This window comes from Tenacibaculum lutimaris, from assembly GCF_003610735.1.
GTDB lineage: Bacteria > Bacteroidota > Bacteroidia > Flavobacteriales > Flavobacteriaceae > Polaribacter > Polaribacter lutimaris.
In genome coordinates, this window is sequence record NZ_RAQM01000006.1 from 549,973 (window position 1) to 607,643 (window position 57,671).

Genomic DNA, 57,671 nt, shown 5'->3' on the forward strand with positions numbered 1-57,671 from the left:
TCCTCGTACATTTGCGTAAAATTTTTGTACGTTGAGCAAACAATCGATTGTAAACCAATACCAACAATCTGATAATGTAAAACAGATTGTAAATCAGCTTCAACAAGAACAACACCATTTTCAAATCACGAATTTGGTCGGTTCTTCGTTGTCTTTTGTCATTTCCGAAACTTTTAAACAGGCCGATAAACCTTACTTGTTAATTTGTAACGACAAGGAAGAAGCCGCTTATTATCTAAACGATTTAGAGCAGTTATTAGGCGATAAAAACGTGTTGTTTTATCCGGGTTCATATCGCAGACCCTATCAGATAGAAGAAACCGATAACGCCAATGTATTACTGCGTTCAGAGGTGTTAAACCGTATCAATTCTCGTAAAAAACCTGCGATTATTGTTACCTACCCTACTGCGCTGTTCGAAAAAGTAGTTACCAAGAAAGAACTGGAAAAAAACACGCTAAAAGTAGCCGTGGGCGAGCAAGTATCGCTCGATTTTGTCAACGAAGTACTGTTCGAATACCATTTTAAACGCGTTGATTTTGTAACCGAACCAGGAGAATTTTCGGTACGTGGTGGAATTATCGATGTGTTTTCTTTTTCTCACGACGAGCCTTATCGTATTGAGTTTTTTGGTGATGAGGTAGACAGCATCCGAACGTTTGATGTAGAAACGCAACTTTCTAAAGAAAAACTGAAGAAAGTAAGCATTATGCCCAATGTAGAAAACAAAGCGTTGGAAGAAAGCAGAGAAAGCTTTTTAAAATACATCTGGTCTAAAACCGCTGTTTTTGTTAAAAATGTAGACTTGTTAAGCGATTCGTTAGACAAATTCTACCGAAAAGCAGAATTGTCGTTCAACGAACTATCTACAGAAATTAAGCACGCAAAACCAGAAGAACTGTTTTGTAACGGTGAACTGATTCGTAATCAGTTACAAGAATTTACCATGGTAGACATTGGTAAAAACCGTCATTCCGAACGTAGTGAGGAATCTTTTAAAGGTGAAGTAAGCATCAACTTCGATACCCATCCACAGCCTTCTTTCAACAAAAAATTCGATTTGTTAATTCAGAATTTTAATGAGTTTTCAGCCAAAGGATTTACCAATTATATTTTCTGTTCTAACGACAAGCAAGCACAGCGTTTCCACGATATTTTTGACGATGGTGAACAAGAAGTTTCTTATGAAACCATTGTGTTTCCGTTATATCAAGGATTTGTAGATTTAGACAATAAAATTGTTTGTTATACCGATCATCAAATATTTGAGCGTTATTACAAATTCCGATTGAAGAATGGATACGCGAAAAAGCAATCCATCACCCTACAAGAATTGACCAAATTAGACGTAGGTGATTATGTAACCCACATCGACCACGGTATTGGAAAGTTTGGAGGATTGCAAAAAATTGATGTAGAAGGCAAAAAACAAGAAGCCATCAAGTTAATTTATGGCGACCGCGATATTTTATACGTAAGCATTCACTCGCTACACAAAATATCAAAATTCAATGGAAAAGACGGAAAACCGCCTAAAGTATATAAACTAGGGTCGAATGCTTGGAAAAAAGTCAAGCAAAAAACCAAAGCCCGCGTAAAACATATTGCATTCAACCTAATTCAGTTATACGCAAAACGAAAACTGCAAAAAGGATTTGCTTTCGGACCCGATACGCACATGCAACACGAGTTGGAAGCAAGTTTCTTATACGAAGATACACCCGATCAGTTCTCTTCTACCCAAGAGGTAAAAGCCGATATGGAAAAAGAACAACCTATGGATCGTTTGGTGTGTGGTGATGTTGGTTTTGGAAAAACAGAAATTGCCATTAGAGCTGCTTTTAAAGCCGTAGATAACGGAAAACAAGTTGCAGTCTTAGTACCAACCACGGTTTTAGCTTTTCAGCACTTTAAAACCTTTTCTAAGCGATTAAAAGACTTTCCGGTCACCATTGACTATCTAAACCGTTTTAGAACCACAAAACAGCGCAAAGGCGTGTTAGAAGGTGTTACCGATGGAAGTGTAGATATAGTGATAGGAACACATCAATTAACCAATAAAGCAGTTCAGTTTAAAGATTTAGGATTGTTGATTATTGATGAGGAACAAAAATTTGGAGTAGCAGCGAAAGACAAGTTAAAAACAATTAAAGAAAATGTAGATACGCTAACCTTAACGGCAACCCCAATTCCGCGTACTTTACAGTTCAGTTTGATGGCGGCGCGAGATTTATCGGTGATTAAAACGCCACCACCTAACCGTCACCCCATAGAAACCAATGTAATTCGCTTTAGTGAAGAAACCATTCGTGATGCGATTTCGTACGAGATTTCTCGTGGAGGACAGGTGTTTTTTATCCACAATCGTATTGAAAACATCAAAGAAGTAGCAGGGTTGCTACAACGCTTACTTCCGAATGCAAAAATTGGGATTGGGCACGGACAAATGGAAGGAAAAAAGTTAGAAGAACTCATGCTTGGCTTTATGAACAATGAGTTTGATGTACTAGTTTCTACTACGATTATTGAAAGTGGTTTGGATGTACCAAATGCGAATACGATTTTTATTAACAATGCAAATAACTTCGGATTGTCTGACTTACACCAAATGCGTGGTCGTGTAGGACGTTCGAACAAAAAAGCCTTCTGTTATTTTATCACACCACCTTATCATCACATGACCGACGATGCGCGTAAACGAATTCAGGCATTAGAACTGTTTTCTGATTTAGGAAGCGGATTGAATATTGCCATGAAAGATTTAGAGATTCGTGGTGCTGGAGATTTGTTAGGTGGCGAACAAAGCGGATTTATCAACGATATTGGGTTTGATACATATCAGAAAATCTTACAAGAAGCCATTGAAGAACTGAAGGAAAATGAGTTTAAAGACTTATACCCTACGGATGAAAATGCACCGAAAGAGTATGTAAAAGAGGTGCAAATTGATACCGATTTTGAAATTCTATTCCCAGATGATTATGTGAATTCAGTAACCGAACGTTTGAGCTTATATAACAAATTAGGAACCTTAACCACGGAAGAAGAATTGCAAACCTTTGAAAGTGAAATTATCGACCGTTTTGGTGAATATCCAACCCAAGTAGCCGATTTATTAGACAGTGTTCGTATTAAATGGTTAGCGAAAGAATTAGGCTTAGAAAAAGTGATTTTAAAGCAAAAACGTTTGATTGGATATTTTGTATCCGATCAGCAAAGTGCTTTTTATCAAACGGAAGCATTTACGAAGATGTTGAAATACGTACAGCACAACCCGAAAAGTTGTGTAATGAAAGAAAAGAAAACCAAAAACGGATTGCGCTTACTCATCACATTTATAAAAATTGATAGTGTACATAAAGCGTTAGAGACGTTACAGAAAGTTTAATGATAAAAAAGTGATACTTTAGTGATACAAAGTTTTACTTTTTTTTATATTTGTTGTTGTTGATACAACAAAAAATCCTGATAAGTTGCAGCTTACCAGGATATTAATTCTTAGTTATTTTTTTTAACTAAGAATCGGAAATAGGAAGAATTTTTTGGATAAATCCTTTTTCCTTTTTTGGTGATGTACCTGCAAAAGATGTACTCATATCCTTCAGGTGCATTTTTTAAATCACTCATAATTTGTGTTTTAAAAAAATTAAACTTACAAAAAACCTTGAATTTAAAATTCAAGGTTTTTGTATTAGAGATTATCTCTAACTCCTTTAGAGCATCACCAACTCTTTATTTTTTACGGGGCTTATCACAAATATCGGAAGACTTTATTTATATTAAAAGTGATACTTATTCACAAACTCCTTGAAGTTTTTAACATATTTTGCTTCTTAACTTATGAATAATGACTTTTGAACCACATATACAAAGTATATGTGGTTCAAGCTTATTTTAATAAATTTTTACTGTTTGCAAACCAACCACATTAAAAATCTATCAGGAATTATTTTAGCTACGTTATTTATCAGTACTTCAGGAGTACTAGGTAAGTATATTGCAATGCCTTCAGAAGTTATTGTGTGGTTTCGCTCGGTGTTTGCTATGGTAATTTTATACGTGTTTTGCCGATTTAAAAAGATTGATTTAACCATACAATCAAGAAGACATTTGTTTCCGTTTTTAATGGGCGGAATTTTTATGGGAGCACATTGGATTACATATTTCTACGCTTTAAAACTATCTAATGTAGCCATCGGAATGTTGTCGTTGTACACTTTTCCGGTAATGATTGCTTTTTTAGAACCGCTATTTTTAAAGATAAAATTCAACCCAATTCACATTGTATTAGGTCTAATGGTTTTATTAGGACTGTATATTCTAGCTCCTGAGTTTGATATTAAAAACACCCAAGTTCAAGGAGTATTGTTTGGCTTACTCTCTGCCCTATCGTATTCTATAAGAATTTTAATATTAAAGCAATACGTAATACAATACAACGGAGTAATGTTGATGTTTTATCAAACCGTAATCATTACAGTTTTATTAGTTCCAGTCTTATTTTTTATGGATGTTTCAGGATTTCAAGAGCAACTTCCCTATTTGTTATTATTAGCGTTGTTAACTACCGCTATTGGACATAGTTTAATGGTACATTCCTTACAGTTTTTCACCGCATCAACCGCAAGCATAATTAGTAGTATTCAACCTGTTTTCGGAATTATTTTAGCTTTTATTTTCCTAAAAGAAGTTCCCACGTGGAACACGTTTATCGGTGGAAGTTTAATTTTAGCAACGGTTGTAATTGAGAGTATTCGAAGCAGAAAGAATTAATATAATTTTTGCTGCTGTTGAATGATGGTTTTCATACTCACATCTTCATAATTTCTACGAACAAACGTTAGTGCGCTATCTAGGATTTCTCCCATTCCATCACTATCTCTAAAGTTAATATCCCCAGTAAAATCAAAAATCTCTGTTTTTAATCGTTCAATATTCTTTGGAATTGAAATATTATCAGCTTTCATAGCTTTAATCAGGCGATTTAGACGTGTACGCGACCCTAAAATTCTTTTGGCTACAATAGAACGTTCTTCTAACTGATACTGTTCTATAGATGATGAGGTAAGTTTATCTGCTACTAATTGAACCATTTTTAGGTTTTCTTTAAAAAATTGCGGATAATACACTTTAAACTTCCCTTCGTAACACTGCTGATCAAAATCTATTGGGCGGATTTTATACACGACATTTTCAAAATCGTGTGTAGGTACTACAACGTAGTTGTACGAACGCATATCTCCTAGCAAACGAATCATACAACGCTCGTTGAACTTAACAAACTCTTTGGCTATTTGCGCCTTTTCAATTTCAATACAATTATCTAAATAATCGTTGATAAACACATCCCCTGGAATTCCAGAAATATGCTCTTCAATTAAGGTGTCTTGATAGACTAAAAAGTTCAAGTTATACGGCGATAAAATATCTTCAAGTTCTAAACCGTAAATACGAGACGCATCGGTTTTTTTTACATAAAAATACGTGTAGTTATCATTCAAAATATTTCGAACCTTTACTCGAAAAGGCTTTGAATTTCCGAAGGTACAATAATCAACAGCATCAATGTTTAAGTGTTGTATACTGGCATCAGAACCGTTAGAATGTAGGATGTTATAGATTTTTTTTAGGCTCAAATCTATTTCTTCTCGCTCAAACTCATTGTAATATACACGCACCCACAAGGTATCATTTTCGTGTTTATCATATACAACGATTGACCCTTGAAAACGCAATAAATCATCATAAAAAATAGGAATTTGAATCGTTCGGTTATGTCTATTCAAATAATTTCCTAGCTTTTTAGTAACGGGAAACGCTGGTTTTTTTTGTGATATAAGTTTGTTTTCTGAAGTCATATAAAAACCTTTTTTCAAAGATACTTGAATTTATTTCTTTGGAATAATATTTGTTGATTCTTAACAAAACTATTGGTAATCGCACTGCGATTAAACTTCAAACATTTTACCAGGTAAGGGTTTTACAACGCCTTTTAATTCCAATTGAATTAAGATAGAGGATAGTTGATAAATAGGCAATTCACAATTAATAGCAATATCATCTAACATTTGCTTACCGTTTTGTTGTAAATAATCATAGATTTTTTGTTCGACTTCATTCAAATCAACAAAAAGTTTGTTTTGAATGGGTGCCGAGGCTCTCGGTATGTCCCAATTAAGCATTTTTATAATATCTTCAGCAGAAGTGAGTATATGTGCTTGGTTATTTTTGATGAGGTTATTGCAGCCTTTACTATATACATCTGTAGCCCTTCCTGACAGAGCAAACACATCTCGGTTGTAAGAGTTGGCAATGTCAGCAGTAACTAGTGACCCTCCTTTTTCAGCAGATTCAATAATGATGGTTGCTTTTGAGAGTCCAGCCACAATACGATTTCGCTTTAGAAAATTTTCCCTCATAGGCTGTTCATCGTGCCAGAATTCGGTAATGAATCCACCATAGTTATTTACTTCATGAATATATTTTTTATGTGTTTTCGGATAAATTTCTTCCAAACCATGCGCTAAAACAGCAATGGTTTGCAAGTTGTTTTTTATAGCGACTTTATGCGCACAGATGTCTACTCCATAGGCAAATCCACTAACAATTATCGGATTGTATTCTTTTAGTTCTTCAATTAACTGATTACAAAAATCGCGTCCGTAGGAACTCATGTTTCGAGTACCGACTATCGAAATGATTTTATCATTGTTAAGGTTGAGGTTCCCATCTTTAAAAATAAGAATGGGAGCATCGACACAATGTTTTAAATTTTGCGGATAATCATCATCTAAAAAATACGAAAAAGCAATATTGTTTTGTTGAATATAGTTGAGCTCCTTCTCTGCCCTTTTCAAGTTATTATCATCAAAAAGATGCTGAGTTACCTGCGTTCCAATTCCGTTGATTTTATGTAACACATGTGGTTTTTCTTTAAATACATTTTCAACATTTCCAACAGCAGTAATTAACTTTTTTGCTAAGATATCACCTACATTTTTAGTAGCCTGTAATCGTAGTACAGCAAGCAGTTTTTCAGAATTCATATAGCAATAATTTGATTATCAATATACAAAAATCTGTTAATAAAAATTGTACAATCACTTGAAACTATACATTGAAAAAGCTATATTTGTTCTTATGACATTAGCCAACTACATCAACGATTTATTATATAGATACGACTGCGTAATTGTTCCTAATTTTGGAGGATTTGTAACCAATACCATTGGTGCAAGGGTAAATACTACCACTCACACTTTTTATCCACCAAAAAAACAATTAACTTTTAATGCGTATTTACAGCATAATGATGGGTTATTGGCTAACTATATTGCTTCTGACAAAAATATTTCTTTTGAAGAAGCTACTACTTTTATTGCAAGTGAAGTTGCTGAGTGGAATAAAAACTTAAAAACGACTTCTGTTGAAGTTGCTTCAGTTGGAAGTTTAGCATTAAATAACGCTGGTCAAGTAGTTTTTGAACCAAACCTTACAAGTAATTTCTTAACAGAATCTTTTGGATTAGCTGAGGTTACTACTCCTTCGGTAGAGAGAGTAAAAGAAGTAACTGTAAAACCTTTACCTGTTGTTTTTGAAGAGAAAAGCAAAACTATTCCTTTATATATAAGAAGAGCAGCGGTAGCTGCAGTATTTGTAGGAGTTGCGTATGTAGGTTGGAATGGAGTTCAGAATCAACAACAGCAAGAATTATTGGCTAATCAAGAAGAGTCGGTACAAAAGAAAATTCAATCGGCTACTTTTGTGATTGAAAATCCGTTACCAACGATTAATTTAAACGTTAGCAAAGAGGCTAAGAACTTTCATATTATTGCAGGTGCTTTTCAAGATGTACACAATGCTGAAAACAAATTAGCAGAGTTACAAAACAAAGGATATGAAGCTACGATTCTTGGAAAAAACAAGTTTGGACTAACTCAAGTAGCTTTTGCTAGTTATGCAACCAAAGAAGAAGCTAGAAAAGCCTTAGAAATCATCAAAGAAAAGGTAAGCGAAGACGCTTGGTTGTTGGCTAAATAAACCCAATTTATTATAGGTAGATTTTTTTCTTGCTGTATCTTTGCATCAAAATGTAATTGATGAGAGCAAAAACACCTAGCGAATCGTTAACGGTACTTACCGATCTTGTATTACCAGGAGAAACCAATTATTTAGACAATCTTTTTGGAGGAGAGTTATTAGCTCGTATGGATAGAGCTTGTAGTATTGCTGCACGCCGTCATTCGAGAAGAATTGTAGTAACAGCTTCTGTAAACCACGTAGCTTTTTCAAAATCAGTTCCTGTAGGAAGTGTGGTTACTTTAGAAGCAAAAGTTTCTCGAGCGTTTAAATCTTCAATGGAGATTTATGTTGATGTTTGGATTGAAGACCGTCAATCTGGTGAAAAAACAAAAGTTAACGAAGGAATTTATACGTTTGTTGCGGTTGATGAAACAGGAAAGCCTGTACCAATCCCACAAATTGAACCAGAAACAGAGTTAGAGAAAAAACGATATGAAGCTGCTTTACGAAGAAAGCAATTAAGCTTGGTTTTAGCGGGTAAAATGGATCCTAAGGAAGCCATAGAGCTAAAATCTATTTTCATGGATTAAACCACTTATATATCATCTACATTGCCGCTTTCAGATAAGAAAATGGCAATGTTTTTTGTGTTTTCAAACTGAGAAAAGATAATAATCATAATTACGGTAATAGGTACCGAAAGTATCATTCCTGTAATTCCCCAAATTTCTCCCCAAACAGCTAGTGAAAGAATAGTAACTAGCGGACTTAAATTCAATGACTTTCCAAAAACTTTAGGCTCTACAACATTTCCTACGACTACCTGAATAGCACCAACGGCAAATACAACGATTAAAAAGGGAGTGAATTCTCCAAACTGTATCAAACAAAAAATAGCAGGAAAAGCTGTAGCTACTAACGACCCGATAGTTGGAATGTAGTTTAATAAAAAGATAAGAAAGGCCCAAAACGGAGCGCCATCTACTCCAACCATTAGTAAAACAAAATAACTTAAAAAACCTGTTAATAAACTTACATACGTTTTTAAACGTAAATAGTTAGAAATAGAGCTTTCTACCTTTTTTAAGATAAATTGAAAGCTTTTTGAACTTCCTTCATGATTAGAGAATACACGTTGTAGTTTTAGCTTAAAATTACTTTCCTCTAAGAAGATAAATAAGGCATAAATAATAATCATAAAGGTATCGCCTAGCAAACTACTAATTCCGTTGGCGATATCGCCTAAAACAGAGCCGTAATCAAAATCTCCTACTACCGATTTTACTGAAGTGATGATATCAATATGAAAAAAAGTATCTAAACTTTTGATGATAGCATCAACATTGGGTTCATACTTCGAATAAGATGTGGTTAAATTGGAAATACTATTGGTAATAATTTCAGAAACAAACCCGAAACCTAAAACAATAAGACTAAACACAAACACATTACTCAACCAAAAAGGAATAAATCGTTTAGCAAAAGGGATTTTATAAATAGTTTTTCGAATTTCTCTTGTTAAAAACCAAAAAATAAGTGCGAAAATGAAAGGAATTAAAATTCCTTTTCCGATAACTAAGGTAGCTAAAACAGCTACGGTTACGATAATAAAGTTGGCAGCGTTTTTCATGGTTATTATGAACGAATCCAATGTGAAGGATTCAATCGGTCTTTGTTTTTATACAGCATAAAACTAAGTTGTGTTTTACCAGTAATTTTATCAGTAAAAACTTTCCCTAATTTATCACCTGTTTTTACAGTTTCTCCTTTTTTAACATATACTTCTTTTAGTTTATTATAAGCAGAAATATAGTTACCGTGTTGTATTAAAACAGATTTTTTACCATCAGGATGTAATTGAATGACCAATACCTTTCCGTTAAAAATACTTTTTACATCGGTATTTGCTTTGGTTGCGATATATAATCCGTGACTGTTGATTTTAATTCCGGGAAAGGTTGGATGCGGTTGTACTCCATATTTTCTGGTAATAATACCATTAACAGGCCAAGGAAGATTACCTTTATTTTGTTCAAAATTAGCTAATAAGGCTTTTTCTTCAGCATTTAAAATAAACCCAGAACTACTCGTTTTACCTTTATCGGTTTTTTTACCTTTATTAGCTTTGGCAATAGCGTCTCTAATTAACTTGTCAATTTTAGCAGCAATTCTTTTTTCTTCTTTTTGCTTTTGTTGTAGTTCGTTTTTATATTTTTTTTCTTCCTTTTTAATTTTTGAAATCAGTTGTTCTTGATCTTTTTTGTCTTCTTCAATTTCTTTTTTCTGATTTTTCTCATCAGAAAGTAACGCCTCTTTTGTTTTTCTTTGCACAATTAACGAATCGTTTAATTGCTCAATTTCTTTGGCTTTTACAACAATTTCTTCTCCTTGTTTTCGTCTAAAATCACTGTATTGTTGCATGTATTTTAAACGTTTGTAAGCTTGATAAAAGCTTTCAGAAGAAAGTAAAAACATGGTTTTGCTTTGTTGCGATTTACTTTTGTATGATTTTACAACCATATCAGCATAATCAGCTTTTAGTTTAGCCAATTCATCGTTGTATTTTTTAAGCTCTTTTTCGTTTGATTTAATTTCTAAAGACAAGGCTTTCGACTCTAACTCTATCGTTTCAATTAAGCGTTCACGTACCGTAATTTTTTGGCTTAAATCTTTTAAATCGTCTAAAGCGTTACTTTTCTTTTTGTTGGTTTTAATGATAAGACTGTTAACCTGTTGTATTTCATTTTGAAGTTTTTTTCGCTTATTCTCAAGTTCTTTTCTACTTTGACCAAAAGAAGAAAGTCCGATAAAAAACAGGCATAAAAAGATGTAATAAACAGAGTGCTTCATTATAATTGAATTTCTTTATATCCGTTAGGAATAGTAAAATCTACATTTAATTTTGTGTTGTATTCAACCGAACGCGTATGAATATCAATAATAGTAAACTTATTATTTTCTTTAGCTTGTATGTTAATTTTTTCAGGGAATAAAGTACTATTTTTTTTAGAATATTTAAGATAACTAATATCTAAGCGTTGATTTTTTAGTGGATTTACAACTGATTGTTTGTTGAGTTTAAAATGCAAAGGGTTGATGTAAAAAAACAAATCGAACAATTCTGATTGCTTTTTTGGAGATAATTGATATGAGTTTTCATTAATAGTTACTTCTTGACGTTCAGACTTTACATCAACTAAAGCTTCGCCTAATAACATGTTTTGTAATTGTTGAAAATTAATATCGGTTCCTAACAGTTCTTTTAACATGGAAAAATCTCCATCAAAAAAATTCTTTTTATAAGGAGAGTAAAATTGTACTTTGGTTGGGGTAATTTTAGCTTTAAAAACGGTAATCATTTTAGATCCTTTCAACCAAATAACCTCATCTTTTTTAATTTTCATACGAACAGAAAAACCAACATTTTCCCTGTTATCTTTATAATTAACCTTTAATCTAGCATCAATTGTTTCTTTATCAAAGTTTGCAGAGCTATGTTTTTTCGCAACTTTTCGAGCAGAAAGTTCTTTAATAGCTGTGCTACTAGTAACATTTTTGGTAGACTTACAAGAGGTAAGGCCTAAGAATACTATAAGTAAAAGAGTGATGTATCTCATATAATTTATACTAACGATGCTAGTTTACTTTAAAATTTTTGCGGCTTTATTTTTGTAAGAATTTGATTTTTTAATATCGTTTAATCCATGATAAGACCTTGCCATTTCTAAATAAAACTTTGCTTCTATTTCGTTATTGTCAATAACAAAATCAATGCCGTTTTGTAAGCTTACTAATGCTTTTTTAAAATTTTTGCTATTATTATATGCTTTACCATTCATTAAGTAAACAAAAGGCTGTGCAGGAAAAAGCGTCAATCCCTCTTCACTGTACTTTAATAAATCAGAATTATTTTCGGTAGCTAACTCTTCCAGTAAAGTTTTTAAATTAATAAATGACCTTTCTTTTTCAAAAAGCGATTTAGAATCTACATTTTCAGATATTTTATTTGAGGCAACTACTTTTACCGTACGAGCAATTAAGTTTTCTTCAATTTTACGTAGCTGAGCGTTTAATAATTTTGCCTCTCTTAATTCAGATAAGACAGTTTTAGCAGCGTCAACATCTTTGTTTTGAAGATGTAAATAAACCAAAACTTGTTTTTTCTTAGGGTATTTTTCTGCAATTTTTTGTTGTGTGATTATGGCATCTTCAAAATTAGCAAGCTTTCTTAAGATGGTGACTTTATGTTCTAACATCCATAAATTACTAGGATCATTAGTTAAGGCCATATCAATATAGCTTAAAGCTTCAGGGTTTCTGCCTAAGCTTGTGTAGTTTTTAGAAAGTTCAAATAAAACAGCGGTATTATTAGGAAGTATTTTATTGCACTTTTCTAAATGTTCAATAGCATTTTTGTAATTGAAAATAGCTTTGTCTGAAAGTGCTTTGAAAAAGTGCTGTTGAAACTCAAAATTGTTTCTTTCGTTAACATCCACAGCAGAAGGAATGCTATCTTGTGCATTTAAAAAGGAAGAAAAAAGAAGAAAGAAAAAAAACAATAGTGTTTTAGAAAAAAGACTGTTCTTTCTTCTCTTTTCTCTAGAGGTTTTATGTAAGCTCTGTATAATCACCTATACTTACCGATGTATAATTAGCATTGTATTTTGCGTGGTTACCAATCATTGCATTATCTAAATTGGCATTTGAAATATGCACATTTGTTTGAATTAAAGAGTTTGTTATTGTTGAGTTTTCAACAACACTATTTTCTCCAATTGAAACATAAGGACCAATTTTAGTGTTTTTTAACACTACATTTTTTCCAACATAACATGGCTGAATAATTTCAGCGTTCTCTAATACAACGTCTTCAGACACTAAATTGTTGCCATCAGCTTGTTCAAAACCTAAAACTTGCTTGTTAGTATCTACAGTTGGATCTTTTTTACCACAATCCATCCAAGTATTTACTTTACCAGGAATAAACTTAGCTCCTTTTACTTTTAAAGCTTCAAGAGCTTCAGTTAATTGATATTCACCAGAAGGTCTGATATCGTTATCAATTAAGTATTTTATTTCTTCAAGTAACTTGTCAGCATCTTTAAAGTAATAAATACCAATAATAGCTAAATCAGAGACAAATTCTTTAGGTTTTTCAACAAAATCAGTAATAAAACCGTCTTTTAATTTTACCACACCAAAAGCGCTTGGATCTTCTACTTGCTTCACCCAAATAGCCCCATCAGCATTAGCGTCTAAGGTAAAGTCAGCCTTAAATAATGTATCAGCAAAAGCGACAACGCAAGAACCACCTAATGATTCTTTAGCACAGTAAATAGCGTGTGCAGTTCCTAATGCTTCTTCTTGTACGTATACAGAACCTTTTGCACCTAAATTTTCTGCTATTTTTATTAATTTATCTTTTGTGTCAGCAGGAAATCCTTTGGCAGCAGGCCCAATTATAAAAGCAATTTCCTCTATAGGTTGGTCTACAACAGAAGTAATATCTTCCACTAATCGCTGTACAATTGATTTACCAGCAATAACTGTTAATGGCTTAGGAGTTGTTAATGTATGGGGTCTTAAACGAGACCCAATTCCAGCCATTGGTACTATAATCTTCATATTCTCTTTTTTCGTTTTTAACGGTGCAATATACCATTAATAACGCAGTGAAAAAAGTTATAGCCCTTTTGGAATGGCTTCGATTAATGTTTGGGTATATTTTGTCTTTGGATGTTGATAAATTTCGTCTGCATCAGCAATCTCTTCTACCCTACCTTTGTTCATTACAACCAATTGATCGGCCATATATTTTACGACAGATAAATCATGAGAAATGAATATGTAAGTAAAATTAAATTCTGATTTTAATTGGTTTAATAAATTTAACACTTGAGCTTGTACAGATACGTCCAGAGCCGAAACAGATTCGTCACAAATAATTAGTTTGGGTTGTAAAGCAATAGCACGAGCAATTCCTATACGTTGACGCTGACCACCTGAAAATTCATGTGGGTATCGGTTAAAATGAGATGCTTCTAAACCTACTTTTTCTAACAAATTACACACATATTCTTTTCGCTCATTGTTCGAGTTAAGTATGTGATGAACCTTCATTGGTTCTAAAATCGCGTTACCTACTGTAATTCTCGGATTCAAAGAAGAAAACGGATCTTGAAATATAATTTGGATATCTTTTCGGAGTTTTTTAAAAGCCGATTTTGAAAGTTTCGTAATGTCAGTGCCCTTGTATAAAATACTTCCAGAAGTAGCTTTTTCTAGTTGTAAAATAGTTCTGCTTAAAGTGGTTTTTCCACAGCCACTCTCTCCTACTAGTCCTAATGTTTCTCCTTCATAAATTTTAAAAGACACATCATTGACTGCTTTCACAATAGCTGGTTTTGAAAACCATGAAGCATTACTAATAAAATCTTTATGCAAATTTATAATTTCTAGTAAAGGAGGGCGCCTGTATATTTTTTGATGAAAAGCATTGCGCTCTTCATCTGTATAAATTGTAGAATCTATAGTTTCGTTGATAAAGTCACTAACTGTAGGTAGGGTTTTTAGTCGTTTTTTAGTATTGGGTTTCGAATTGATTAAAGCCTTGGTATAACTTTTCTTTGGATGTAAAAAAACATGGTTAGCACTACCCTTTTCTACTATTTTTCCTTTATGCATAACAACGACAGAATCTGCAATTTCAGAAACTAATGCTAAATCGTGAGAAATAAAAATAATTCCCATTTCAAATTCTTGTTGTAATTCTTTTAATAAAGAAATTATTTCTTTTTGTACAGTAACATCCAATGCTGTAGTAGGTTCATCAGCAATTAAAAGTTGAGGTTTACAAGCAATTGCCATAGCAATCATTACACGCTGTTTTTGTCCGCCGCTTATTTGATGCGGATATGAGTTATATATAGCCTCAGGTCTGGGAAGTTTTACTTTTGAAAACAAAGAAATAACTTCTTCTTTAATTTCTTGATTAGGTAACTGTGTATGTTGCTGTAACATTTCAGCAACTTGAAAACCACAAGTTAATGTTGGGTTTAAAGAACTCATGGGTTCTTGAAAAATCATGGCAATTTCATTACCTCGTATTTTTTGATAATCTTGCTCATTATAACCTAATAAAGGTTGTTGGTTAAAAAATAGATCACCTTTCACTGTAGCAGTTTTAGGAAGTAACCCTAAAATAGCTAAAGAACTTATTGATTTACCACTACCACTCTCGCCTACGATTCCTAATGTTTTATTTTTTTCAACATTAAAAGATACTTGTTGAACTAAAGGCTGAGAGTTTTTAAAGGATATTTCTAAGTTTTTAACTTCAAGCATTAATCATAAAATTTTAATAAAAATACAATTTATATTTCCATTACGCGTTTTCAGAAAGAGGATTTATCTTAACTGTTTGATAGGTAAGTAGTAATAGATTATCTTTTTTTCTTTCCTAAAAAAACCTAGTGTTTAACTGGGATAAAGGGTTGTTTTGGTTTTGTAAAAGAAACATAAACAGTTAATTAACTGTTTAAAAAACATCTTTTTTTATCTTTTTTTATATATTTGTCAATGTTTTAACAAATAATTAAGAGTTTTTATTTAAGGTTTAAGCTTAAAAAAGGCTCTTAAAGTTTTATTAATTCAACTAAAAACCCTTCAAAAATGAAAAACAAAATTACTCTAGCACTTCTGTGCTTATTTTTTGTTGGTGCTTCGTATGCCCAAGAAAAAAGAAACTGTCACTCAATGGAAAACCTTGAGTACAGACAATCCCTTAATCCTTCTTTAAAAAGCAAAATGCAAGAAATTGAGTCTTTTACTCAAAAAAGAATTGCAGAAAAGAAGAACTACCAAGGAAAAATAGTAGGAAATATTATTCAAATCCCAGTAGTTGTACACGTTATTTATAGTAATTCACAAGAAAACATCAGTGTGGCACAAATTCAATCACAAATTGATGTTTTAAATGAAGATTACAGAAGAACGAACTCAGATAAAACAAATAAGTGGTCTCAAGCAGCAGATACTGAAATAGAGTTTTATTTAGCTCAAGTAGACCCAAATGGTAATCCAACAACTGGTATTACAAGAAAGTCATCATCTAAAACTTCATGGGGAACTAATGATGCGATGAAAAAATCATCACAAGGAGGAGTAGACCCATGGGATGCTTCAGAATACCTTAACATGTGGGTATGTAATATTGGTGGTGGAATCTTAGGATATGCACAATTTCCAGGAGGTAGCGCTGCTACTGATGGAGTTGTAATGAGTCCACAATATTTTGGTAGTTCAGATAAAGGATCAGGTTTCTATTTATCATCTCCATTTGACAAAGGAAGAACAACTACTCACGAAGTAGGTCACTTTTTAAACCTTAGACACATCTGGGGTGATGGTGGTTGTGGTGTTGACGATTTTGTTTCTGATACTCCAGAATCTGATGCTGCAAACTACGGATGTGCTTCAAGTCACTCTTCTTGTGGATCAGCAGATATGGTTGAAAACTACATGGATTACTCTGATGATACTTGTATGAACCTATTTACTTTAGGTCAAAAAAATAGAATGCGTGCTGTTTTAGAGTCAGGAGGAGTACGTAGAAGTTTAGCTTTATCAGATAAAACAGGAGGTTCTACTTCATGTACAGCAACGGTACCAACAGGTGTAACTGTATCTAGTATTACTTCTTCAGGAGCATCAGTATCTTGGACAGCAGTTTCAGGAGCTACATACGATGTAAGATATCGTCAAACAGGAACTTCATCATGGACAACTAATGCGGTTTCAGGAACTTCAACATCTTTAAGCGGATTATCAGCATCTACTCAATATGAAGTACAAGTACGTAGTAAATGTTCTGATGGTTCAAATTCAGCATATAGTGCTTCTTCAACTTTTACTACTCCAGCAGTTACTATTACTTATTGTTCATCAAAAGGAAATAGTGTTTCTGATGAATATATTGGAAGAGTACAATTAGGAACTATTGATAATAGTACTGGAGGGGGAAATGGTTATTCTGACCATACAGCTATTTCAACGAACTTAGCAAAAGGAACTTCTCATACTATTACTATTACACCAACTTGGACAGGAACAACATATAACGAAGGTTATGGTGTTTGGATAGATTATAATCAAGATGGAGATTTTTCTGATTCAGGAGAAACTGTTTGGACAAAGGCTGCTTCTAAAGATACACCTGTTAGTACATCTTTTACAGTGCCGGCTTCTGCTACAGATGGAGCAACAAGAATGCGTATAGTTTTAAAATACAATGCAGTACCAACGGCATGTGAAGCTTCATTTTCTTATGGAGAAGTAGAAGACTATACAGTAGTAATTGGAGCAGGAACAGCAGATATAACAGCACCAACAGCACCAACAAACTTAGCAGCTTCTAGTGTAACACAAACTTCTTTAACATTAAACTGGTCAGCATCTACTGATAACGTTGGAGTAACTGGTTATGATGTTTATCAAGGAACTACCAATATTGGTTCTGTAACAGGAACTACAACAAATGTAACAGGATTAACAGCAGCGACATCATATACTTTTTCAGTAAGAGCAAAAGATGCAGCAGGAAATGTTTCTGCTTCTAGTAGTGCAATAAACGTAACAACTTTATCAAACTCAGTTTCATACTGTGAATCAAAAGGAAACAACTCTTCTTATGAGTGGATTGATAATGTTGAGTTAGGAGGAATGACTAATGCAACTGGAGATAATGGAGGATATGCTGATTTTACTTCAAAAACAGCAACCTTAGCAGTAGGAAGCTCAAATCAGATGATTATAAGTGCAGGATTTAGTAGTTCTTCATATACAGAGTATTGGGCTGTTTGGATTGATTTTAATCAAAATGGAACATTTGAGAGTAGTGAAAAAGTTGTAACAGGATCTTCATCAAGTGCCAACAATTTAACAGCCACAGTTAATGTGCCAGCAGGAGCAACTTTAGGAACAACAAGAATGCGTGTTTCTATGAAATATAATTCTGCGCAAACAGCTTGCGAAACTTTTTCGTATGGTGAAGTAGAAGATTATTCTGTAAATATTGTTTCGAGTGCAAGACAAGAAAATTCAACTTTTGTTGACGCTGAAAAGTTAGGAAATGAGCACAGTTCTGATTTAATGGTATATCCTAACCCATCTGAAGATTTTGTGCAAGTTAAATTAGCTTCTAAAGCTGAAAATATGACGTATAGAATCGTAAACCCTAGAGGAGGAGTTTTAAAGTCAGGTGTTTTAAGTACTTTAAATTTAGACGTTTCAAAATTAAAAACAGGAATGTATATTTTAGAAGTTAATGATGGTCAAAAATTATTAAGAACTAAGTTAATGAAGAAGTAAAAGAAGATTCTTTTATTCTGATAAAACCCAAGCAATTTTGCTCGGGTTTTTTGTTTCTTTGCATAAAATTTTAGAGAATGAATTACCTATCAGTAGAAAACATAGCAAAATCGTATGGCGAAAAGGTCTTATTTGAAGATATTTCTTTTGGAATTAATAAAGACCAAAAAATAGCCTTTGTTGCTAAAAATGGTAGTGGAAAAACCTCTATTTTAAACATTATTGCAGGAAAAGATACACCAGATGAAGGCCAAGTTATCAGTAGAAAAGGAATTAATATTGCTTATCTAGCACAAGATGATGATTTGGATCCCGACTTAACTATAGAAGAAACTATTTTCTCTACAGAAAATACTATTCTTCCAATTATTCAGCAGTACGAAAAAGCATTGCAAAATCCTGATGATACTGAAAGCTATCAAAAAGCATTTGAGTTGATGGAGCAGCATAATGCGTGGGATTTTGAAACACAATACAAGCAAATTCTTTCTAAGTTAAAGCTTGATGATTTGTCACAAAAAGTAGGAAAGCTTTCTGGAGGACAAAAAAAACGACTGTCGTTAGCAATTATTCTAATTAATAAACCTGATTTATTAATACTTGATGAGCCAACCAACCATTTAGATTTGGAAATGATTGAGTGGTTAGAAGCATTTTTCGCTAAGGAAAAAATAACCTTATTCATGGTAACACACGATCGTTATTTTTTAGAACGTGTGTGTAATGAGATTATAGAATTAGATAACGGAAAACTATACAAATACAAAGGAAACTACTCATATTACCTTCAAAACAAAGAAGAACGATTAGCTTTAGAAGCAACGAACTTAAGCAAAGCAAAAAGCTTGTTTAAAAAAGAGCTGGATTGGATGCGTCGTCAGCCTAAAGCACGTACGACTAAATCTAAATCACGTATTGATGATTTTTTCCAAATTAAAGAAAAAGCACATCAACGAAGAAAAGAGCATGAAGTTCAGCTAGAAATTAACATGGAGCGTTTAGGAAGTAAAATAGTAGAGCTTCATAAACTAAAAAAGAACTTTGGAGATAAAGTTATTTTAGATGGATTTGACTATGTTTTTAAACGAGGAGAACGTATAGGAATCATCGGAAAAAACGGAACAGGGAAATCTTCTTTCTTAAACATACTAACAGGCAAAATTCCTGTAGATGGAGGTAAAGTAATTGTTGGAGAAACGGTAAAATTTGGTTACTACACTCAAAAAGGAATCCAAATAAAAGAAGGACAAAAAGTAATAGAAGTTATTAAAGAGTTTGGAGAAGAAATTCCGCTAACCAAAGGAAGAAGAATTTCTGCAGCTCAGTTATTAGAACGCTTTTTATTTGATAGAAAAAAACAATATGATTTTGTCGAAAAATTAAGTGGAGGAGAACAGAAGCGTTTGTACCTGTGTGCTGTTTTGATTCAAAACCCTAATTTTTTAATTCTTGATGAGCCTACCAACGATTTAGATGTGGTAACCCTAAATGTATTAGAAAGCTTCTTATTGGATTATCCAGGAAATTTAATGGTAGTATCGCACGACCGTTATTTTATGGATAAAATAGTTGATGGCTTATTTGTTTTTAAAGGAAATGGAGAAGTAGAAAATTTTCCAGGAAATTACTCTGATTACAGGGCATATGAAAGCTCGTTGCCACCAGAGCCTAAAGAAGAGAAAATAGTTGCTGAAAAACCAGAAAAAGCACCTCAAAAAGGAAAGTTAAGTTATAATGAGAAACGTGAGTTTGGTCAGTTAGAGGTTGATATTGAGAAGCTGCAAAAAAAGAAAGTAAACCTAGAAGCGCAATTTACCAATGGAGAAATAGCGATGGATGATATCAATGAAAAATCTTTAGAACTACAAGAAATTATAGAAAGTTTAGAAGAAAAAGAAGAACGTTGGTTTGAACTTTCAATGAAATTAGAGGGTTAAATTATCTAATTTGATTTTTTAACTGTTTAATTATAGTGTTAAATTCATTATTAGGTTTATGAGATGTTTCGTATTCCCAAGAACCACCATTTTTTAAATAAATTTTTAAAATCCATGGGTCTTGAGGCATGAAGATTTTAGCTCTAATTGAAAAAATTAAATAGAGTTTAGAGATCCAATTATCGTGTTGGCTTTTATATCTTATTTCTTTTTTCATACACTAATAATATCAATTTTGTCTACCAAAGGCTTGTTCAAAAAGCGCAATAGTAATTGAGCTACGGCTACTGTATCGCGTTCGCAGTACTCAACAATGCGAGAAAGATTTTTTTCTTGGTAGTATACGTTGGCAACTTCGCTGCCATCAATATCTTGTTTAGGTGAGGGAATTCCTAAAATAGCGGTGAGTAATTTTAAAGAAGTATAGTGTTTATAGTCGCCAAATTTCCATAAATCCATTGTGTCTATATGCGGAACTTCCCAAGGTTTTTTACCAAATAAATTGAGTTTATTAGGCAACTCAATTTGATTAATAATCATACGTCTTGCGATATACGGAAAATCAAATTCTTTACCATTATGAGCACATAATAAATGGTTTGGATGGTTAAAATGTGTATCTAACAAATTTTTAAAATCGACCAACAGTTTATGCTCATTGTCACCATAAAAAGAGGTAACTCGCAATTGACTTACACCTTTTCGTTCTACAAAATAACCTACAGAAATACAGATTATTTTTCCAAACTCAGCCCAAATACCTGCTCGATGGTAAAACTCTTCAGGAGTAAATTCATCTTTGCGTTGGTATAGTGTTTTCAAAGCATAGAGTTCTTGCATTTCAGGAGATAAATCAGCAAATAATTCCACTTCCGGAACTGTTTCTATATCTAAAAACAAAATGTTTTGTAAGTTGAGTTTATTCAGCATTTTTTTCTTTAATTAAAACATAAATAGTAGCATTAGATACGTATTCTTCTTTGGTATCATCATCAATATTTGATAAGCTAATACTTTGAAAAATAAGTTTTACATTCAACATTTTAAAATGCTGTTCAATGGTCATTAAATTAAGAGGTAAATTATAATTCAGTTCTTGATCTTTAAGTTTTTTAATCATTTCAGAACAATCAATTTCTCCTATCAAATCTTCTCCCGTGTAAATTTTTAAAATATTACTATTTTCAGTTAAAGTAAGTTGGTATTGATTTATAGAGTTTTTATTTTCGTGAAGGTTGATATATAAACGCTTTAAAAAATCATAGTTTTTAAGATCTAAAGTTATATTAAAATCGTCTAAATTATAATAATAGGCTCTGTATGGCTTCTCAGGTTTATCAGTTACTTTAATATCTAAGCTATCCATTAATTTTTCTTGTAGTTGCCAATGACTTTCAGTTTTAAATGTTGTTTTAGGGTTGTAGCCAATAATTGTTGTAACTTTCTCTAGCTCGTCTTTTTCATTTAGATAACGAATAATAGAGCGTAGTTGATTTTTTTTCTCAAAAGTGGTTGAAAACTCCGTGTTTTTTATATCGGTAAATACTTTTTCAAATTGTTGAACTTGGCTTTTAGTCGATACTGAAAAAGCACCCCAAAAACCAAAGGAAACTAACATGGTTATAATTGCTAGACTTAATGGGAATATTCTAATTTTTCGTTGTTTGCTAAAAATCATGTACAACGTCATTGCTAAAACCCAGAAAGCAAGAACAAGCACAAAATAGCGATTTTCGGTAATTCCGTATTCATTAATGCGTCTAAAAATAGCGACAAAAAGTAGTCCTATTAAAGGTAATAATAAGTAATAAAACCAAGGGTGAAACCTTCTAATAGTAAGTGAACTGATTGTTTTTTGAATAGGATTTATAAGTGTTTGAACTATAAAACCTAAAAAAGATAAAGCAATTACTAAATACGAAACCCATCCTTTAGGTAAGTTCCAATTAATAACAATTTTTAAACTGTATGCATATAAAATGATGAGGTATAAAATAACCAACGGAATTAAAATATATTTTACTAAAACCTCTAAAGGCTTGGTGTAGTTAATAGTAAGTTGGTTGTGAATATCTTTAGGAAAATCAGAAAGGTAAACCCATGTGTTTACAATTCCTATACAAATTACAAAGACTTGCAAAAAACGGTCTCCTTTAAAATTAACGTTAAACAAATGTTTAACCGCAAGCAAAGCTAATACAATTCCCAAATAAAGAATTAGTGAAAAGAATAGACTTCTAACAATAGATATAAAAACAGCTTTTAAATAGTTAAAGTAAGCCGATTTATCCCATTTTATAAAGAAAGGAGCAATCATAACAAACAAATGACCAACTATGAAATAAAGAAAGAAACGTATAATAGAATTTTTATCTATACGATATGCATCAATATCTATACTAAAATAGAATGCTGTTAAGAAGCAAAGGGGAATTAAAAATACCCAGTAATTTTTCTTTTTAAATTGATCTAGAAAAAAACGTGTGGCTATCAACCAACTGATTCCTAAAGCAAAAATTAGAATAATTATACCTGTAAAAATATCATCAAAAGTATCATTTTCGATAGAGAATAAAGTAAAAAATGTACCAATGATTGCCCAAGAAAGAGTTACAGGAAAACGGTTAAATGTATTTTTAGCTTTAGATACAATCTCACCAAGTGATGGAATGATTTTCATAGAATTTCTTTTTATAAAGATACAAAAACAAAGAAAAAATAGAAAGTATTGTGCTTTATGAGGTGTTTTTTTAAGAAAAAGTTTATTAAATATTAAATGAACGTTAAGTTAAGCATGTGTATCAAGGGTTTATTATTTTATGATTACTTTTGGGTAACATAATATAAAGAACTATGAATACTAGCGATATTAAAATTCTACTAGTAGATGATGAACCAGATATTTTAGAAATTGTAGGATACAATTTAAAATCGGAAGGATATCAGGTTTTTACTGCCAATAACGGGGCAGAAGCTGTAAAAACAGCAAAGAAAGTTACTCCACATTTAATTTTACTAGATATAATGATGCCAGAAATGGATGGTATCGAAGCTTGTGAAAAAATTAGAAATATAAAATCTTTAGAAGACGTTTTAATTTCTTTTTTAACTGCTAGAGGTGAAGATTATTCACAAGTAGCTGGTTTTGATGCAGGAGCTGATGATTACATTACAAAACCTGTTAAACCAAAAGTGTTAATTAGCAAGGTAAAATCGTTATTACGTCGTTTAAAAACAGAAGAAAAAGCAGATACAACTACCAAAATAGGAGATATTGTTATCAACAGAGATGAGTATGTTGTTTTTAAAGGAGAAGAAAAAATAGCATTACCAAGAAAAGAGTTTGAACTATTTTCTTTACTAACTTCAAAACCAGGAAAAGTATTTAAAAGAGAAGTAATTTTAGATAGTGTTTGGGGTAATGAAGTAGTTGTTGGTGGTAGAACTATTGATGTACACATTCGTAAACTACGCGAAAAAATAGGAGATAACTATTTTAAAACGGTAAAAGGAGTGGGATATAAGTTTGTGCTAGACGAAACAGACAAATAATTTTTGAACTCAAAAAATAATAAGTAGATTGCTAGCTAGCAATCTATTTTTTTATCTATGGTAAAAATAAAAAAAACATACAGATACGCCCTCTGGTCGGCATTCTACTCAACGCTATTATCTTTAATAATAGCTGTGTTATCGTACCTGTTTTTAGTTAATATTTTAGGAATTGGCGCAGTTATCGTTTTTGGTATTGCCATGTTTATTGTGTCGTTTTTTGTAATACAATATCGAGCAGAACATTTTATTTACCAACGTGTAAGAAAGATGTATGAAGATATTTCTATTTTAGATATCAACGATTTAAAAAGAAAAAAGGTAACAACAGATGTAGAAGAACTTACCAAAAGTGTACAAGAATACGTTGAAGGAAAAAGTGAAGAAATAGCCCATTTAACTCAGCGAGATTCTTTTAGACGTGATTTCTTAGGAAACGTAGCACATGAGCTAAAAACACCATTATTTACGGTACAAGGATACATTTTAACATTGTTAGAAGGAGCTGCTGAGGATAAAGAAATCCTAGCTAAGTATTTAGACAGAGCAAACAAAGGTGTAGAACGATTAACCTCTATTGTAAAAGACTTAGATATGATTGCTAAGTTAGAAACGGAGGGGATGAAGATGAACATGAAAACATTCAACATTATTGAGTTGATTCAAAATGTATTTGATTTGTTTGAAATGAAAGCTAAAAAGAGAAACATAACACTACGTTTCGATCGCGTGTATGATTTTCCTCATTTAGTAAAAGGAGATGTTGAACGAATTGAGCAAGTATTAATCAATTTAGTGGTAAACTCAATAAAATATGGTAGAGTAGGTGGTGTAACCACCGTAAGTGTTGAACCATATAATCAGAATAAGTTTATTATTAAAATAAACGATAATGGTGAAGGAATTAAACAAGAACACCTTTCACGTTTATTTGAACGTTTTTATCGTGTAGATCAAAGTAGATCTCGTGAACAAGGAGGTTCAGGATTAGGACTTTCAATCGTAAAACATATTATTGAAGCACATAACGAAACCATTCTTTTAAAGAGTAAATATGGAGAAGGTTCCGAGTTTTCGTTTACTTTAGAAAAGGCAATGAAATAAAAAAAAGGAGTTGGTTACCAACTCCTTTTTTTATTATTATTTTAAATCGAATCCGATATCTTTTCGATAATTCATTTTATCAAAAGATATTTTGTCGATGCTTTTATACGATTTTTCTAAAGCTTCATCCATAGAGTCTCCAAAAGAAGTAATTGCCATAACACGCCCACCGCTCGTAACAACTTTACCGTCTTTTAAAGTGGTTCCTGCATGAAAAACGATAGAATCATCTACAGTATTAAAACCTGTAATTTCTTTTCCTTTTTCATAAGCTTCAGGATATCCACCCGAAACTAACATCACAGTCGTTGCTGTTTGTGGGGTAACTTCGTATGATTTATCTCCTAAGGTTTGCGTAGCAACACCTTCAAATAAATCTAGTAAGTCTGATTGAATACGTGGTAACACCACTTCAGTTTCAGGATCTCCCATACGAACATTATACTCAACTACAGATGGATTTCCGTTATCGTTCATCAATCCGATAAAAATAAACCCTCTATAATCTATTCCATCTTTTTGTAAACCGTCTATTGTTGGTTTAACGACCAATTCTTCCACTTTCGTTAAAAAATCATCCGTTGCAAAAGGAACAGGAGAAATAGCTCCCATACCGCCTGTATTTAGTCCTGTATCACCTTCTCCAATACGTTTGTAATCTTTAGCAGAAGGTAAAATTTTATAATTCTTTCCATCTGTTAATACGAAAACAGATAATTCTATTCCTTTTAAAAATTCTTCAATAACTACAGTTGATGAAGCACTTCCAAACTTTTGATTAGAAAGCATTTCTTCTAACTCAGCTTTTGCCTCCTCTAAGTCATTTAAAATTAAAACTCCCTTTCCAGCAGCTAATCCGTCAGCTTTCAATACATACGGAGCATCTAATGTTTCTAAGAATTTTTTTCCTTCAGCTAAAGTATCAGTAGTAAAAGATTGGTAGCGAGCTGTTGGAATATTATGTTTTTCCATAAACTGCTTCGAAAAATCTTTACTTCCTTCTAATAAAGCACCGTCTTTTTTAGGTCCAATTACAGGGATGTTTTTTAACTCTTCATCTGCTAAGAAAAAGTCGTGAACCCCTTCTACTAAAGGAGCTTCAGGGCCTACAACTACCATATTAATATCGTGTTGTAAAACAGTTTCTTTTACCTGTGCAAAATCAGTTGGATTGATAGCTAAATTCGTAGCAATAGCATCAGTTCCTGCGTTACCTGGAGCAACATAAAGGTTGCTGATTTTAGTACTTTCTGAAAGTTTTTTAGCAAAGGCGTGTTCTCTACCGCCCGATCCTAAAATTAGAATATTCATTGTTGTGTGTTGTTGTATTGTGAGTGCAAATATAAAATAAGAAAAAAGGCTATGAGCAAAACCTGTCTTTAAAATTGTAGAAAAAACAAAAAAGGCCTCTTTTTGAACAAAAGGAGCCTTTTTTTATTATTTCATTGTCGCTTTGCAACTAAAATATTTGCTCTAGTATTTTTTGTGTAATAGCGTAAGTTGGTGTTACTCCGCTCATTCCAAGTCCGCCAGAAGCAAGTGTAGCACCAGTTTCTAGAGGATTATCAGAAGCATAGTAAGCGTAGCGTACTTTCACATTTTCTGAAATATTACCTCTAATTTTTGAGGCAGATTGAATCGCTTTTTGATAATGCGCTCCTTCCATTTCTAGTCCGATTACATCCCAAGTAGAATCATGGAAGAATCGTAATAAATCTTTATTTTGTAATGATGTTCCTAATACAGTAATCATAGCTCCATCAAAAACTTGAACTCCAAAGCCTTCTAAATCTTCTTTTGATAATTCGTTTTTAAATGGATAGTTATCAGCAGTACCTTCAAAAATATGTGAAGAAGGAATCATAATATCTCCTTTACCACCTTCTAAAATACCAGCTTTACCCATAATTGAAACAGACTGAACATCTAGATGAATTTTATCTCCTTTTGTTTTGTATGGCTTTAAAAGTTCGTCCATAGTTTCAAAAGCCTGTTCACCAAATGCATAATCCATTACAATAATTACAGGTTTTTCTCCAACTGAATTTACTTTGTTAAAAGAGTTGGTGTCAAAATCAATTTTATCAGTGTCAATAACTTGTACATTAATGTTGGTTCCTGAAGTATCTTTGATATAAATCAACCCGTTTTCAGAAGCATAATTTTTTACAGCAGATTGTAAAGCGCTACTGTTAGAGTTACTTAACAATTCAAATAACTGAAAATCTTTGTGTTTTTTAGCTTCTTTAGGTAACGCGTTTTTACCATAAATACTGTTCATTACACTGTGCATGTTTGCACTAATAATATGGATAGGACGCTCTATTAGTCCGTTATCTAACAAGACTTTTTTGATATTATTTGCCCATAATTCACCGTAATAATGATGTCCGATTTCTTCAGTTAACACCGAGCTGAATTTTATGGAACGTTTTTGATCGTATAAAGATTCGTTGATAGCTAATTTACCTAACCAGTAAATTAAGTGAAAAAATCTATTCGGATTTTCTTCAGTAGAAAAGGTGTTATATGCGTCGTAAATTTCATCGTAGGTTCTTCCTAAAATGTTACCAAGATGCACTACAATTACGTCTTTTTCTTCATCAGTAAGAGTTTTGTTATGTAGTACGATATCTTCTAAAAGTAACCATTCGCGAATGAAGCTTTCTCCGTTGTTAATTACAACACGATCTTTTATTTTGTGAGATTCAATAAATAAAAATGTCAAGTGTGTTAGAATATCATAAATTTCTGAACGACCACGAGTAATTTCGATATTCATTTGGTTTTTATCAATACGATAGCAGTTTCTCCTTCTTTTAGGAGGCACAATCGCTTTGAATTTAGAATTTCGATATCCTTCGTCTGCTGTTAAGTAAATAAATTGGCATTCTTCAATTCCTTCAGGTAAACGTTCAATAACGTATACCAATCCGTTTAATTCGGTTTTGTCTTCAGCAATCGACCCATAAATTTCTGGGCGTAATGATAAAAGTGATTTACGTAAAGTTTCACCTGAAACTCCCATCGGTTTATAAAAACCACGACTAAAGAGGTGTCGCATTGAGATGTATAAACGCTCAATAGCGCTTGTAGATTCGTGTGCTCTTGTACGTTCTTTTTGGATAGGTTTTGACATATGTTTTTAAAGTACAAATATACAAATTATATTCTGGAAGCTATTTCTTTAAAATACTGTTGTACTTTTTGGTATCGTTTAACAGCGTAACAGCATTTTTAATAGTGACATCATTTTTAAATAAATGTTTATACATTCCTTCTTTGTAGGTATAACGCTCAACTATTTCATTTTCAATTTCCTTTGAAATAAGATCTTCATTTTCGACAATTTTTGCAACTTTTATGGCTTTTAATTGTTGAATAATGGTAGTATATTCTGGAGTTATAATTTTATTATTTTCTACCGATTTGTATGCAGACTGAAATAATTTTTCTTCGTTAGAAATAAAAGCGGTGTCTTTACGAAGTAGGTATTCTTTAAAGCTATTAAAACCTTTAGGTGTAAACGTGTAGTTTTCGGCAGATAAATTAGGGTTTTGATAAGTGAAATCGGTTACAAAATTAAAAATAGCTCTTGATTTAAGTAATTCATCAGTTTCATCAGTTTTTTTAGAAAATTCACTAACAATATCTGGAGTTACACCTCCACCATCATATACTTTTCTTCCATTTTTAGTTGTAAACTCATTAAGCGTAGTATCTGAAAACTTAGGAACTTTTCCTGTTTTTGGATCTCTATTAGCATAATCCAATTCTTGAATACAACGTCCACTAGGAGTGTAATATTTAGAGATGGTAATTTTCATTTGGGTTCCGTAGCTTAAATCAAAGTAACGTTGAACTAAGCCTTTTCCAAAAGAACGTTCTCCCATAATTACTGCTCGGTCATAATCTTGTAAAGCTCCTGAGACAATTTCTGAAGCTGAGGCTGAACGACCATTTATCAACACTACAATAGGAATATTGGCATCTAAAGGATCTTTGTTGGTTTTATAAGTTCTACTATTTTTTTGACTTTTACCACGAGTATCTACAACTTTTAATCCTTTAGGTATAAATAGGTTTGTAATATTAACAGCGTCATATAATGACCCACCAGGATTGTATCGTAAATCGAACACAAGTTTTGTCATTCCTCTTTTTTTAAGATCAGCAAAAGCGTTAACAACACCTTCGGTAGCTTTTTGACTTATGAATCGTGTTAAAACAATGTATCCAGTTTCAGCATCAATCATGTCATAAAAAGGAACTGGATTTATAACAACTTTATCAAGTTCTACCAATATGTTTTTTGTTGTTCCGTTTCTGTCTACTTTTAAAGAGAGTTTTTTTCCTGGAACCCCTTTTAGCATTTGTGTAAACTGGCTTTTTTCTGTGCTAGATAACTCTACGTCGTTTACAGTAGTAATAATATCTCCTACTTTTAACCCTGCTTTATCAGCTGAAAAGCCTTTGTATACTTCAGAAATAACCATTCCCTTATTTATAGAAAAAGAAGAAATACCTAAACCTCCATATTCACCCTCACGACTAATGCGAGCATCTTCCACATCTTGTTCGTTAAAAAAGTTGGTGTAAGGATCTAAGTTTTTAAGTGTGTTTTTTATTGCCTTATCAGTAAGATCACCAGGGTTAATTTCATCAATATAATTAATGTTTAACTCCTTAAAAAGGTTGTTATAAATTTCAATTTGTTTGGCAATCTCAAAAAAACGAGATTGAAAAGAAAAGAAAAGAGAGATGATAATGAGGGAACCTAAAATAAGAGCTGTTCTATTTTTCATCTTGAGTAATTTCTGTAATAAACTGTGTTAATAATTTCTTCATTTTATGCTCAATATCAGCATATTTCCATTCATCTCTTGCAAGATAAGAAATCATAAACACATATTGTTTATCTACAGCCTCATAAATTGTATGTTTTTCTTTTCGATAAGTTTCGCGTAACAAGCGTTTAATTCGGTTTCTGTCTACCGCTTTTTTAAAATTCCGTTTAGGAACAGAAACACCAACTTGTGCAGGAAATTTAGAGGTGTGTTCGGCTTGTATATATACCATTCGAAGCGGAAAAACTTTAATTGTTTTTCCTTCTTCGTAAAGCCTACCTATCAGCTTTTTACTCTTTAACCGTTCCTCTTTTCCTAAAGTAAATCTCATCGGTACAAACATACGGAAACCCTAGATAAAAATCATTTTTTTAATTACATTTGAAAGAATTCTAAAACTCGACTAACTATGGATTTATTTCAAGCTCCAGATTATTATAACATTGATGATTTATTAACTGAAGAACATAAGCTTGTCAGAGACGCTTCTAGAGAATGGGTAAAACGTGAAGTTTCTCCTATTATTGAAGAGTACGCACAACGAGCAGAGTTTCCTAAGCAAATAATTGGAGGGTTAGCAGAAATCGGGGCATTTGGACCTTATATTCCTGAAGAGTATGGAGGATCAGGGTTAGATCAAATTTCGTATGGTTTAATTATGCAAGAAATTGAAAGAGGAGATTCGGGAGTTCGATCTACGTCCTCTGTTCAATCTTCATTGGTTATGTATCCAATTTACAAGTATGGAAATGAAGAGCAACGAAAAAAATATTTACCAAAATTAGCATCTGGTGAATGGATGGGGTGTTTTGGTTTAACAGAACCAAACCATGGAAGTAATCCTGGTGGAATGGAAACTAAGTTCAAAGATATGGGAGACCATTATTTATTGAACGGAGCAAAAATGTGGATTTCTAATGCACCGTTTGCGCAAGTAGCTGTGGTATGGGCTAAAAATGAAGAAGGACGTATTCACGGACTGATTGTAGAGCGTGGTATGGAAGGTTTTTCAACTCCAGAGACTCACAATAAATGGTCGTTAAGAGCTTCTGCTACAGGAGAATTAATTTTTGATAATGTAAAAGTTCCTAAAGAAAACTTGTTGCCAAACAAATCTGGGTTAGGAGCTCCGTTAGGGTGTTTAGACTCTGCTCGTTATGGAATTGCTTGGGGAGCTATTGGTGCTGCAATGGATTGTTACGATACAGCTTTACGTTATACGAAAGAGCGTACACAGTTTGGTAAGCCAATTGCACAATTTCAACTGCAACAAAAGAAGTTAGCAGAAATGATTACTGAAATAACAAAAGCACAATTATTAGCTTGGAGGTTAGGTGTACTTCGTAACGAAGGTAAAGCTACATCAGCACAAATATCTATGGCGAAACGTAATAATGTAGATATGGCTATTAATATTGCCAGAGAAGCGCGTCAAATGTTAGGAGGTATGGGAATTACAGGTGAATATTCAATAATGAGACATTCAATGAACTTAGAAAGTGTAATTACTTATGAAGGAACTCACGATATACACTTATTAATTACAGGATTAGATATTACAGGCTTAAATGCTTTTAAATAAAAAAGAAGAAGAAGCACTCAAACGTTAAACCACTAACACATTATTATAGAGTGCTTCTTCAATCAACTATTAAAACTAAAGTTTACCCACTTTATGGGTTTTTAAAATACTTTCATTTTTCAAATGAAGCTATCTCATAGCTTTATTTACTTTTTAGAGATAGTCTAATTATCTTTTTTCTTCCCACTGTTAACAAGAATTAAAAGAGCGGTTACTAAACCTATACAAACTAAACCGAAAATAGCTATCATAATGGTTCCGTTTGTCCAAGATACCAAGGGAATATTTATTAATTGTGTCATTTTTCCTTATTCTTTGTTGTCTCAAAAATATAAGGAAGAACGAAATTAAAACATGATATTTATCAGGATTTTCAAAAAAAACAGTAAGGTTACACTAAAATAAAGCTTAATTAACTTTACTTAATTAGACCATATGAAAGAGAGTATTACAAGTAATAATATTACTTCAATAAGATTTAGCAAGACTTTATCCTTAACAATTTTAAATAGAATATAATCGATAAGTAAAATGAATAAACCGATTAAAATAATCGTTATAGCAATTAAAGGCCACAAACCAAAACGATCGTCTTTTGCGTTGTAATCTAAGAAATGTATAAAAGGTACAAATGCTATAAGTAGACAAGAGAGTATTAAAAAGAAGGTAATGCGTTTTACACTAAGTAACTTTTTCATATTTATTATAGCTTTTAGATGCCAAAGGTTAAGTTATTTTTTAAGTAGTGTATTTAACCCATCAATGCTAGTTTGATTTTTATCGTTCCAATATTGTTCAATTCCTTCTTTACCTTTTTCAGAAGCCCAATCGTTTAATTGGTTTCGTTCTCCTTGGTATTCATAAAACGGAAGTGACATTCCGCAAGAGGTTTGTACACTTTCAACAGAAACAATAAATATTTGACGAGTACCAGGAAGAGAAGGAAATAGTGAGGAATAATCATTCCATTCATCATTATTTGGAAGAATCTCTTTTGCTTTTCCGTATAGCCTTAGGATGTTAGGAGCACCTTCAAAAGCACAAAACATAATTGTTATTCGGTTAGTATCTAATAAATGGGCTGAGGTTTCATTTCCACTACCGGTAACACTTAACCAAGCAACCGTGTTTTGATCAATAACTCTAAAAGTATCCATTCCTTTAGGAGAAAGATTAATTCTTCCATTTTTAGGAGCTGTAGCAACAAAAAATAGTTTTTGAGCTTCTATAAATTGTTGGATTCTGGTAGTTATTTTATCGTAAAATTTAGCCATGATTATTTTTTTAGTCAACCCAATCTTTGGTGCGTTCAACAGCTTTTTGCCATTTTTTGTACAATCTTTCTCTTTTTTCTTTAGTGAATGAAGGTACAAATTTTTGATCTATTTTTCTTCTGTTTACAATATCTTCTTGTTTCCATAAACCAACACAAATACCGGCTAAATAAGCAGCTCCCATCACTGTTGTTTCAATTTCTTCAGGACGTTCTACAGCTACATTTAAAATATCTGCCTGAAACTGCATTAATAAATTATTAGCGCAGGCACCTCCATCAACTTTTAAAGATGAAAGTTGTAATAAGCTGTCTTTTTGCATTACATCTAAAATATCTTTGGTTTGATAGGCTAAAGATTGTAGTGTGGCTTTAATTAAATGGTTTTTTCCAGTATCACGAGTTAATCCAAAAACAGCCCCTCTAGCATACATATCCCAGTATGGAGCACCCAAACCAGCAAAAGCAGGAACTACATATACAGGATTTTCATCAGTAACTTGTTCAGCAAACAACTCACTTTCTTCCGCACTGTTTATTATTTGTAAACCATCACGTAACCATTGAATAGCAGAACCGGCTACAAATACACTTCCTTCAAGTGCGTAATACACTTTGTTGTCAATTCCCCAAGCAATGGTAGAAATTAAACCATTTTCAGAATATTCTAGATTTTCACCAGTGTTCATTAGCATAAAACAACCTGTTCCGTAGGTATTTTTAGCTTCTCCTTTTTTAAAACAAGCTTGACCAAATAATGCAGATTGTTGGTCGCCAGCAATTCCCGCTATCGGAATTTGAACTCCTTTTATTTCATAACTTCCATAGTTATAAGAAGAAGGTTTTACCTCAGGTAACATTGAAAAAGGAATGTTCAACTCGTTTACAAGTGTTTTATCCCAACAGAGGTTTTTAATATCGTATAACATAGTACGAGAAGCATTGCTGTAATCGGTAGCATGCACTCTACCGTTGGTTAAATTCCATAGTAACCAGGTATCAATAGTTCCGAAGAGTAAATTTCCTTTTTCTGCTTCTTCTTGAGCTCCTTCAACATGATTTAAAATCCAGTTAATTTTAGTGGCAGAAAAATAACTATCAATAACTAATCCGGTTGTCTTTCTAACATAGTTTTCGAGCCCCGTTTCTTTTAATTGTTCGCAAATATCGGCAGTACGTTTATCTTGCCAAACAATGGCGTTATAAATAGGTTTTCCTGTGCTTTTATTCCAAACAACGGTAGTTTCTCTTTGATTTGTAATTCCGATCCCAGCAACTTCAGAAGGTGAAATATTGGCTTGTTTAATAGCTTCTTGTAAGGTGAGAAGCTGTGTTTGTAAGATTTCGTTAGCGTCGTGTTCTACCCAACCTGATTGTGGAAAAATTTGTTGAAATTCTTGTTGAACTTTGGCAACTATCTTTTCTTCATTATTAATAATTACGGTACGACAACTTGTGGTTCCTTGATCTAAAGCAATAATGTATTTATGAGTCATTTAAACGTAAAATGATTAAACGCCTAATTTACAATTTTACCCATAGTAATAAAAAAACCTTCTAGATTTTCTAGAAGGTTTTACACATGTTAGTTTGGTTAGTAAACTTTTAGTGTCTTAAAGCATATCCAGCCCCTTCACCGAATTTGGTTAATACAGAAAGAATAGTAGTTAACCCTTTGCTTGTTTTACGTAGTAATAGTCTCCCCATTTTTAAAATTTAATTAATTCCCCTTTAATTAATTGTCATTAAATAATGAACACTACAAATGTATATGGGTAAACTGTGTTAGAAAAAGGTATTTCCGCAAGAAGAAATGTAATATTCCGAAAAGACATAAAAAAAACCTTCTAGATTTTCTAGAAGGTTAGTTTTCCCCTTAAATGTCTTTTTTCCAATTAATTTTGAAAAGAAGATGTCGCAAATTTAAAAAGGAGTTTTGTTTTAAAAAAAGGTATTTCCGCAGAAAAAAATGCAGATTTCTGCAAACCAGTTACTTAAAATAAAAAAAAGCCTCTAGGGGATACTAAAAGCTCTTTTACGTTTTTTCTCTTTTTCAAAATTCTCCCAACAAGATCTGAATTCTCCTGCGAAAGTATAGGTTCCTTTTATGGGATAAAAGAGGAAAACCGTAAAACGAAATGCGTTTTTCCGCAAAGTTTAATCTACGATACCAAGTTCTTTGGCTTTAAGAACTAAATCGGTGTTGTTATTTGCTTGTAAATCAGTTCTTAACTTTGATAGTTTGCTTTCTATAGATCTAACTTTAAGTAAAGAACCATCGTTCTTTTTTATGAGTCCTTCTAAGTTAGAAATTTTAGCATGCCTAGGAAGTTCTTTTAAAATTTGAATGGCAACATCATCCATTTGAATTTCAACTAAGGCTCTTTTTAAAAGTTTTTGGTGTATTTCATGCGTATAATACACTTCATCTTTTAACATTTTTTGAATAGCAAAATTTAGTTCATCAGTGCTACAATTTCCTTTTAAAATATACGCTGAAGGATTCAAATTGTGAATTACATTAAAAACTCTGTTTGTTTCAGAGTGACCTGTTATTACACCAACCTTAATAGGAATTTCTTCATCTTGAATTGCCTTTATTAAGGCTTCACCACTATCTAAATTATTATTTTGACTTTGATTGTCAAAACTTAAATCAGTAAAAACAAGTTGAAAAGGGTTTATTTGTAAGTTCGATTTTATCTTTGAAAAAGCCTCATCACAAGAGTTAGCTGTTTCAATTTCTAGACCATCTATATTCTTTAAACACGAAAGAATACCTTCAATTATTAATTGATGATCATCAACTAAGAGGATTTTTGTTAGTTCAGACATTTAAGGGTATTTGAATATGGGTTTGGGTTCCTTTACCTATTTCACTTGTTATGGTTAGCGTTCCGTCTAACTCTTCAACGCGTTCTTGTAGGTTTTGTAAACCGATACCTTTTTTACTAATTTTGGTATTAAAACCAATACCATTATCAGTAATATTCAAATGTACATATTTTTTGTGTACCGAAAAATCAATAATTATAGTGCTTGCCTTAGCATATTTTTTACAGTTTTGTATACTTTCACGAGTACTTAAATACAGTAATCGTTTTATAGAATTGTCAATGGTAGTCCAATCATAATCTCGAATACCGTAGACTTTTATTTTAAAATCTAATTCAAAATAATCGCTTACTAAGTTAATAATTTGATCTTTAAAAGATACTTTGTCAAAACTTACACTACTTAATTGATGTGATAAGTTTCGTACATTTTCTTTTACAGCGTTTAGCTTTATAGCTTCCTCTACTAAATTCGACTTTTCTAGTTTTCTGTGTAATAAGCGTAAATCACCAGCTACTTCGTCGTGCAAAGATTTAGCAATTTGTTGACGTTCTTGTTCACGCGCTTCTACTTTTTGTAACTGGGCTTGATACAGTATTTTTCGTTTACGTTGAAAGTAAAACAACACACTGAACCCGGAGAATAAAAGCCCACTCACCGCAGCTAACCAACCAATGGTTTTTTGTTGTTTTTGGTAGGTGATTTCAGCTTGTTTTTGTTGGTTTTCTGTTTTTAAAACAACATTTTCTTTTTCTTTTTTATCGGTTTCGTACCTAATTTTAGCAAATTGATTTTTTAACTGCCTTTCTTTTTGAAATAAACTATCGTTTAAGGTAATGTATTCTCGTAAATATTGTTTTGACTGTTCTCCTTTAGTAAGCCGCGAAAGGTTTTCCAAAGCTTCTAGCCAACGTTTATTATTATGAGTTTGCTTTGCATATTTTAAGGCCTCATTAGAGTGAAATAAAGCTTTTTTTGTAAGGTTAAAATCCTTGAAGTAATTAGATAAGTTTATGTGGGTTGTACTTATGCCACTGTAATTATGAAGTTTTTTTCTAATAGATAAAACTTCATTGTATTGTTGTAATACTCTTTCCTTATTACCAAACGAGTAATTACTATAAGTTAAGTTTTCTAATAATAAAGCATATTGGGTAGGGTGTTTTTCTTTTATACTGTCAAAAGCTAAGCCTTTTTTAAAGTAAATTAAAGCTTTTTGATGTTGCTGTTTGTTTTGATATAAAAGTCCTATATTATTGATTATATATAAATACCCGATAATATTATTATTTAATTTATTTGTTTCAAGGGCGGTATTATAATATTTTAAGGCCTCTTTTTCTAGATCTAATTCACTAGAGACTAAACCTAAATTATTATAGACTCTTTCTAAATATTCATAAGATTTTATAGGTTCTAAATATTGTAAGGCTTCAATTGAGCTAATTTCTGAACCTAAATAATCTTTAAATTCACGTTGTATGTTGGCAATGCTTAATAAACGCCTTCCTATAGCTAAAGAATCATTATTTTTTTTTGCTAAATTTTTAGATTGATGGTAATGATAATAAGCGCTATCTGGTTTTTCAGTATATTTATAATAGGTAGCTAAATAAAAATGTACTTTTTGTAGGTCTTTAGTTTTTTTACTATAATTGGATGAGAGCTCAGTATATTTTTTAAAAGAATCTAGTTGTTTTTCTCTGAAAAAAGACAATGCTTTTTTCATCGTATCATTAAATACTATAGAATCTTGCTTTGATGTAATACTTACTGATTTATTTTGACAAAATAAAAAATAAGGAAAAGCAAAGAAAAAAATAAGGGATAAGTGTCTCATAGTGATAAAACCATCACAAAGTGATGGTTTTAGTAAGTGTATTAAATTTTTTTAACAGGGAGATTTTGGGTCATCACCTTGGTTACCACCATCACCACCACCGGTTTTAGGTCCGTCTGTACCTGTTCCACCAACACCACCGGTATTATCATTTTCATTGTTTTCGTTACCACCTTTAGGGCTTAAATTCATAGCTGTTTCTTGTAAGTTTTTGTTTTCCATATTATATAGTTTTTTAATGAAACAATTTTTGGGGACGGGGGATAACCAAACGTCTAAAATAGTAGGTTTTTAGCAAAAGGGCAAATAATTAACATTACTTTTTATCCGTATTACTAAGCTTATAGTAAGGATGATATTTTTAATAAACAAATTAGATCGTTACTAGTAAAAGTGTATTGTTACCGTCATTGCGAATGTAGCAAAGCGAAATGAAGTAATCTTTTTAATAGGAGCGAGAGATAGCCACGTCGTTACCACTCCTCGTTATGACGTTAGTGTTTCATCTTCGTAAATAAATCCCATAATACCACACCACAGCTTACCGAAATATTTAAGGAGTGTTTGGTGCCTAATTGAGGAATTTCAATACAGATGTCAGAAGCAGAAACTACTTCTTGTTGTACTCCTTTTACCTCATTACCAAAAACCACTGCATATTTTTGATTAGGTTTTGGAGTAAAAGTATCTAACATTGTACTGTTCTCAGCTTGTTCAATTGAGAGTACTTTTACATTGTCTGCTTGTAGTTTTTCTACCAAATCCATAGTATTTTCTACATATTCCCAATCTACAGATTCTGTAGACCCTAAAGCGGTTTTATGAATTTCTTTATTAGGAGGGGTTGCCGTAATACCACACAAATAAATCTTTTCAATTAAAAAAGCATCCGAAGTTCTAAATACCGAACCTACATTATTCAAACTACGAATATTGTCTAACACCACAATAATGGGTGTTTTTTCAGTTTGTTTAAATTCCTCTACGGTTTTTCTACCTAGTTCGCTGTTTTTTAATTTTCTCATAAATTTTACCATTTAAAATGTCATTGCGAATGAAGCGGAGAGAAATGAAGCAATCTTTTTTATTTATTAGAGTTCAAAACGGAACAGATTACTTCGTTGCTATTGCTCCTCGTAATGACGCTTTTTATATTTAACTTTTGACTTGTTGTTAAAAGCTAAAGTCTAAAAGCTAAAGACTTTTTTCTATCTTCGCAAAACTAACCCAAAAAATCCACAAACTTGGCAAAAACAAAGGCAAAAAAGGTAACTCCATTAATGCAACAATACAACGGAATTAAAGCAAAATATCCTGATGCGATGTTGCTCTTTAGAGTAGGAGATTTTTATGAAACCTTTGGAGAAGATGCGGTAAAAGCATCAGAAGTTTTGGGGATTATTTTAACTAAAAGAGGAAGTGGAAGTGAAAGCGAAACTGCCTTGGCAGGTTTTCCGCACCATTCTTTAAATACCTACTTACCTAAGTTAGTAAAGTCTGGGTTACGAGTGGCGATTTGTGATCAGTTAGAAGACCCCAAAATGACCAAAACGATTGTAAAGCGTGGAGTTACGGAGTTAGTAACACCAGGGGTTGCCTTGAATGATGAGGTATTACAATCGAAATCGAATAATTTTTTAGCTGCAGTACATTTTGGCAAAAAATTGTTGGGAGTTTCTTTTTTAGATGTATCCACAGGAGAGTTTTTAATAGCGCAAGGAAACGAAGAATATATAGATAAACTCTTGCAAAACTTTACGCCAAGTGAGGTATTGGTTGAAAAGAAACACAAACAACGATTTTTAGAAGCTTTTACCAATCGTTTTCACACTTTTTACTTAGATGATTGGGTGTTTCAGAAAGATTATGGAGATGAATTACTTCGAAATCATTTTAAGGTAAAAACATTAAAAGGATTTGGAGTTGAAGATTTAGAATATGGAATTGTGGCTGGTGGTGCAGCAATGTATTACTTGTCTGAAACACAACATAACAAAATAGAACATATACAATCTATCAGTAGAATTGCAGAAGATCATTATGTGTGGATGGATCGTTTTACCGTGAAAAACTTAGAGTTATATGGTGGTAATTCGGTAAACTCTGTTTCGTTGTTAAATGTGATTGACAAAACCATTTCTCCAATGGGAGGGCGTTTATTAAAACGTTGGTTAGCGCTTCCATTAAAAGATTTAGCTCAAATTCAACAGCGACATGAATTAGTAAAGTTTTTAATTGATGACGATACTTTTTCTGAAACTGTAACTTACCAATTAAAACAAATTTCTGATATCGAACGATTGATATCGAAAGTTGCTACGGGTAAGGTTTCTCCACGAGAAGTAATTTTGTTGAAAAACTCGTTAAAAGCTATTCTTCCAATAAAAGATTCCGCAGAAAAAAGTAAGAACAAAGCAGTTCAAGAAATAGGAAAACAATTGCACGATTGCAAAACGCTGATTGATAAAATTACTGAGACAGTTTTAGAAGAAGCTCCTGTAAATATTAATAAAGGAAATGCGATTGCTAGTGGAGTTTCAGAAGAACTGGATGAATTACGTAACATTTCAAACTCTGGAAAAGAGTATTTAGATACCATGCTAGCTCGTGAAACAGAACGTACAGGAATTCCGAGTTTAAAAATTGCTTTTAATAATGTTTTCGGATATTATATTGAAGTTAGAAATACGCATAAAGATAAAGTTCCAGAAGAGTGGATTCGTAAGCAAACCTTAGTGAATGCTGAACGCTATATTACTGAAGAGTTAAAAGAATACGAAGCAAAAATTTTAGGAGCAGAAGAGAAAATTCAGCAGTTAGAAACAGAGATTTTTACCAAGTTAGTACAGTATATTATTGGGTTTGTACAACCTGTACAGCAAAATGCACAAAATGTAGCTAAGATTGATGCACTACAATCTTTCGCAACCTTAGCTGCCGAGAATAATTATGTGCGTCCGTTAATGGATGACAGCACCGATATTGAAATCAAAAATGGTCGTCACCCAGTTATTGAAAAACAATTACCAATTGGTGAAGAATACATAGCCAATGATGTTGTCTTGAACCGTAATCAGCAACAAATTATTATGATTACAGGTCCGAACATGTCTGGTAAATCAGCAATTTTACGTCAAACAGCCTTGATTGTGTTGTTAGCACAAATGGGAAGTTATGTACCTGCACAAAATGCTCGAATAGGTATGGTGGATAAGATTTTTACCAGAGTAGGTGCTAGTGATAATATTTCGATGGGAGAATCTACATTTATGGTAGAAATGAATGAAACAGCTTCTATTTTGAATAACATTTCTGATCGTAGTTTGGTGTTGTTAGATGAAATTGGAAGAGGAACGTCTACCTATGACGGAATTTCTATTGCTTGGGCGATTTCGGAATATTTACATGAACATCCTTCGAAAGCAAAAACGTTATTTGCAACACACTATCATGAGCTGAACGAAATGACTTCGACGTTTGAACGTATCAAGAACTTTAACGTGTCAGTAAAAGAATTAGATCACAGCATTATTTTCTTACGTAAACTTGTAAAAGGAGGAAGTAATCATAGTTTTGGTATTCATGTAGCCAAACTTGCAGGAATGCCGAGTATGGTAATTCATAGAGCGAATAAAATATTAAAAGAATTAGAAGATTCGCATTCGCATAAAGAGGTAAAGGAAACGTTGAAGGAAGCACAACATCAAGACATGCAAATGAGCTTTTTTCAGTTAGATGATCCGTTGTTAGAAGATATTAGAGAAGAAATTTTAACAACCAACATCGATACTTTAACACCAATTGAAGCGCTAATGAAGTTGAATGAAATAAAACGAATGTTGACGAAAAAATAAGTTGTTCTGATAAAAGTAATCTTAACATTATTATTGCGGGATTAGTATGGATTCTTATGTTTTGAGTTAAAATTAACAAATTTGTATGCTATATATCTTTAGGTGCTAAATATAAAAATAGCAGAAAAGCACAAACCTCATAGTTAACTCTTAACTGCTATTTTATTTATACTGTGTTGATTTAACAACCAAATATTATCCCTGCAAAACTCAGTGCTTTTCCAACAACAGCTACTGTACAACCTGCTGGTGAAGTTGGATTAGGAATTGCACATGCAACTAACCCATAAGTTGCAACTGCATTTGCTGCTACAGCATCAGCAAACCAACTAGGTTTTTCTCTTGCTAAAACAGTTGTTTTAGTTCCTAAACTTTCATAGTTAACAAAATAATCATTCATTATATAAAGAGTATTAATGAATAAGTTATATTCTTGAAACTGTCTATCATTTAAATTTAATTCTAAAATACTAGACTCTAAATTTGATATAGCATTATTAAAGTCAGTTTGTACAACATCCATTTTAAATTGATTAATTAAGTCAATTTGTTGTTGTTCAATATAACCATTGTTCAGATAGAACTCTTCCCAATTCTCATTTATATTATTAGAATTGATAACATCTAAATCTAAATTATTTAGTTCAAGATTAGAATTAAATTCCTCATTAATTTCATTTATAGTAATAGTTGCTTGCTCTAGCTTACTAATACTTTCAGATCTATAAGTTTTGTCGTTTATTCTGTTAACTAAGGAGTGTAATTGAAGTTTATTGTTTTCATAAATACTATAATCAAATTCATTGTTAAGTTGTTGTTTATTATCAGGTTCAGTACTACATGAAATTACAACAAATAAAATAGTAATTGCTGAAATAATTGATAAGATTTGATTTTTCATTTTGATTTTTCATTTTGATTTTTCATTTTTTATTAAATACGCTACTATTGATATAGTAATTATTAAGGATAGAATTGTAAATAAGTTAACTTTTGCAATTATACCTATCGACAATAAAATTATACTAATACCAATAATTATGTAATTAGTTTTGTTCATTTTTACTTTAATTTTTAATTGTTTTTTTTCATAGTAGATGGTTAGTCTTTAATATTTCTTTTAACCATTTTGATTTTAGAAGTTTATACAAAAACCAGAGGATAAAAGTATAATGCGTTTTTTTTATTTACAATAAGGGGTTTCCCTATTTGTTTTTAGTTTGCATTAGGGAAAACCCTGAGGTTTTTTAACATTTCTTTTAATAAAAAGCTGCTAAATTGCTTATAGTAAAGAACTAAAAAATGAAGATGTTTAATATTTTTGACAAAAAAATAAATGTTTTGCAACACGACATCAGTTTTAAACATATCAATAAACTAGCATTTCCTGCATTGGTAGCAGGAGTTGCTGAACCTTTACTTTCTACCACCGATTTAGCTATTGTAGGTAATATTGAACACAATGCTACCGAAAGTATTGCGGCGATTGGAATTGTAGGTGCTTTTTTATCTATGCTAATTTGGGTGTTTGGGCAAACACGTAGCGGAATTTCATCAATTGTTTCACAATATTTAGGAGCTAACAAGCTAGAAGAAATTAAAAACCTACCAGCTCAAGCAATCGCAATTGTATTGGGGGTAAGTGCTATTATTTTAGGATTGAGTTATCCGTTTGCCAAAGAAATTTTTGAGCTCTACAATGCTTCTGGAACCATTTTAGATTATTCGGTAGAGTATTATAAAATTCGTGTATTCGGATTTCCGTTTACCCTTTTTACCATTGCAATCTTTGGTACATTTAGAGGTTTGCAAAACACCTATTATCCAATGGTGATTGCTTTAATAGGTACGGTTATCAATATTGTGTTAGATGTTGTGTTGGTCTATGGAATAGAAGGCTATATTCCTGCAATGTATATTCAAGGAGCAGCGTATGCTAGTGTTATTGCACAAATTATTATGGCATTAATATCGGCAGTATTGTTATTAAAAAAGACGGATATTCCGTTAAAATTCAGCTTACCGTTTAATACTGAAATTCCAAAATTCATAGTAATGGTGTTGAATCTTTTCGTAAGAACGATAGCATTAAATGTTGCATTGTACTTTGGAACTTCTTATGCTACTGACTATGGAGATGCTTACATTGCAGCTTATACCATCGGATTCAATATATGGCTTATGGGGGCTTTTATGATTGATGGATATTCTTCTGCAGGAAATATTTTATCAGGTAAATTATTGGGTGCTAAAGCTTATAAAACATTGGTAACTTTAGGAAATAGATTAATTACTTACGGATTCCTCTTTGGATTATTATTAGCCGTTGTGGGGTTTGTTTTATATCAATTTATAGGAAAAGTATTCACTAAAGAACCAGAGGTTTTAGAGCAGTTTTACAATACCTTTTGGATTATTTTAATCATGCAACCTATATGTTCTATCGCTTTTATTTATGACGGAATTTTTAAAGGAATGGGAGAAATGAAATTTCTACGAAATGTTTTGTTATTAGCAACAGGATTAGTGTTTGTTCCTACATTGTTATATTTTGACTCTCTTGGGTATAAACTCTATGCTATTTGGATAGCTTTTTTCTTGTGGATGATTGCGAGAGGAACTCCACTAATTGTTAAGTTTAGAAGAAAGTTTTTACCCCTAGCTCAAAAAATGTAATTTTGAAGAAACAAGAAAAACAAATGACTACAACTAGAGAAAACGGAAGTTTATACACCCATATAGAAAACAAGGTTGCAACGTTAGAATTTGGACACCCAGCAAGTAACTCTTTTCCAAGTGTATTGTTAGAACGTTTAGCAAACGAATTTGATAAACTTTCAACTAATGATGAGGTTTCGGTAATTGTATTAAAATCAGAAGGGGAACGAGCTTTTTGTGCTGGTGCATCTTTTGACGAATTGGTATCGATTGATAACTTAGAAGAAGGAAAAGCTTTTTTCTCTGGGTTTGCGAATGTAATTAATGCGATGCGTCGTTGTTCAAAGTTAATTGTTGGTAGAGTACAAGGGAAAACTGTTGGAGGAGGAGTTGGTTTAGCGGCAGCTTGTGATTATGTATTAGCTACAGAGCAGGCTTCTATCAAGCTTTCTGAATTTACGATAGGTATTGGTCCGTTTGTAATTGCGCCAGCCGTAGAACGCAAAATAAGCGTGAGTGGATTAGCAGAATTAACCTTAGATGCTACCAGCTGGAAAAATGCATATTGGGCAAAAGAAAAAGGCTTGTACGCCCGTGTTTTTGAAACGCAAAATGAATTGGATAAAGAAGTTGAGATTTTATCAGAAAAACTAGCTTCATATAATCCTGAAGCGTTAGCTGAAATGAAAAAAGCTTTGTGGAAAGGTACTGAGCATTGGGAAGAGTTATTAATTGAACGAGCTGAGACATCAGGTAAGTTAGTTTTGTCTGAGTTTACCAAAAAGGCATTAGAAAAATTTAGAAAATAAGCTATGTTTTTAATACAAGAAGAAAAAGGTTCTGCAGCTTACAATGCAGGATATGAAATTGGTTATGAAGTAGGAAAATGGATAGCACAGAACCCGATATTAACACTGTTAATTGGAGTAGTGGCTTCGGTAGGTTTTGTGTGGATATTAACAAAAGTTGTAAAACAAATTCGTACTTTCGGCGAATAAAAACAAAATAGTATGGGCGGAGATTATTTATTTGCCATTTTAGCAGCAGGTGTAGCAGTAGTGTATTTCTTTAACAAATTCAGAGCAAACAAGAAATTTAAAAGAAAATAATGTTTTACGAATCTTTCAGTTGTTGTTTAAGACAACAAATGATAAGTAATCTTTTATAACTTCTTTTAAGGTAGAAAACTTATGAGCAAGATTAGAATTACAAAGCAGTTTAATTTTGAAACAGGACATGCTTTATATGGTTATGACGGAAAATGTAAAAATGTTCACGGACATAGCTATAAGCTTTCTGTTACTGTGATTGGTTCTCCAATTACAGATACTAGTAATGTTAAATACGGTATGGTTATCGATTTTGGAGACCTAAAAAAAATCGTAAAAGAAGAAATTGTTGATGTGTTTGACCATGCAACAGTATTCAATAAAAACACACCTCATATTGAATTAGCCAAAGAGTTAAAAGATAGAGGACATCATGTGATTTTAGTAAATTATCAGCCAACAAGTGAAATGATGGTGATAGATTTTGCTGAAAAAATCCAATCGCGCTTACCAGAAAATATCAAACTACACGCAATTAAGTTACAGGAAACTGAAACTAGTTTTGCGGAGTGGTATGCAAGCGATAATTAATTAAAGTAAGTAGTTATCATTGAAGAACTATTATTCTTCAATGATTTTACTTCCCATTAAATTCATTCATAGTGTTGGCCAACCCTGCATTAATAAATGAGGTGATAGCATTAACAGAAGTTGGAATACGTTCAATCATGGCGCTTTCTTCTTCAGCAGACCATTCTCCTAATACATAATCAACTTGTCGCCCTTTAGAGTAGTCAGCACCAACTCCAAAGCGAAAACGTGGATAAGAACCTGTGTTAAACTTATCTTGGATATCTTTTAATCCGTTATGCCCACCAGAACTACCTTTTCCTTTTATACGAATCTTTCCAAAGTCGATATTTAAATCATCGGTAATAATTAGTAAGTTTTCAACTTGAATATTTTCTTTTTGCATCCAGTATTTAACCGCTTTTCCACTTAAATTCATATAAGTGTTCGGTTTTAAAACAATTACTGTTTTTCCTTTAATTTTTAGTTTAGCAATATCACCTAGCTTTTCGGTTTCAAAAGATCCGTCGAATTCTTTTACGAAAGCATCTACTATTTTAAAGCCAATATTATGACGTGTATTGTCATATTTTTCTCCAATATTACCTAATCCTACTATTAAAAATTTCTTCATTATATCGTCTTCTGTAGCTGTTAAATGTGTTTTAGAAAAACCAAATAATCTTTTCCAAAGAGTATTAAAAATCATACGTCAAAAATAAAAAAAAGCGCTACACTTGGTAACGCTTTTTGTAAACTTAACGAGGTAAGTCTTATTTCTTTTCAGCTTCAGCTGCTGCTTTTGCCGCGTTACGAGACATACGAACTTGAGCAACTACTGTGTTATCTGGGTGTAAAATTGTGAAGTTATCGTTTTGTAACGTAGTTACATATAACTTATTACCAATTTCTAATTCAGTAATATCAGCTTCGATAAAATCTGGTAAGTTAGCTGGTAACGCTTTTACTTTTAATTTACGTAAGTTGTGACGTAATGCACCCCCTACCATAACACCTTTAGATTTTCCTACTAAACGTACAGGAATTTCCATAGTTACAGCTTTATCATCAAATAATTGATAGAAGTCGATGTGTAAAATTTCATCACTTACTGGGTGAAATTGGATGTCTTGTAATACAGCGCTATAAGTAGCACCATCTAATTCAATCGTAGCAGTAAATACTTCTGGAGTATAAATTAACGATTTGAACGCTTTTTCATCTGCTGAAAAGTGAACAGGCTTGTCTCCTCCGTATAATACGCAAGGAACCTTCCCAGCATTACGTAAGGCTTTTGTTGCTTTTTTACCTACGCTTTCTCTTTGAGATCCTTTGATTGTAATTGATTTCATTACTTTGTTTATTATTAATTTATTTACATTAAAAATTGATCACTGATAGATGTGTTGTCTTGAACTTTATGCATCACATCAGCGAATAAAGGGGCGCAAGATACAACTTTTATTTTAGAAATGTTCTTTTTTAAAGGAATTGTATCTGAAACGATTAGTTCTGTTAATTGCGAATTTTGAATTCTTTCATACGCATTTCCTGAAAGAATAGGATGTGTACAAATAGCACGGACACTTTTAGCACCACGTTCCATCATTAAATCAGCAGCTTTTGTAAGTGTTCCTCCTGTATCAATCATATCGTCTACAAGAATTACATTTTTACCTTCTACTTCACCAATTAATTCCATGTGAGAAATTACATTGGCTTTTTGGCGTTGTTTATAGCATATAACTACATCACTTTCTAGGTATTTAGAGTAGGCATAAGCTCTTTTTGAACCTCCCATGTCTGGTGATGCAATCGTTAAGTTATCTAAGCCTAAACTTTTTACGTAAGGTAAAAAGATGGTAGAAGCAAATAAGTGATCTACTGGTTTTTCGAAGAACCCTTGAATTTGGTCTGCGTGTAAATCCATCGTCATAATTCTAGTAGCTCCAGCAGTTTCCAATAATTTAGCGACTAATTTAGCCCCAATAGCTACACGTGGTTTGTCTTTTCTATCTTGACGAGCCCAACCAAAGTAAGGCATTACAGCAGTAATGTGTCTTGCAGATGCACGTTTAGCAGCATCACACATTAGTAACATTTCCATTAAATTATCGGTTGAAGGAAAAGTTGATCCTACAATGAAAACTCTTCTTCCTCTGATTGATTCTTCGAAAGCAGGTTGAAATTCACCATCGCTAAAGTGGGTGGTAGTAACATTTCCAAGTTCAACTCCGTAAGCATTAGCGATTTCTTCTGCTAATTCAATACTTTGTGAACAAGCAAATATTTTAGGGCTTAATTGATTTGTAGCCATTTAGAAAAGGATATTTTAGTTAGTGTTGTTGTTGGGGCAAAAATAAAACTATTTTAAGAGTTTAAAAGATATTTTAAACGAAATATTTTATAGATTTGCACTCACTAAAAGCCAAAGTGGTGGAATTGGTAGACACGTCGGATTCAAAATCCGATGCTCGCAAGGGCGTGTGGGTTCGAGTCCCACCTTTGGTACTATTACTGTGTTATAAGTACAGAATCAGTGTTTTATCTTGAAAAAGGTAAAAAAGCTGTGTCAAAATTTAGTCATTTAACTATTCCCTTTCAAATCGTTGAAAATGAAGGGTAATAAAAAAATGTCAAAACCTAAAAAAGAAAATTCCGCGAAAATCTTTGTAGACTGCAAACCAGTGAACTACGCTAAAATCAAGACTGGAATTGTTTATTATTCTAAAACTCTTTTAAAACAAGAGTTTAAGTGTTTTATAAGCTGTGTTCCTATAAATCAGGAATAAAACAGAGAGGTTGCGGTATAAAAAAATACCTTTATTTTTTTTATTTTATAAAGATAATCTTTTTTGTTAGTTGTATATACTGACTTATTATAAAAAATTATTTAAGAACCAACACAGTGATTGTTATTATTCCTAGTAAAAAGTTTGCGATTATATGTATTGTAAAAGCAGGTAATATGCTTTTACTTAGGTAAACAGAAAGAGTTGTAGCTAGACTTACAACAAAAATTGTGGGAAATAGCCATAATTGATATGTATGATATAAAGCAAACAAAAAACCATTAATAATCCAACTCCATTTACCTAAACTATACATTTTAGGTAATAGCCATGCCCTAAAGTATATCTCTTCGGCAAAAATGTTAAGTAATAATGTAAATAACATTATCGTTAAAAATAAATAATTGCCCTTTAAAGAGTAATTGGGAGAAAGGGTATTCATATTAGTACTCATTGGGTCTATTGATGGATTAAGCCAAAAGGGCATATAATCAGGAATTGAAAATATAGAAATTTCCTTTATGAGTTCGCTAATCGGAGAAGCAATTATAGACAAAATAATTCCTGATATTATTATAACAAAAGATATTAACCATTGTTTAATTCCATTTTTTTTATTAATAACCTTTCTCCAATAGAAACACCAGCAGATTTTGCATCTTCCTTTATCAGGAGAAGCCCTATAATTACAAAGAATAATAACATTATAGAAGCAATTATAGCCCACATTAAATTTTTAGGATATCCAGCTTCAACTGTCCAAGGTAATATATACCGAAACCCCCAAAAAGCAAAAAGACTAGGTAAAAAAAACGCTAGAAAAGTTTGTAATAGATTCAATTGTTTTAGATTACACCAATTAAAATTTGATTTCATACTTGTTTTGGTTCACGATAGCAAAATTGTTTTTGAAGTTTTTAGTAATGTTTAATAATTTCATTACCGCGAAAGATGTTGTTTTTATCCTTATACAACAAAGAGTTTTTTTTGTTAGAAGGGCCAAATGTAGCCACGTCAGCTTCTTTTAGTAACTTTCCTTCGTAGAATATGTGGTTTTTGTCTTTAGAATAATATGAGGCTTTAAAAATGCTGAAGGTTTTGGGGTCGGCATTTCTAATAATACTTCCGTGATAGAAGACATGATTCTCATCTTTGGAGTAAGGAAACTGAATGACATGGAAAGATGAGGCATTAGCATTTTCAATTCTTGTTCCGTTATAAATAACAATGTCATCAAATAATAAAAATTTACCTTCTATAATCTTTAAGTCGTTTATATTTTTGTATGGTATTATGATTAGTGAATCTTGAAAGTCATAAACATTATTTTTATCAGCAATATATCTATCGTTAATTTTTTTTGTTGTAGGAGCATCTATTATTAATGTTTGTAGCAGTTTATAGGTTTCTAATAAGTATACACGATTTTTGTCTTTAGCAAAGTTCTTGTTTAAAGTCTCAAAAGATTTATAGTCTACGTTTATTGGATTGTATTTATAAAAAAAATGACTACCGTCTTTGGCCCAATCAGAATCAATTTTTTGGAATGTTTTTGGGTCAGCTTTAGGTATTTTCCATAGATAATTTTTTTCTCGACTAGCTTTTTCAAAACCGTATGGTAAGTAACCAAAAGGTACATATACATGGTTTTTATCAAAACAGATGTTATAATTGTTTTTATCAACATAAAAAGTGTCGTAATCTACTTCTAGGTCTACTATATTGTCTTTAAAGTATAAATGATTTTTGTCTTTGCCAAAGTCCAACCCTAATACTTCAAAACTCTTAACATCAGCATTTAATTTGGTTTTACCTAATTCAAACCAGTTTCCCATACAGGAATAATAAATATCATTTTTTGATTTTGAATAATAATAGGAGTCAGAAACAGATTTATCAACAGGTCCAGCAAAAGGACTGCAGGCTTGAGTAATTAAAGAAATAATAAATAAAAATGTTTTTGTAAGTGGAGAATATTTAGCTCGAGTAACTTTTTTAACTATAAAATTCAAAATGAGTATAAATAAGGTTAATGAAATATATGGGTGATTTGTAATAAGGTTCATTAAAAAAATAATAGACGGTTTTAACTTTTTGATAAATGTGCGTTTAAACATTATTCATGGAATGTAAGTTGCATAACTAATTTGTATTGAAATATAATATAGTACAAATATAAATTTAAGGCTAATTAAAGATGTTCCATTCGTTCGGATGGAACACTTTTGGGTTGATACTCTCTTAATATTGCCCTTGGAAATTTACTTAACAAAAAAACTGTATTATGGAACAGACACAGACAAGCCCAAGTGAAGCATCACAATTAGCACAAATGAGTAATCAATTATCAGCCTACGGATATTATGTTATGGTTGATGGTATTTTTTATACCATAGAACCATATTCTATTAAAATGGAATTTGGATTTAATAAGTTAGGAAATCTAAAATATGCTCCAGTAGATAAAGAGTTTAAAGTTATTGTATTTCGTCCAGATTGGTATTACGAACATACATCTTTTTTTGCTCAGGACCTCGATATAGTTAATCATGATTATACAAAGCGTATAGAACCTAGAATAAGACAGGTAGCAGAACACTTATACGAACTAGAATTTCCTGCACTTAAAAAAGGACAGTTATTAGTTATAAGAGACTATAATAATTTATATGGTATAGGAATAGGAAGTATTTCAGATTCTTTAGTAGAGGTTTTTAATACAACAAAAGCTCCAGCTTATGCTGTGATAGATAATATTAAAAAATCTTTAAAGTCTTTCCCAGACAACTTAGTTATTCAGGCATTAAAAGGGGTTTGGGAATATAAAGTATTAGAAGAAAAAACTGAAAAAGTTTGGAAAACAGTTCAGGAAAAACTAGATAAGTATAATCAGCGTGATGATCGTGAAGGAAAATTAATTTTTGCGGACGATGTACTTCATGAGATTGCATATTACTTATCTTTAGATGATAACACTCCAAGAAAACAAGAAGCAGAGGTTTTGGTGAAAGAAATAGAAGTTTTTAAAAATGATAAGCCAAAAGAGGTAAAAGAAGAGCTTCCAGATATTTCATTATTGGTGGATAATGTGAAGTGTTACATAGGAGATACATTTACAATGACTATGGTGGAAATAGGGGATGACATGTTAATTAGATTTAAAGGACTTCCTAATGAGTTTGATGGTGTGGTATTGAGACATAAAAAACAAATCCAAAATGAAGCAACTGGTGCTTTTTTATTACAAACTAATGAGGTAAATGGTGAAAACTGGAATACTTTCTGCTACGAAAATGATGGATGGGGTGGATTATATACCTATGTATACCCGCCACTAATAGATAATCAGATTTATGTAAAAGAAGGTGGGGTTACTGAGGATACTCCTTTAAAATTATACAAAGATTATACTAAGCAATAAAAATAATTAAATTGATTTTGTTATAAGTCTAAATAAATAGTTGAAAAAGAGAGCGAGCAATCTGTGTGTAGTATTTTACTATCATAGAAAGCTCTTTTTTTGTTTATAAAATGTTTGAGTGATTAGAAAAAAAATGAATTTTTAAATAGATTAGACTTTAACGATTAAGGGATATAAAGAGTCTTTTTATTCATATTTTAAAACTTCAACAAACTCTATATTACTCAAGTATTTTTCTATAAAACTACTATGTGAGGCTCCTATTATTACAAGTACTTTTTTTCCTGCGCTACGAGAAACAACTTTCATAATATTCGCTGTAATTTGAAGATTTCTCATTTCCCATAAAGAAAACCTTCCAAGATCAGAACCAGAAGGGAAATTTGTGTTTAACCATATTTTCCATTGACTATCGTAATCTTGATTTTTATAGGTTTTACTGTTAAAAAAAGAATATAGTTCTGATAAATCGTTAGACTGAATACTTTCCTTAGTTAAGTGAGATAGTTTTTGATAAATAGGTAATTCATTTAAATTATTTAATGGACTAGAGTTGTCCTTGTAATCCTTAATGAAGTTAGGGTAATATTTAAACAAAAGAGATTCATCTTCTAAGTTGTCAATAGGATATAATTGATTAATTTTTTCTCGTTTAGCTAATGAAGCAGCCAAACTATAATATTCATTATGGCTAGCAATTTTCTTTTCTATTATTCCTGTGATATATTTTTCGAAATCAGATTTAAATAATGCTTTATCGTTTATATACATGTATTGTAATGCAGCAGAAGGTAGGTCGGTTATAGCTAAAAAACTGAAAAGAAGTTCTTTTCGGTCGCTTGTAGTAAGTTCTTTTTTGTTTTTTAGAACTAAAATGTTTTTCTCGGCATCTAAAAAGGTTATTTTCTTAGTTGTTTGAACAGTATCGGCTAGTTTGAGAAACTCAGCTCCAAATCGTCCTTTAGTTATACCGTCAAAAGAATTATCGCGTCTTGATTTTATGTCGTTTAAGAGTTCTCCTGACATTTTTTCTACAGCAATTACATCAAAATTAAAGGTGTCTAATTTATTAATGACATTATCTAGCATTATAGGTTTAAACCCTTCTATTTGTTGTAAATGAGGAGTTCCTAAAATTAAGATTTTAGTTTTATTTGTTTGGGCTTTACTTAGAATAGGAAAAAGAAAAAAGGTAATGATTAAACGTAGAAAATTACTTTTCATTAATAAGGGATTAAATAAAATTGTTTTTTGATTGTTATGTTAAGAATTAAGATCCTTTGTAGCTTTTTTATAATCTTCAGGAGTGTTAATGTTTCTAACCAAATTATCATCAACTTCAACAATTTCTACATCAGAGTTAATTAACATTTTACGAGGGCAAGAATACCCTTGGGCTAAGTACTGAAGTAGTTTTCCGTAAGCCTTTGGCTCATAAATGGTAATTAATGGTTCAGGAAATTCTTTGTTTTTCCCTTTGATTGCTGTAGCAACTTTACTTGGGTTTCTTTTCTGTAAAAGGAGAGAAATAAGTTCTTTATTTACAAAAGGAACATCGGTTGCTAGTACTAACCAAGCTGTATTTGGGTTCTTTTGAAAAGCAGAACAAATACCCCCAAAAGGTCCTAAGTTTAAAAAGGTATCGTGAATTTCATTTTCTTTTTCAGAAGATTTTTGAACAGAAAAGAAAGTGTCTAAAGAGGAGTTTTCTAACAACTCTTTAGCGTATTGTTTTTGAGGTTTTCCAAAATAACTTAATTCTGATTTGTCACTACCCATTCGAGTACTTTTTCCACCAACTAATACTAAACCTTTCACAGGAGCGATATATTCTTCAATCAAATTTTGAATATGCTTTGTAATTTCATCCACTTGGTCAATTGTGTAGCTAGTAATGTTTTTTATATGTGGAAAACGTTCTAGTAAACAATCAAAATAGGTTGAGTTTTCATTCAATTTAATTACAAATTGAATACTGGTGAGTTGGTCTAGCCTCTTTTTTACAGAAGCTTCTTTTTCATTATCTAAAATTAAAATTTGTTTTGCTCCTTGGTAATGATTCCCGTTGATAAATACTAAATCATGGTTGTAAAACTGTAAACATTGTTCGTATTTATTTACAGATGAAGTAGTATTTATCTGCAAATTACCTTCATGGTGAAAAGTGTATTCAGACAAGATGTTTTGTTCAATGTCTTTAGCATGAGAAGCGTCAAAGTATCCTAGGTTGTATTGTGCTAATTTTGTTGATACTTGATGAACAAGGTTAGTTATGGTGTCACATTTGGTTCCTAGAATAGCAACTTCGTTAGGTGCAAAATTATCGTTATACTTTTTTTCTAGACTTGTATGTTTAGTATGTTTCTTACCCATTTTTAATATCTGATTTTCCACCTGTTTTTTCTACTAACTTCACTTCTTTAATTACCATTTTTTGACTGATAGCTTTGCACATATCGTAAATGGTTAAACAAGTTGCTGAAGCTCCTGTAAGAGCTTCCATTTCTACTCCTGTTTTTCCTTCAATGGTCACTTTGCAAAAAACCTCCAAATGCTCATCGTCTACAATATTGATTTCAATATCCACTCCATTGATTAACAAAGGATGGCACATTGGGATGATATCTGAAGTTTTTTTCACAGCTTGAATTCCAGCAATGATAGCGGTTTGAAAAACAGGCCCTTTTTTAGTGATGAGTTCATCATTGGTAAAATGACTCACAATTTCTGAACCTAAAAACATAGTAGCTTTAGCAATGGCTATACGTTTCGTGATTTTTTTATCAGAAACATTGACCATTTTAGGTTGGTTTTGCTCGTTTATGTGTGAAAAGTTACTCACTTTATATAAGTTTTTGAATTTATTACTATTTGAAATTATCCAAACAAATAAAAATATAAGATAGTTAATAAGATTACGATAATTTCAGTAATCCAAACTTTGATATGATTGAAATCTTTTTTAATTAAAGATTGCTCTATAAATAAAATAATTAGATTAAAAATTAAAACACCTATAAATAACGTGCCAGCTAAAGCCATACCTCCTTTGTTTTCAATAAAGGTGTAATAAATTGAACCAAATATTGATAAAGGTATAAATATTAGTGAAAGGAGAAAAATGGGTGTTCTTTTAATGATTAGTTTCATTATCTATATCTAATTATCGGAAAAACACTTCCTTTTTTAAATTCAACTTCTTCTGTTTTTGGGAGTTCTATAAAGCCATCAGCTTCTACCAAGCTAGCTAAATCACCAGAACCATTTCCTTGTATTGGTGTTGCGTATACTTGTCCTTTTTCTGAAGTTAACTTTGCTTGTAAAAAGCAGGTTAAATTGGGTTTAAAACTGATGTCTTCTGTTAAAATTGCTGTTTTTTTCACTGAAGAAACTCCAACAGATTTTTTATACCAAGGATAAAAATACACCAAACAGTTTACAAAGGTTGAAACAGGGTTTCCTGGAAAAGCGAACACATTGCAGTTGTCTGTGGTGCCAAACCAAAAAGGTTTACCAGGTCGTTGCGAAACTCTATGAAATAATTTTTGAACGTCCAATTCATCTAAAACTTCAGGTAGAAAATCAAACTTTCCTTTACTTACAGCACCGCTAAATAAAAGCACGTCGTATTCTTTTAAATACGATTCAATTTTCTCTTTTAAAACTGATTTTTCATCGGTAATATGAGCAGTTTCTGCTGGAATTTTTAAATTGTTCAATAAGGAAACTAACGTGTATACATTACTTCTACGAATTTGGTGGTCTAACGGATTTTTATTCACATCAACCAATTCATCACCTGTAGAAACAATCAACACTTTAGGTTGTTTTGCTACTTTAACTGTAGCTTTACCTACAGTGGCTAAGACCCCAATTTCAGCAGCAGAAATAATGGTATTCTTTTTTATAAGAATGGTGTCTTTCTTTTTGTCTGAACCTTGTGCGTGTATGTTTTGATTTTCAGTAATGTCATCAATATTCACAGTTGCCATTAAAGTGTTTACACTCACATCTTCATAGCGAATTACTGTATCGCAGTTATTAGGTAACACAGCACCCGTCATTACTTCATAGCAGTGTGCTGCATTTTCCATAGTTTGTTGAGGTGCTCCCGCAGGCTGAATTCCTTCAATCTTAAAATCACGAACACCATATTCAAAAAAACGATGATTGATGGCAATACCATCCATTGCGACTCTGTTGAAAGGAGGAAAATCTCTATCGGCAACGATATCTTCTTTCAATACTCTTCCAGCAGCTTCTAAAAACGGAATTTCTTCAATTCCGAAATCTTGTGTGTTTTCTAAAATTATATGTTTTGCTTCTTCTACTGTTATCATTTCCATCCTTTAAATAAAGTTATTAAACCTACAATGATAAGACCCAACCCACCTACAAGGCCTTTTAATGAAGTTGAAATATCCCATAAATTATCATCTTTTTTATTGAGTTTAAAAACAAAATATAAAGTTATAACTCCAATCAATATAGAAAGCAAACTATATATCATAATTATCCTCCAATAGTACTCATACTTTCGGTTACATCTCCTTTTCTATTTGCCTCAGCAACAAAACCATTTTCAGGTTTTTCTTTTATGAGTGATAAAAACAAGGCTTTTAAATCTTCATTACTGGCACCGTTTCTAATAAAATCTCGTAGGTTAAAAACACCGTCATCAAACAAACAGTTTTTAAAAGTTCCTGTTGAAGTAACTCTAATTCGGTTACAATCGTTGCATATGGTACGGGTAAAAGCAGGAATGATTCCTACGGTTCCAATATGACCCTCAACCGAAAAGTTTCGTGAAGTAGAAGACTTTTCTGAGATGAGTTGAGTAACGTTATAATTTGATTGTATTTCGTTTAAAATCTTGTTGTAATTCCACACCTCTTGGGTGTTTCGTTGCCCTTTTCCATTAAAGGGCATTTCTTCAATAAAACGAACGGCAATATTTTTCTCTTTAGTTAGCGCAACAAAATCAACTATTTCATCAGTATTAAAACCAGACTGTATTACCACATTTAGTTTTAAATTGAGTCGGCTCTTTTCTAGTAATTCAAATGTTTTATATACTTCAGGAAAAACATCACGACGTGTAATTTTGGCAAACTTATCGGCATGTAAACTGTCAATACTTAAATTGATAGTTTTTATTTTTTCAAGTCTTTCTAAATCTTTAATGTGTTTAGAAACAAGTGCTCCATTGGTGGTTATATTGATGGCATCTAGTAAATCGTTATAGGATAACATTTCTAAAAATGACATAAAATCTTTACGAGCAAAAGGTTCACCACCTGTTAAACGAACTTTGTTTACTCCTAGTTCGGTAAGTACGCGAGTTATACGGTACATTTCTTTGTAGGTAAGCAATTCTTTACGAGGTACAATATCAATACCTTGAGCAGGCATGCAATATTGACAACGTAAGTTGCAACGGTCGGTTACCGCTAACCGAACATAGCTAATTTGCCTACCAAAATTATCAATAAGTTTACCCATATCGTAAAGGTACTAAAACTAGCGTTGATACTCTTTTAAAAGGTTAAAAAATCGTATTTTCGTTGTATGCCAACACCGCTAGAACTTCAAATACAAACACTGCCTAATTCACCTGGAGTTTATCAATATTTTGATAAAGAAGATGTGATTATTTATGTAGGAAAAGCTAAAAACTTAAAAAAACGGGTTTCATCTTATTTTACTAAAAATCATGAGAACGGAAAAACTCGGGTTTTGGTAAAAAAAATTGTTCGTATTGAGCATGTGGTGGTTGATACTGAAACAGATGCGTTATTGCTTGAAAATAACCTGATTAAAAAATATAAACCAAGATATAATGTACTGTTAAAGGATGATAAATCATATCCGTGGATTTGTATTAAAAAAGAGAGGTTCCCACGGGTATTTTCTACGCGAAGAGTAATTAAAGACGGATCGGAATATTTTGGTCCTTATACCAATATG

51 protein-coding genes and 1 tRNA gene (1 of these 52 running past the window's edge) are annotated in these 57,671 nt (G+C 32.1%); 17 read left to right on the forward strand and 35 right to left on the reverse strand.

What is annotated here, in order from left to right; translation table 11 throughout:
- The first annotated feature begins 31 nt into the window (after positions 1–31).
- Positions 32–3,388 (forward strand): transcription-repair coupling factor, encoded by a 3,357-nt coding sequence (mfd, locus tag C8N26_RS02685; protein WP_120185900.1) that lies wholly within the window; start codon positions 32–34, stop codon positions 3,386–3,388.
- Positions 3,389–3,912: 524 nt separating this feature from the next.
- A complete protein-coding gene (locus C8N26_RS02690; protein WP_245962515.1) occupies positions 3,913–4,773 on the forward strand; it encodes a DMT family transporter in 861 nt (286 codons plus the stop codon).
- On the opposite strand, the gene C8N26_RS02695 is transcribed toward C8N26_RS02690, so the two are convergent.
- A complete protein-coding gene (locus C8N26_RS02695) occupies positions 4,770–5,858 on the reverse strand; it encodes a hypothetical protein (RefSeq protein WP_120185902.1) in 1,089 nt (362 codons plus the stop codon). The two genes, C8N26_RS02690 and C8N26_RS02695, sit on opposite strands and share 4 nt — an antisense overlap.
- Before the next feature lie 90 nt (positions 5,859–5,948).
- The gene (dprA, locus tag C8N26_RS02700) at positions 5,949–7,046 is read right to left on the reverse strand and encodes a DNA-processing protein DprA (protein WP_120185903.1); all 1,098 of its coding nucleotides are present in this window, start codon (positions 7,044–7,046) and stop codon (positions 5,949–5,951) included.
- A 94-nt stretch (positions 7,047–7,140) separates the two neighbouring features.
- Between dprA and C8N26_RS02705 the strand changes: the two genes are divergently transcribed.
- Both C8N26_RS02705 and C8N26_RS02710 read left to right on the forward strand, forming a co-directional pair.
- Positions 7,141–8,040, forward strand: a complete 900-nt coding sequence (locus tag C8N26_RS02705; protein WP_120185904.1) for an HU domain-containing protein — start codon at positions 7,141–7,143, stop codon at positions 8,038–8,040.
- Positions 8,041–8,099: 59 nt separating this feature from the next.
- Positions 8,100–8,612, forward strand: coding sequence for an acyl-CoA thioesterase (locus tag C8N26_RS02710; protein ID WP_028891640.1), 513 nt, complete (start codon positions 8,100–8,102; stop codon positions 8,610–8,612).
- A 5-nt stretch (positions 8,613–8,617) separates the two neighbouring features.
- On the opposite strand, the gene C8N26_RS02715 is transcribed toward C8N26_RS02710, so the two are convergent.
- The 6 genes from C8N26_RS02715 to C8N26_RS02740 are packed head-to-tail and all read right to left on the reverse strand — an operon-like array spanning position 8,618 to position 15,366.
- Positions 8,618–9,652, reverse strand: coding sequence for an AI-2E family transporter (locus tag C8N26_RS02715; protein ID WP_120185905.1), 1,035 nt, complete (start codon positions 9,650–9,652; stop codon positions 8,618–8,620).
- A 5-nt stretch (positions 9,653–9,657) separates the two neighbouring features.
- Entirely contained in the window at positions 9,658–10,872 is a 1,215-nt protein-coding gene (locus C8N26_RS02720; RefSeq protein WP_120185906.1) for a murein hydrolase activator EnvC family protein, read from the reverse strand.
- The gene (locus tag C8N26_RS02725) at positions 10,872–11,639 is read right to left on the reverse strand and encodes a DUF4292 domain-containing protein (protein WP_120185907.1); all 768 of its coding nucleotides are present in this window, start codon (positions 11,637–11,639) and stop codon (positions 10,872–10,874) included. The genes C8N26_RS02720 and C8N26_RS02725 overlap by 1 nt, the downstream gene beginning before the upstream one ends.
- 24 nt (positions 11,640–11,663) lie before the next feature.
- Positions 11,664–12,581, reverse strand: a complete 918-nt coding sequence (locus C8N26_RS02730; RefSeq protein ID WP_120185908.1) for a tetratricopeptide repeat protein — start codon at positions 12,579–12,581, stop codon at positions 11,664–11,666.
- Between the two features lie 49 nt (positions 12,582–12,630).
- Positions 12,631–13,647: a sugar phosphate nucleotidyltransferase gene (locus C8N26_RS02735; RefSeq protein WP_120185909.1), complete on the reverse strand. Its 1,017-nt coding sequence runs from the start codon at positions 13,645–13,647 to the stop codon at positions 12,631–12,633.
- 57 nt (positions 13,648–13,704) lie between these two features.
- Complete coding sequence (locus C8N26_RS02740) at positions 13,705–15,366, reverse strand: ABC transporter ATP-binding protein (protein ID WP_120185910.1); 1,662 nt, start codon at positions 15,364–15,366, stop codon at positions 13,705–13,707.
- A gap of 327 nt (positions 15,367–15,693) precedes the next feature.
- Here C8N26_RS02740 and C8N26_RS02745 point away from each other — a divergent pair, with 327 nt between their 5' ends.
- Positions 15,694–18,390 (forward strand): GEVED domain-containing protein, encoded by a 2,697-nt coding sequence (locus C8N26_RS02745; RefSeq protein ID WP_120185911.1) that lies wholly within the window; start codon positions 15,694–15,696, stop codon positions 18,388–18,390.
- Between the two features lie 77 nt (positions 18,391–18,467).
- Positions 18,468–20,327 carry an ABC-F family ATP-binding cassette domain-containing protein gene (locus C8N26_RS02750; protein WP_120185912.1) on the forward strand — a complete coding sequence of 620 codons (1,860 nt, stop codon included), beginning with the start codon at positions 18,468–18,470 and terminating at the stop codon, positions 20,325–20,327.
- 1 nt (position 20,328) lies between these two features.
- Here the strand turns inward: C8N26_RS02750 and C8N26_RS02755 are convergent, their stop codons facing one another.
- From C8N26_RS02755 to C8N26_RS02765, 3 genes are read right to left on the reverse strand one after another with little or no spacing between them, the layout of a single operon-like run.
- Positions 20,329–20,544, reverse strand: a complete 216-nt coding sequence (locus tag C8N26_RS02755) for a hypothetical protein (protein ID WP_120185913.1) — start codon at positions 20,542–20,544, stop codon at positions 20,329–20,331.
- A complete protein-coding gene (locus C8N26_RS02760; RefSeq protein WP_120185914.1) occupies positions 20,541–21,257 on the reverse strand; it encodes a 3'-5' exonuclease in 717 nt (238 codons plus the stop codon). Before C8N26_RS02760 ends, C8N26_RS02755 begins: the two co-directional genes overlap by 4 nt.
- Positions 21,247–23,007, reverse strand: a complete 1,761-nt coding sequence (locus tag C8N26_RS02765) for a DUF4153 domain-containing protein (protein WP_120185915.1) — start codon at positions 23,005–23,007, stop codon at positions 21,247–21,249. The genes C8N26_RS02760 and C8N26_RS02765 overlap by 11 nt, the downstream gene beginning before the upstream one ends.
- 173 nt (positions 23,008–23,180) lie before the next feature.
- Between C8N26_RS02765 and C8N26_RS02770 the strand changes: the two genes are divergently transcribed.
- Complete coding sequence (locus C8N26_RS02770) at positions 23,181–23,879, forward strand: response regulator transcription factor (RefSeq protein ID WP_028891651.1); 699 nt, start codon at positions 23,181–23,183, stop codon at positions 23,877–23,879.
- A 57-nt stretch (positions 23,880–23,936) separates the two neighbouring features.
- Entirely contained in the window at positions 23,937–24,983 is a 1,047-nt protein-coding gene (locus tag C8N26_RS02775) for a sensor histidine kinase (RefSeq protein WP_028891652.1), read from the forward strand.
- 36 nt (positions 24,984–25,019) lie between these two features.
- Here C8N26_RS02775 and purD read toward each other — a convergent pair whose 3' ends face one another.
- The 4 genes from purD to rnpA form a co-directional block, all read right to left on the reverse strand.
- The gene (purD, locus tag C8N26_RS02780; RefSeq protein WP_120185916.1) at positions 25,020–26,294 is read right to left on the reverse strand and encodes a phosphoribosylamine--glycine ligase; all 1,275 of its coding nucleotides are present in this window, start codon (positions 26,292–26,294) and stop codon (positions 25,020–25,022) included.
- Positions 26,295–26,442: 148 nt separating this feature from the next.
- The gene (locus C8N26_RS02785) at positions 26,443–28,122 is read right to left on the reverse strand and encodes a DUF6909 family protein (protein ID WP_120185917.1); all 1,680 of its coding nucleotides are present in this window, start codon (positions 28,120–28,122) and stop codon (positions 26,443–26,445) included.
- Between the two features lie 40 nt (positions 28,123–28,162).
- Entirely contained in the window at positions 28,163–29,788 is a 1,626-nt protein-coding gene (locus tag C8N26_RS02790; RefSeq protein ID WP_120185918.1) for a S41 family peptidase, read from the reverse strand.
- On the reverse strand, positions 29,778–30,161 hold the full coding sequence (gene rnpA, locus C8N26_RS02795) for a ribonuclease P protein component (protein ID WP_120185919.1): 384 nt from the start codon (positions 30,159–30,161) through the stop codon (positions 29,778–29,780). Before rnpA ends, C8N26_RS02790 begins: the two co-directional genes overlap by 11 nt.
- Positions 30,162–30,239: 78 nt before the next feature.
- Here rnpA and C8N26_RS02800 point away from each other — a divergent pair, with 78 nt between their 5' ends.
- The gene (locus C8N26_RS02800) at positions 30,240–31,412 is read left to right on the forward strand and encodes an acyl-CoA dehydrogenase family protein (RefSeq protein WP_120185920.1); all 1,173 of its coding nucleotides are present in this window, start codon (positions 30,240–30,242) and stop codon (positions 31,410–31,412) included.
- Positions 31,413–31,576: 164 nt separating this feature from the next.
- On the opposite strand, the gene C8N26_RS13460 is transcribed toward C8N26_RS02800, so the two are convergent.
- The 7 genes from C8N26_RS13460 to C8N26_RS02830 all read right to left on the reverse strand — a co-directional run bounded on the left by C8N26_RS13460 (position 31,577) and on the right by C8N26_RS02830 (position 38,385).
- Positions 31,577–31,714, reverse strand: coding sequence for a hypothetical protein (locus tag C8N26_RS13460; RefSeq protein WP_170141619.1), 138 nt, complete (start codon positions 31,712–31,714; stop codon positions 31,577–31,579).
- Positions 31,715–32,143: 429 nt separating this feature from the next.
- A complete protein-coding gene (locus C8N26_RS02810; protein ID WP_120186076.1) occupies positions 32,144–32,686 on the reverse strand; it encodes a pyridoxamine 5'-phosphate oxidase family protein in 543 nt (180 codons plus the stop codon).
- 10 nt (positions 32,687–32,696) lie between these two features.
- Positions 32,697–34,181 (reverse strand): glycerol kinase GlpK, encoded by a 1,485-nt coding sequence (gene glpK / locus C8N26_RS02815; protein ID WP_120185922.1) that lies wholly within the window; start codon positions 34,179–34,181, stop codon positions 32,697–32,699.
- 661 nt (positions 34,182–34,842) lie between these two features.
- Positions 34,843–35,520: a response regulator transcription factor gene (locus C8N26_RS02820; protein WP_028891660.1), complete on the reverse strand. Its 678-nt coding sequence runs from the start codon at positions 35,518–35,520 to the stop codon at positions 34,843–34,845.
- A complete protein-coding gene (locus tag C8N26_RS02825) occupies positions 35,513–37,360 on the reverse strand; it encodes a tetratricopeptide repeat-containing sensor histidine kinase (RefSeq protein WP_120185923.1) in 1,848 nt (615 codons plus the stop codon). The genes C8N26_RS02820 and C8N26_RS02825 overlap by 8 nt, the downstream gene beginning before the upstream one ends.
- Positions 37,361–37,411: 51 nt before the next feature.
- Positions 37,412–37,582: a hypothetical protein gene (locus C8N26_RS13465; RefSeq protein ID WP_170141620.1), complete on the reverse strand. Its 171-nt coding sequence runs from the start codon at positions 37,580–37,582 to the stop codon at positions 37,412–37,414.
- Between the two features lie 272 nt (positions 37,583–37,854).
- Positions 37,855–38,385, reverse strand: a complete 531-nt coding sequence (locus C8N26_RS02830; protein WP_120186078.1) for an RNA methyltransferase — start codon at positions 38,383–38,385, stop codon at positions 37,855–37,857.
- Between the two features lie 219 nt (positions 38,386–38,604).
- Here C8N26_RS02830 and mutS point away from each other — a divergent pair, with 219 nt between their 5' ends.
- Complete coding sequence (gene mutS, locus C8N26_RS02835) at positions 38,605–41,214, forward strand: DNA mismatch repair protein MutS (protein WP_120185924.1); 2,610 nt, start codon at positions 38,605–38,607, stop codon at positions 41,212–41,214.
- A 181-nt stretch (positions 41,215–41,395) separates the two neighbouring features.
- Here the strand turns inward: mutS and C8N26_RS02840 are convergent, their stop codons facing one another.
- Complete coding sequence (locus C8N26_RS02840) at positions 41,396–42,115, reverse strand: hypothetical protein (protein WP_120185925.1); 720 nt, start codon at positions 42,113–42,115, stop codon at positions 41,396–41,398.
- Between the two features lie 401 nt (positions 42,116–42,516).
- Here C8N26_RS02840 and C8N26_RS02845 point away from each other — a divergent pair, with 401 nt between their 5' ends.
- From C8N26_RS02845 to C8N26_RS02860, 4 genes are all read left to right on the forward strand, one after another.
- Entirely contained in the window at positions 42,517–43,890 is a 1,374-nt protein-coding gene (locus C8N26_RS02845) for an MATE family efflux transporter (RefSeq protein WP_394342632.1), read from the forward strand.
- A 23-nt stretch (positions 43,891–43,913) separates the two neighbouring features.
- A complete protein-coding gene (locus C8N26_RS02850) occupies positions 43,914–44,681 on the forward strand; it encodes an enoyl-CoA hydratase/isomerase family protein (protein ID WP_120186081.1) in 768 nt (255 codons plus the stop codon).
- A 3-nt stretch (positions 44,682–44,684) separates the two neighbouring features.
- The gene (locus C8N26_RS02855; protein ID WP_120185926.1) at positions 44,685–44,870 is read left to right on the forward strand and encodes a hypothetical protein; all 186 of its coding nucleotides are present in this window, start codon (positions 44,685–44,687) and stop codon (positions 44,868–44,870) included.
- A 192-nt stretch (positions 44,871–45,062) separates the two neighbouring features.
- Positions 45,063–45,512, forward strand: coding sequence for a 6-pyruvoyl trahydropterin synthase family protein (locus C8N26_RS02860; RefSeq protein ID WP_120185927.1), 450 nt, complete (start codon positions 45,063–45,065; stop codon positions 45,510–45,512).
- Between the two features lie 46 nt (positions 45,513–45,558).
- Here C8N26_RS02860 and pth read toward each other — a convergent pair whose 3' ends face one another.
- The 3 genes from pth to C8N26_RS02875 form a co-directional block, all read right to left on the reverse strand.
- The gene (pth, locus tag C8N26_RS02865) at positions 45,559–46,125 is read right to left on the reverse strand and encodes an aminoacyl-tRNA hydrolase (RefSeq protein WP_120186082.1); all 567 of its coding nucleotides are present in this window, start codon (positions 46,123–46,125) and stop codon (positions 45,559–45,561) included.
- Between the two features lie 139 nt (positions 46,126–46,264).
- On the reverse strand, positions 46,265–46,843 hold the full coding sequence (locus tag C8N26_RS02870; RefSeq protein ID WP_120185928.1) for a 50S ribosomal protein L25/general stress protein Ctc: 579 nt from the start codon (positions 46,841–46,843) through the stop codon (positions 46,265–46,267).
- 23 nt (positions 46,844–46,866) lie between these two features.
- Positions 46,867–47,808, reverse strand: a complete 942-nt coding sequence (locus C8N26_RS02875) for a ribose-phosphate pyrophosphokinase (RefSeq protein ID WP_120185929.1) — start codon at positions 47,806–47,808, stop codon at positions 46,867–46,869.
- A 110-nt stretch (positions 47,809–47,918) separates the two neighbouring features.
- Between C8N26_RS02875 and C8N26_RS02880 the strand changes: the two genes are divergently transcribed.
- Positions 47,919–48,002, forward strand: a tRNA-Leu gene (locus tag C8N26_RS02880).
- Positions 48,003–48,380: 378 nt separating this feature from the next.
- On the opposite strand, the gene C8N26_RS13695 is transcribed toward C8N26_RS02880, so the two are convergent.
- The 3 genes from C8N26_RS13695 to C8N26_RS02895 all read right to left on the reverse strand — a co-directional run bounded on the left by C8N26_RS13695 (position 48,381) and on the right by C8N26_RS02895 (position 50,349).
- Complete coding sequence (locus C8N26_RS13695; RefSeq protein WP_147418477.1) at positions 48,381–48,770, reverse strand: CPBP family intramembrane glutamic endopeptidase; 390 nt, start codon at positions 48,768–48,770, stop codon at positions 48,381–48,383.
- 101 nt (positions 48,771–48,871) lie between these two features.
- Positions 48,872–49,159: a hypothetical protein gene (locus C8N26_RS02890; protein ID WP_120185931.1), complete on the reverse strand. Its 288-nt coding sequence runs from the start codon at positions 49,157–49,159 to the stop codon at positions 48,872–48,874.
- Between the two features lie 41 nt (positions 49,160–49,200).
- Positions 49,201–50,349, reverse strand: coding sequence for a DKNYY domain-containing protein (locus C8N26_RS02895; protein ID WP_170141621.1), 1,149 nt, complete (start codon positions 50,347–50,349; stop codon positions 49,201–49,203).
- Between the two features lie 218 nt (positions 50,350–50,567).
- Here C8N26_RS02895 and C8N26_RS02900 point away from each other — a divergent pair, with 218 nt between their 5' ends.
- Complete coding sequence (locus tag C8N26_RS02900) at positions 50,568–51,704, forward strand: hypothetical protein (RefSeq protein ID WP_120185933.1); 1,137 nt, start codon at positions 50,568–50,570, stop codon at positions 51,702–51,704.
- A 186-nt stretch (positions 51,705–51,890) separates the two neighbouring features.
- Here C8N26_RS02900 and C8N26_RS02905 read toward each other — a convergent pair whose 3' ends face one another.
- The 6 genes from C8N26_RS02905 to moaA all read right to left on the reverse strand — a co-directional run bounded on the left by C8N26_RS02905 (position 51,891) and on the right by moaA (position 57,206).
- A complete protein-coding gene (locus C8N26_RS02905; protein ID WP_120185934.1) occupies positions 51,891–52,928 on the reverse strand; it encodes a DUF5694 domain-containing protein in 1,038 nt (345 codons plus the stop codon).
- A 39-nt stretch (positions 52,929–52,967) separates the two neighbouring features.
- Positions 52,968–54,077, reverse strand: a complete 1,110-nt coding sequence (locus tag C8N26_RS02910; RefSeq protein ID WP_120185935.1) for an NTP transferase domain-containing protein — start codon at positions 54,075–54,077, stop codon at positions 52,968–52,970.
- The gene (moaC, locus tag C8N26_RS02915; protein WP_120185936.1) at positions 54,070–54,546 is read right to left on the reverse strand and encodes a cyclic pyranopterin monophosphate synthase MoaC; all 477 of its coding nucleotides are present in this window, start codon (positions 54,544–54,546) and stop codon (positions 54,070–54,072) included. The genes C8N26_RS02910 and moaC overlap by 8 nt, the downstream gene beginning before the upstream one ends.
- Positions 54,547–54,581: 35 nt before the next feature.
- Positions 54,582–54,854, reverse strand: coding sequence for a hypothetical protein (locus C8N26_RS02920; RefSeq protein ID WP_120185937.1), 273 nt, complete (start codon positions 54,852–54,854; stop codon positions 54,582–54,584).
- A complete protein-coding gene (locus tag C8N26_RS02925) occupies positions 54,854–56,044 on the reverse strand; it encodes a molybdopterin molybdotransferase MoeA (RefSeq protein ID WP_120186084.1) in 1,191 nt (396 codons plus the stop codon). The genes C8N26_RS02920 and C8N26_RS02925 overlap by 1 nt, the downstream gene beginning before the upstream one ends.
- A 172-nt stretch (positions 56,045–56,216) precedes the next feature.
- Positions 56,217–57,206 (reverse strand): GTP 3',8-cyclase MoaA, encoded by a 990-nt coding sequence (moaA, locus tag C8N26_RS02930; RefSeq protein WP_120185938.1) that lies wholly within the window; start codon positions 57,204–57,206, stop codon positions 56,217–56,219.
- A gap of 66 nt (positions 57,207–57,272) precedes the next feature.
- Here moaA and uvrC point away from each other — a divergent pair, with 66 nt between their 5' ends.
- Positions 57,273–57,671 carry the beginning of an excinuclease ABC subunit UvrC gene (gene uvrC / locus C8N26_RS02935; protein ID WP_120185939.1) on the forward strand. It continues 1,398 nt past the right edge of the window, so 399 of the gene's 1,797 nt are visible here — the first part of the coding sequence; the start codon lies at positions 57,273–57,275; its stop codon lies beyond the right edge, outside the window.

Excerpts from the sequence above, each read along its gene's own strand:
- C8N26_RS02820 (WP_028891660.1), bottom strand. The coding sequence starts at position 35,520 with ATGTCTGAACTAACAAAAATCCTCTTAGTTGATGATCATCAATTAATA.
- C8N26_RS02810 (WP_120186076.1), bottom strand. The coding sequence starts at position 32,686 with ATGGCTAAATTTTACGATAAAATAACTACCAGAATCCAACAATTTATA.
- C8N26_RS02895 (WP_170141621.1), bottom strand. The coding sequence starts at position 50,349 with ATGAACCTTATTACAAATCACCCATATATTTCATTAACCTTATTTATA.
- C8N26_RS02855 (WP_120185926.1), top strand. The coding sequence starts at position 44,685 with ATGTTTTTAATACAAGAAGAAAAAGGTTCTGCAGCTTACAATGCAGGA.
- dprA (WP_120185903.1), bottom strand. The coding sequence starts at position 7,046 with ATGAATTCTGAAAAACTGCTTGCTGTACTACGATTACAGGCTACTAAA.
- pth (WP_120186082.1), bottom strand. The coding sequence starts at position 46,125 with ATGAAGAAATTTTTAATAGTAGGATTAGGTAATATTGGAGAAAAATAT.
- C8N26_RS02800 (WP_120185920.1), top strand. The coding sequence starts at position 30,240 with ATGGATTTATTTCAAGCTCCAGATTATTATAACATTGATGATTTATTA.
- C8N26_RS02910 (WP_120185935.1), bottom strand. The coding sequence starts at position 54,077 with ATGGGTAAGAAACATACTAAACATACAAGTCTAGAAAAAAAGTATAAC.
- C8N26_RS02705 (WP_120185904.1), top strand. The coding sequence starts at position 7,141 with ATGACATTAGCCAACTACATCAACGATTTATTATATAGATACGACTGC.
- C8N26_RS02845 (WP_394342632.1), top strand. The coding sequence starts at position 42,517 with ATGAAGATGTTTAATATTTTTGACAAAAAAATAAATGTTTTGCAACAC.
- C8N26_RS13465 (WP_170141620.1), bottom strand. The coding sequence starts at position 37,582 with ATGGAAAACAAAAACTTACAAGAAACAGCTATGAATTTAAGCCCTAAA.
- C8N26_RS13460 (WP_170141619.1), bottom strand. The coding sequence starts at position 31,714 with ATGACACAATTAATAAATATTCCCTTGGTATCTTGGACAAACGGAACC.
- C8N26_RS02790 (WP_120185918.1), bottom strand. The coding sequence starts at position 29,788 with ATGAAAAATAGAACAGCTCTTATTTTAGGTTCCCTCATTATCATCTCT.
- C8N26_RS02750 (WP_120185912.1), top strand. The coding sequence starts at position 18,468 with ATGAATTACCTATCAGTAGAAAACATAGCAAAATCGTATGGCGAAAAG.
- C8N26_RS02715 (WP_120185905.1), bottom strand. The coding sequence starts at position 9,652 with ATGAAAAACGCTGCCAACTTTATTATCGTAACCGTAGCTGTTTTAGCT.
- C8N26_RS02725 (WP_120185907.1), bottom strand. The coding sequence starts at position 11,639 with ATGAGATACATCACTCTTTTACTTATAGTATTCTTAGGCCTTACCTCT.
- C8N26_RS02770 (WP_028891651.1), top strand. The coding sequence starts at position 23,181 with ATGAATACTAGCGATATTAAAATTCTACTAGTAGATGATGAACCAGAT.
- C8N26_RS02850 (WP_120186081.1), top strand. The coding sequence starts at position 43,914 with ATGACTACAACTAGAGAAAACGGAAGTTTATACACCCATATAGAAAAC.
- C8N26_RS02870 (WP_120185928.1), bottom strand. The coding sequence starts at position 46,843 with ATGAAATCAATTACAATCAAAGGATCTCAAAGAGAAAGCGTAGGTAAA.
- C8N26_RS02890 (WP_120185931.1), bottom strand. The coding sequence starts at position 49,159 with ATGAAATCAAATTTTAATTGGTGTAATCTAAAACAATTGAATCTATTA.
- glpK (WP_120185922.1), bottom strand. The coding sequence starts at position 34,181 with ATGACTCATAAATACATTATTGCTTTAGATCAAGGAACCACAAGTTGT.
- C8N26_RS02745 (WP_120185911.1), top strand. The coding sequence starts at position 15,694 with ATGAAAAACAAAATTACTCTAGCACTTCTGTGCTTATTTTTTGTTGGT.
- C8N26_RS02830 (WP_120186078.1), bottom strand. The coding sequence starts at position 38,385 with ATGAGAAAATTAAAAAACAGCGAACTAGGTAGAAAAACCGTAGAGGAA.
- C8N26_RS02765 (WP_120185915.1), bottom strand. The coding sequence starts at position 23,007 with ATGAAAATCATTCCATCACTTGGTGAGATTGTATCTAAAGCTAAAAAT.
- C8N26_RS13695 (WP_147418477.1), bottom strand. The coding sequence starts at position 48,770 with ATGCCCTTTTGGCTTAATCCATCAATAGACCCAATGAGTACTAATATG.
- purD (WP_120185916.1), bottom strand. The coding sequence starts at position 26,294 with ATGAATATTCTAATTTTAGGATCGGGCGGTAGAGAACACGCCTTTGCT.
- C8N26_RS02905 (WP_120185934.1), bottom strand. The coding sequence starts at position 52,928 with ATGAAAAGTAATTTTCTACGTTTAATCATTACCTTTTTTCTTTTTCCT.
- C8N26_RS02755 (WP_120185913.1), bottom strand. The coding sequence starts at position 20,544 with ATGAAAAAAGAAATAAGATATAAAAGCCAACACGATAATTGGATCTCT.
- C8N26_RS02710 (WP_028891640.1), top strand. The coding sequence starts at position 8,100 with ATGAGAGCAAAAACACCTAGCGAATCGTTAACGGTACTTACCGATCTT.
- rnpA (WP_120185919.1), bottom strand. The coding sequence starts at position 30,161 with ATGAGATTTACTTTAGGAAAAGAGGAACGGTTAAAGAGTAAAAAGCTG.
- C8N26_RS02760 (WP_120185914.1), bottom strand. The coding sequence starts at position 21,257 with ATGCTGAATAAACTCAACTTACAAAACATTTTGTTTTTAGATATAGAA.
- C8N26_RS02925 (WP_120186084.1), bottom strand. The coding sequence starts at position 56,044 with ATGATAACAGTAGAAGAAGCAAAACATATAATTTTAGAAAACACACAA.
- moaA (WP_120185938.1), bottom strand. The coding sequence starts at position 57,206 with ATGGGTAAACTTATTGATAATTTTGGTAGGCAAATTAGCTATGTTCGG.
- C8N26_RS02740 (WP_120185910.1), bottom strand. The coding sequence starts at position 15,366 with ATGCTTGAAGTTAAAAACTTAGAAATATCCTTTAAAAACTCTCAGCCT.
- C8N26_RS02825 (WP_120185923.1), bottom strand. The coding sequence starts at position 37,360 with ATGAGACACTTATCCCTTATTTTTTTCTTTGCTTTTCCTTATTTTTTA.
- C8N26_RS02735 (WP_120185909.1), bottom strand. The coding sequence starts at position 13,647 with ATGAAGATTATAGTACCAATGGCTGGAATTGGGTCTCGTTTAAGACCC.
- C8N26_RS02840 (WP_120185925.1), bottom strand. The coding sequence starts at position 42,115 with ATGAAAAATCAAATCTTATCAATTATTTCAGCAATTACTATTTTATTT.
- C8N26_RS02720 (WP_120185906.1), bottom strand. The coding sequence starts at position 10,872 with ATGAAGCACTCTGTTTATTACATCTTTTTATGCCTGTTTTTTATCGGA.
- C8N26_RS02695 (WP_120185902.1), bottom strand. The coding sequence starts at position 5,858 with ATGACTTCAGAAAACAAACTTATATCACAAAAAAAACCAGCGTTTCCC.
- C8N26_RS02920 (WP_120185937.1), bottom strand. The coding sequence starts at position 54,854 with ATGAAACTAATCATTAAAAGAACACCCATTTTTCTCCTTTCACTAATA.
- C8N26_RS02785 (WP_120185917.1), bottom strand. The coding sequence starts at position 28,122 with ATGTCAAAACCTATCCAAAAAGAACGTACAAGAGCACACGAATCTACA.
- C8N26_RS02775 (WP_028891652.1), top strand. The coding sequence starts at position 23,937 with ATGGTAAAAATAAAAAAAACATACAGATACGCCCTCTGGTCGGCATTC.
- C8N26_RS02860 (WP_120185927.1), top strand. The coding sequence starts at position 45,063 with ATGAGCAAGATTAGAATTACAAAGCAGTTTAATTTTGAAACAGGACAT.
- C8N26_RS02875 (WP_120185929.1), bottom strand. The coding sequence starts at position 47,808 with ATGGCTACAAATCAATTAAGCCCTAAAATATTTGCTTGTTCACAAAGT.
- C8N26_RS02900 (WP_120185933.1), top strand. The coding sequence starts at position 50,568 with ATGGAACAGACACAGACAAGCCCAAGTGAAGCATCACAATTAGCACAA.